The 48,880-nt window shown below is 41.3% G+C and carries 41 protein-coding genes; 27 read left to right on the forward strand and 14 right to left on the reverse strand.

Annotation, left to right across the window (positions count from 1 at the left end):
• Both DWA30_RS06800 and DWA30_RS06805 read right to left on the reverse strand, forming a co-directional pair.
• Positions 1-1,181: glycine--tRNA ligase (locus DWA30_RS06800; protein WP_114491784.1), on the reverse strand; the 1,181-nt coding region annotated here is incomplete at its 3' end.
• Between the two features lie 66 nt (positions 1,182-1,247).
• Positions 1,248-2,129, reverse strand: a complete 882-nt coding sequence (locus tag DWA30_RS06805) for a DUF8428 domain-containing protein (protein WP_114491785.1) — start codon at positions 2,127-2,129, stop codon at positions 1,248-1,250.
• Between the two features lie 219 nt (positions 2,130-2,348).
• Here DWA30_RS06805 and DWA30_RS06810 point away from each other — a divergent pair, with 219 nt between their 5' ends.
• Both DWA30_RS06810 and DWA30_RS06815 read left to right on the forward strand, forming a co-directional pair.
• Positions 2,349-2,879, forward strand: a complete 531-nt coding sequence (locus tag DWA30_RS06810; RefSeq protein ID WP_317048341.1) for a ComF family protein — start codon at positions 2,349-2,351, stop codon at positions 2,877-2,879.
• Positions 2,880-2,896: 17 nt separating this feature from the next.
• Positions 2,897-4,537 (forward strand): Ig-like domain-containing domain, encoded by a 1,641-nt coding sequence (locus DWA30_RS06815; protein WP_168421750.1) that lies wholly within the window; start codon positions 2,897-2,899, stop codon positions 4,535-4,537.
• Here the strand turns inward: DWA30_RS06815 and DWA30_RS06820 are convergent.
• From DWA30_RS06820 to DWA30_RS06830, 3 genes are all read right to left on the reverse strand, one after another.
• Positions 4,524-5,303 (reverse strand): amidohydrolase, encoded by a 780-nt coding sequence (locus DWA30_RS06820; protein ID WP_114491788.1) that lies wholly within the window; start codon positions 5,301-5,303, stop codon positions 4,524-4,526. The genes DWA30_RS06815 and DWA30_RS06820 overlap by 14 nt on opposite strands.
• Positions 5,300-5,779: an ankyrin repeat domain-containing protein gene (locus DWA30_RS06825; RefSeq protein ID WP_114491789.1), complete on the reverse strand. Its 480-nt coding sequence runs from the start codon at positions 5,777-5,779 to the stop codon at positions 5,300-5,302. The genes DWA30_RS06820 and DWA30_RS06825 overlap by 4 nt, the downstream gene beginning before the upstream one ends.
• 108 nt (positions 5,780-5,887) lie before the next feature.
• The gene (locus tag DWA30_RS06830) at positions 5,888-7,027 is read right to left on the reverse strand and encodes a methionine aminotransferase (RefSeq protein ID WP_114491790.1); all 1,140 of its coding nucleotides are present in this window, start codon (positions 7,025-7,027) and stop codon (positions 5,888-5,890) included.
• Between the two features lie 90 nt (positions 7,028-7,117).
• Between DWA30_RS06830 and DWA30_RS06835 the strand changes: the two genes are divergently transcribed.
• Positions 7,118-9,367 (forward strand): response regulator, encoded by a 2,250-nt coding sequence (locus tag DWA30_RS06835; RefSeq protein ID WP_114491791.1) that lies wholly within the window; start codon positions 7,118-7,120, stop codon positions 9,365-9,367.
• A gap of 5 nt (positions 9,368-9,372) precedes the next feature.
• Here the strand turns inward: DWA30_RS06835 and DWA30_RS06840 are convergent, their stop codons facing one another.
• The 4 genes from DWA30_RS06840 to DWA30_RS06855 all read right to left on the reverse strand — a co-directional run bounded on the left by DWA30_RS06840 (position 9,373) and on the right by DWA30_RS06855 (position 15,757).
• Positions 9,373-10,119 (reverse strand): succinate dehydrogenase/fumarate reductase iron-sulfur subunit, encoded by a 747-nt coding sequence (locus DWA30_RS06840; RefSeq protein WP_114491792.1) that lies wholly within the window; start codon positions 10,117-10,119, stop codon positions 9,373-9,375.
• 18 nt (positions 10,120-10,137) lie between these two features.
• The gene (locus tag DWA30_RS06845) at positions 10,138-12,141 is read right to left on the reverse strand and encodes a fumarate reductase/succinate dehydrogenase flavoprotein subunit (RefSeq protein WP_114491793.1); all 2,004 of its coding nucleotides are present in this window, start codon (positions 12,139-12,141) and stop codon (positions 10,138-10,140) included.
• Positions 12,142-12,151: 10 nt separating this feature from the next.
• Positions 12,152-12,817, reverse strand: a complete 666-nt coding sequence (locus DWA30_RS06850; RefSeq protein WP_210725395.1) for a succinate dehydrogenase cytochrome b subunit — start codon at positions 12,815-12,817, stop codon at positions 12,152-12,154.
• Between the two features lie 99 nt (positions 12,818-12,916).
• Complete coding sequence (locus DWA30_RS06855; protein ID WP_114491794.1) at positions 12,917-15,757, reverse strand: VPS10 domain-containing protein; 2,841 nt, start codon at positions 15,755-15,757, stop codon at positions 12,917-12,919.
• Positions 15,758-15,946: 189 nt separating this feature from the next.
• Between DWA30_RS06855 and DWA30_RS06860 the strand changes: the two genes are divergently transcribed.
• A complete protein-coding gene (locus DWA30_RS06860; protein WP_114491795.1) occupies positions 15,947-17,248 on the forward strand; it encodes an aminopeptidase P family protein in 1,302 nt (433 codons plus the stop codon).
• 193 nt (positions 17,249-17,441) lie between these two features.
• Here the strand turns inward: DWA30_RS06860 and brnQ are convergent, their stop codons facing one another.
• Entirely contained in the window at positions 17,442-18,728 is a 1,287-nt protein-coding gene (gene brnQ / locus DWA30_RS06865; RefSeq protein ID WP_114491796.1) for a branched-chain amino acid transport system II carrier protein, read from the reverse strand.
• Between the two features lie 31 nt (positions 18,729-18,759).
• Here brnQ and DWA30_RS06870 point away from each other — a divergent pair, with 31 nt between their 5' ends.
• A complete protein-coding gene (locus DWA30_RS06870; RefSeq protein WP_114491797.1) occupies positions 18,760-19,530 on the forward strand; it encodes an alpha/beta fold hydrolase in 771 nt (256 codons plus the stop codon).
• Positions 19,531-19,597: 67 nt separating this feature from the next.
• On the forward strand, positions 19,598-19,843 hold the full coding sequence (locus DWA30_RS06875) for a DUF1660 family phage protein (protein ID WP_114491798.1): 246 nt from the start codon (positions 19,598-19,600) through the stop codon (positions 19,841-19,843).
• 3 nt (positions 19,844-19,846) lie between these two features.
• Here the strand turns inward: DWA30_RS06875 and thiL are convergent, their stop codons facing one another.
• Entirely contained in the window at positions 19,847-20,902 is a 1,056-nt protein-coding gene (gene thiL, locus DWA30_RS06880; protein ID WP_114491799.1) for a thiamine-phosphate kinase, read from the reverse strand.
• Positions 20,903-21,103: 201 nt separating this feature from the next.
• Here thiL and DWA30_RS06885 point away from each other — a divergent pair, with 201 nt between their 5' ends.
• From DWA30_RS06885 to DWA30_RS06965, 17 genes are all read left to right on the forward strand, one after another.
• A complete protein-coding gene (locus DWA30_RS06885) occupies positions 21,104-22,351 on the forward strand; it encodes a choice-of-anchor B family protein (RefSeq protein ID WP_114491800.1) in 1,248 nt (415 codons plus the stop codon).
• A 156-nt stretch (positions 22,352-22,507) separates the two neighbouring features.
• A complete protein-coding gene (locus DWA30_RS13550) occupies positions 22,508-24,424 on the forward strand; it encodes a choice-of-anchor B family protein (RefSeq protein WP_114491801.1) in 1,917 nt (638 codons plus the stop codon).
• 133 nt (positions 24,425-24,557) lie between these two features.
• Positions 24,558-25,922: a hypothetical protein gene (locus DWA30_RS06895; protein ID WP_114491823.1), complete on the forward strand. Its 1,365-nt coding sequence runs from the start codon at positions 24,558-24,560 to the stop codon at positions 25,920-25,922.
• A gap of 6 nt (positions 25,923-25,928) precedes the next feature.
• On the forward strand, positions 25,929-26,696 hold the full coding sequence (locus DWA30_RS06900) for an MbnP family protein (protein WP_114491802.1): 768 nt from the start codon (positions 25,929-25,931) through the stop codon (positions 26,694-26,696).
• 12 nt (positions 26,697-26,708) lie between these two features.
• The gene (locus DWA30_RS06905) at positions 26,709-27,773 is read left to right on the forward strand and encodes a cytochrome-c peroxidase (protein WP_114491803.1); all 1,065 of its coding nucleotides are present in this window, start codon (positions 26,709-26,711) and stop codon (positions 27,771-27,773) included.
• A 139-nt stretch (positions 27,774-27,912) separates the two neighbouring features.
• The gene (locus DWA30_RS06910; protein WP_114491804.1) at positions 27,913-28,242 is read left to right on the forward strand and encodes a HesB/IscA family protein; all 330 of its coding nucleotides are present in this window, start codon (positions 27,913-27,915) and stop codon (positions 28,240-28,242) included.
• Between the two features lie 18 nt (positions 28,243-28,260).
• Positions 28,261-29,709 (forward strand): Fe-S cluster assembly protein SufB, encoded by a 1,449-nt coding sequence (gene sufB / locus DWA30_RS06915; protein ID WP_114491805.1) that lies wholly within the window; start codon positions 28,261-28,263, stop codon positions 29,707-29,709.
• A gap of 10 nt (positions 29,710-29,719) precedes the next feature.
• Positions 29,720-30,589, forward strand: coding sequence for an N-acyl homoserine lactonase family protein (locus tag DWA30_RS06920; protein WP_114491824.1), 870 nt, complete (start codon positions 29,720-29,722; stop codon positions 30,587-30,589).
• A gap of 1 nt (position 30,590) precedes the next feature.
• A complete protein-coding gene (locus DWA30_RS06925) occupies positions 30,591-30,968 on the forward strand; it encodes a hypothetical protein (protein ID WP_114491806.1) in 378 nt (125 codons plus the stop codon).
• A 2-nt stretch (positions 30,969-30,970) separates the two neighbouring features.
• Positions 30,971-31,726, forward strand: coding sequence for a Fe-S cluster assembly ATPase SufC (gene sufC / locus DWA30_RS06930; RefSeq protein ID WP_114491807.1), 756 nt, complete (start codon positions 30,971-30,973; stop codon positions 31,724-31,726).
• Positions 31,727-31,792: 66 nt separating this feature from the next.
• Positions 31,793-33,109 carry a Fe-S cluster assembly protein SufD gene (gene sufD, locus DWA30_RS06935; protein ID WP_114491808.1) on the forward strand — a complete coding sequence of 439 codons (1,317 nt, stop codon included), beginning with the start codon at positions 31,793-31,795 and terminating at the stop codon, positions 33,107-33,109.
• A 24-nt stretch (positions 33,110-33,133) separates the two neighbouring features.
• Entirely contained in the window at positions 33,134-34,351 is a 1,218-nt protein-coding gene (locus DWA30_RS06940; protein ID WP_114491809.1) for an aminotransferase class V-fold PLP-dependent enzyme, read from the forward strand.
• An 11-nt stretch (positions 34,352-34,362) separates the two neighbouring features.
• Positions 34,363-34,812, forward strand: coding sequence for an META domain-containing protein (locus DWA30_RS06945; protein WP_114491810.1), 450 nt, complete (start codon positions 34,363-34,365; stop codon positions 34,810-34,812).
• 2 nt (positions 34,813-34,814) lie between these two features.
• Positions 34,815-35,240: a SufE family protein gene (locus DWA30_RS06950; RefSeq protein WP_114491811.1), complete on the forward strand. Its 426-nt coding sequence runs from the start codon at positions 34,815-34,817 to the stop codon at positions 35,238-35,240.
• A 4-nt stretch (positions 35,241-35,244) separates the two neighbouring features.
• Entirely contained in the window at positions 35,245-35,571 is a 327-nt protein-coding gene (locus DWA30_RS06955; RefSeq protein ID WP_114491812.1) for a DUF59 domain-containing protein, read from the forward strand.
• 107 nt (positions 35,572-35,678) lie between these two features.
• The gene (locus tag DWA30_RS06960) at positions 35,679-36,188 is read left to right on the forward strand and encodes a DUF2480 family protein (RefSeq protein WP_114491813.1); all 510 of its coding nucleotides are present in this window, start codon (positions 35,679-35,681) and stop codon (positions 36,186-36,188) included.
• Between the two features lie 97 nt (positions 36,189-36,285).
• Positions 36,286-37,176 carry a DUF3078 domain-containing protein gene (locus DWA30_RS06965; protein WP_114491814.1) on the forward strand — a complete coding sequence of 297 codons (891 nt, stop codon included), beginning with the start codon at positions 36,286-36,288 and terminating at the stop codon, positions 37,174-37,176.
• A gap of 55 nt (positions 37,177-37,231) precedes the next feature.
• Here the strand turns inward: DWA30_RS06965 and hflX are convergent, their stop codons facing one another.
• Positions 37,232-38,443, reverse strand: coding sequence for a GTPase HflX (gene hflX / locus DWA30_RS06970; protein WP_114491815.1), 1,212 nt, complete (start codon positions 38,441-38,443; stop codon positions 37,232-37,234).
• Positions 38,444-38,682: 239 nt separating this feature from the next.
• On the opposite strand from hflX, the gene DWA30_RS06975 reads away from it, so the two are divergent.
• Genes DWA30_RS06975 through DWA30_RS13555 form a run of 4 tightly spaced genes read left to right on the forward strand, consistent with a single transcriptional unit; the run spans position 38,683 to position 46,791 of the window.
• Positions 38,683-41,886: a T9SS type B sorting domain-containing protein gene (locus tag DWA30_RS06975; protein WP_114491816.1), complete on the forward strand. Its 3,204-nt coding sequence runs from the start codon at positions 38,683-38,685 to the stop codon at positions 41,884-41,886.
• Positions 41,887-41,910: 24 nt separating this feature from the next.
• Entirely contained in the window at positions 41,911-43,932 is a 2,022-nt protein-coding gene (locus tag DWA30_RS06980; protein ID WP_114491817.1) for a choice-of-anchor L domain-containing protein, read from the forward strand.
• A gap of 26 nt (positions 43,933-43,958) precedes the next feature.
• Positions 43,959-44,873, forward strand: coding sequence for a PorP/SprF family type IX secretion system membrane protein (locus DWA30_RS06985; RefSeq protein WP_114491818.1), 915 nt, complete (start codon positions 43,959-43,961; stop codon positions 44,871-44,873).
• A 25-nt stretch (positions 44,874-44,898) separates the two neighbouring features.
• Positions 44,899-46,791: an OmpA family protein gene (locus tag DWA30_RS13555; protein ID WP_114491819.1), complete on the forward strand. Its 1,893-nt coding sequence runs from the start codon at positions 44,899-44,901 to the stop codon at positions 46,789-46,791.
• A gap of 76 nt (positions 46,792-46,867) precedes the next feature.
• Here DWA30_RS13555 and DWA30_RS06995 read toward each other — a convergent pair whose 3' ends face one another.
• Together DWA30_RS06995 and DWA30_RS13300 are read right to left on the reverse strand one after the other, a co-directional pair.
• Positions 46,868-47,326, reverse strand: coding sequence for a hypothetical protein (locus DWA30_RS06995; RefSeq protein ID WP_114491820.1), 459 nt, complete (start codon positions 47,324-47,326; stop codon positions 46,868-46,870).
• A 142-nt stretch (positions 47,327-47,468) separates the two neighbouring features.
• Positions 47,469-48,880, reverse strand: a 1,412-nt coding sequence (locus DWA30_RS13300) for a DUF5689 domain-containing protein (protein ID WP_168421751.1), incomplete at its 5' end; no start/stop codon positions are given.

Here is a 48,880-nt window from a genome sequence, read left to right on the forward strand (position 1 = left end):
AACGTTTCGTCCTGTAGCGAATGACTAAGAACCGCCAAGAACATACGGTCAAGGCCAATAGAAGTTTCTACCACAAAGGGAGTGTAGCTTTCATTGAGTTCCGGATCGAAGAACTGAAGTTTTTTACCAGAATATTCCTCATGTGCCTTAAGATCGAAGTCGGTTCTTGAATGTATTCCTTCCAACTCTTTAAAACCGAATGGAAAATTAAACTCTATGTCGGCTGCAGCATTCGCGTAATGGGCCAATTTCTCATGATCGTGAAAACGATAGTTTTCTTCACCCATCCCTAAGGATAAGTGCCATTTCATGCGTGTTTCTCTCCAGTGTTCGTACCATTTCATCTCGTCACCCGGACGCACAAAAAACTGCATCTCCATCTGTTCAAATTCACGCATTCTAAAAATAAATTGTCTGGCTACAATTTCATTTCTAAAAGCTTTTCCGGTTTGTGCGATCCCAAACGGTATTTTCATACGTCCGGATTTTTGTACATTTAAAAAGTTTACAAAAATCCCTTGGGCGGTCTCCGGTCGAAGATAAAGATCGGTTGCGCTTTCGGCAGATGCGCCCAACTTGGTACCAAACATTAAATTAAATTGCTTTACGTCGGTCCAGTTTTTAGAGCCACTCACCGGGTCGGCAATGCCCAATTCTTCGATCAACGCTTTTACATCGGTTAGGTCTTCGTTTTCCAACGATCTTGCCATTCGTGATAGCACCTCTTTCTTTTCTGAAAGATATCGCACTACTCTAGGATTTGTCGATACGAATTGGTCTTCATCAAAACTTTCTCCAAATCGCTTGCGAGCTTTCGCTATTTCTTTTTGCGCTTTCTGTTCTAGTTTCTCTGCATAATCTTCGATCAATACATCGGCGCGATAGCGCTTTTTAGAATCTTTATTATCGATCAACGGATCGTTGAAGGCATCTACGTGCCCAGAGGCCTTCCAAGTAGTTGGATGCATCAAAATAGCAGCATCTATCCCTACGATGTTTTGGTGCATGTACACCATGCTGTGCCACCAGTAATCACGTATGTTCTTCTTTAATTCTACACCATTTTGAGCGTAATCGTATACAGCACTAAGGCCATCGTAAATCTCGCTGGAACCAAATATATATCCATACTCTTTCGCATGTGATACTACTTTCTTAAATTGATCGTCGTTGTTTGCCATAGCGCAAAAATAAAAAATCCGCTACGATAACGTCGTAGCGGATTTCATTTTTTTATACTGCTTTTATTATTTTAACTCCATGGTCGTAGAAGCGACTTGTTTCGGACCGTCAAAAACATTTATGACGTAGCGTCCTTCAATAAGATCTGCTTCGATCGCATCTACCAGCACACATACATCCAATTCTTCATTTTCGTAGTATACATTGGTCGATTCACTATAATTAAGCATTCCATTGTCGAAATTTAAGACGGCTTTCTTTCCGAGGATATTATTCTTAGGATTGATTACCTGAACATATAAAGTTCGGTCTCCTGCCTTCGCAATGGGATTGGGCGCCAGGGTAAAACAAGCACGCACCTTGTCTGCTCTACTAGAACGACGTGTATCTACAATTTTTCCACTATTGCGAATAATAACCGCTTCTCCACGAAGATCTATTGCATTTACTACCGAACCTTTTTTAATAGTTTCACTCATCACTTCATTTTCCATATTCACCGAGTCCACTACCTTGATCGTTTCGCTAAGCACCACATTCGTACTATCTCTTTCTATCGCCAATCGTTCGTTAGCAGCAATAAGACTATCGGCTCGTCTAAACAACATTTTACGCTCTTCCTTCAAACGACCTACCTCCGCCTTGTATCGCTTAATAAGTGCAACATTTGCTTCTGCATCTTTCACAGAATCTAATAACACTTCAATTCGTTCGCGAGCAGCCAACAAATCTTTGTCTTTAAGTTCATTATCTTGAATGATCTCATCGTAATTTGCAATAAGCTCTTCAAGTTCATTTTCTATATCCGCTTTTTGTGTCTCTAATGCGGTTACCGTACTTTTACTATCGTTATACAAGGTAAACGTGTACACTGCCAACGCAATTAGCAAAGCGGAAAGCACACCAATTAAAATCTTAAATTTTGTGCTACTGTTTTCTGTACTCATAATAAGTGTATTTCATTGGTTTAATTGGCTAAAGTACTAAGGCTTGGCAAGATGAAACGTTTATAAAATGGTAAAAAAATTAAATTTATGTTAAATCTATTGTTCCCAAAAAGCTGTGTGAGTTGCAATACCGTGTTGCTTAAGGGCGAAACTGTCTTATGCGCAAAATGCTTGCATGGATTACCCCTTGCCTGTCACCACAGGAACAATAACCCCGCAATGAAAAATGTGTTCTACGGTCGATTCCCTTTAGAGGCGGCTACTTCGTTGCTTTTCTTCCAAAAAAGGGGCAGCACTCAAGAATTGCTACATCAACTTAAATACAAAGGACGCAAGGAAATTAGTTCCTTTTTGGGTGCCTGGCTGGGTGCCGAACTTAAAGATTCTGAATCCTTTGCGACGGTCGATCTCGTGATTCCGGTTCCATTGCATAAACAACGCTTGCGAAAACGGGGCTATAATCAAGTAGAAGGCTTCGGAAAGGAAATTGCAAAAGCGCTAGCCGTACCCTATTGTGACGATGTATTGTTAAAAGTCTCAAAGACCGGTTCACAAGTTTTTAAAAAGAGGTTTACTCGCTTTGAAGCTGAAACGGTATTTACACTAGCGCGCCAACAAAAGATTGACAACAAACATATTTTACTGGTAGACGATATTGTTACAACAGGGGCAACCTTAGAGCAATGTGCCACGCACTTATTGCAAGCTAAAGGTGTAAAACTTAGTGTCGCGACCATGGCTATTGCATAAAAACTTTCCCTATTTTTGTGAACTTGAAAACAGCTTTTTCTCATAAAAGAACGTCTTGGCATCGGTTGATCTATCTTCCCATCGCGATTCTTTTTTTATTATCGTTTGTGGATTGTGCGAAGAAAGGCCGACCGAGTGGTGGGAAACGCGATAGTATACCGCCGGTTATCGTAAGAAGTAATCCCGAAAATTACACGACCAATTTCAATAGCAATGAGATTCGTATTTATTTTGACGAATACATCAAGCTAAACGAATTGCAGAAAAACCTCATCATCTCGCCACCGTTGCAATACCAGCCTATTATCACCCCAATCAATACTTCCAAAGTATTGAAGATAGAGATCCTGGATACGCTGAAAGAGAACACCACCTATTCTTTTAACTTCGGAAAGAGTATAGTAGACAACAATGAGGGCAACGAATTTGAGTATTTTAAATATGTGTTTTCAACAGGAGATTATATAGACAGCCTTCAGCTTTCGGGTAGGGTAAGAGACGCAGAACGACTGCAGCCCGAGCAACCAATAACGGTGATGTTGTACGAAGTAAATGAGCAATTTACCGATTCGATTATTTACCGCGAAAAACCAACCTATATCACTGTTACCAAAGACAGCACTAACACCTTCGAACTTACAAATCTTAAAGCCGGGGACTATCTGCTGCTTGCGTTAAAAGATAAGAACAACGATTTTATCTTTCAACCCACCAGCGACAAGATCGGTTTCGTAGCCGAGTACATCTCGTTACCTTCCGATAGCACCTATACGATGTCACTTTTCAAGGAAACCTTAGGTTATGAAATGGCACGTCCTTCTCACACATCAAAAAACGAAATACTATTCGGGTATTCGGGGAATATCGATTCGCTTCAGTTGGACTTACTCACTCAGGTTCCAAACGATTTTACGAGTACTACCTATCGTGATATTAAAACCGATACGCTTCATTACTGGTTTAAACCTTCCGTAGAAAAAGACACCTTATTATTTACCGCTACCAATTACAACAACATTGACACACTCGCTGTACGTATGCAGGACCTATATCGCGATTCATTAAAAATTAAAGCATTGAATTCCGGCACCGTGCTTCCTATGGACACTTTGCGCCTCTCGGCGAACACTCCCCTAGAAACGTTTGATTCAGAAAAAATAATCGTTACCGATAAGGACACCAGCTTAGTTGCAGCAGGCATACAGATCGATCCAACCCATAATCTTATTACAGTTAGTTTTCCGAAGCAAGAAGAACAGAATTACAAGGTAGAATTATTACCGGGCGCAGTTACAGATTTCTTCGGAATGACAAATGACACCTTGTCTTATCAGCTAAGAACAAAACCAACCTCAGATTATGGCACCTTGTCGCTCACGCTTCAAAATGTAAACAACCTTCCTGTGATTGTACAATTGGTGGATAAAAACTACGAGGTTGTAAAAGAACGATACCTAAAAGAAAACCGTCAAGTCTTGTTCGATTATATTGCACCGGGCACGTATTTTCTACGAATCGTATACGATGAAAATGCCAATCAAATCTGGGATTCGGGGAATTTTTTAGAACGCCGCCAACCCGAAAAGATCGTTTATTATCCTACGAGCTTAGAAGTTCGTGCCAATTGGAGCTTGAACGAGACCTTTATTCTAGAGTAAATCGATCGCGATCTACCAAGAATTGTAGGTGCTTTCTATGTTGCGTGATATGTTCCTTATCCAAGATAATGGTTTGTGTAAATTCCACATCGTTTTCTGCAGTGCTTATTTGTTCTCCGAGCACATCATACACAGCCGAATGCCCTACATACGAATGACCATTCCCATCCATTCCAACACGGTTTACCCCTATACAGTAACTCATGTTTTCTATTGCCCTCGCTTGCAGCAAGGTATCCCAAGCCATAATCCGTTTCTCCGGCCAATTGGCCACGTATAAGAGAACGTCATAGTCTTCTGTGTTTCTAGACCACACGGGGAACCGAAGATCGTAACACACCAAAGGACATAATTTCCAACCTTTATAGTCTACCAACAATTTTTTAGTTCCGGCGGTATAGATTTTATGCTCTCCGGCCAATGTAAAAGTGTGTTTCTTATCATAGGTAACAACGTCTCCGGTTGGAAATACAAAATACAATCTATTAAAATAGGACTCACCTTCTTTTACGATCACACTCCCGGTAATGGCGGTATCGTAAGTTGATGCTTGAGATTGCATCCATTTTAGTGTGGTCCCTTCTGCTTCTTCAGCTAGGGCTTCGGCATTCATAGTAAAACCCGTGGTAAACATTTCCGGAAGTACAATTAGATCTGTTTTGGTTGTAAGCGCCGCTATTTTTTCTGAAAATTGGTTGCGGTTCGCTTCCGGGTTCTCCCAAACCAAGGCTGCTTGTATAAGCGTAATATTCAGTTCGTTTTTCATCGCGATACAGGTTCTAAAATGCTAACAATTTCTTTGTTACCTTGCATTTTGGCATGTTCTAGTGCTGTGTGACCACGAGCATCTTTGATCATAGGATTTGCACCGTTCGATAATAATAAGCGAACAAGTCCGGTTTGTCCAAATGTCGCAGCAAAAATAAGAGCAGTAGCTCCATTATAATTGGTGATGTTTACACTGGCATTATGCGCTATAAGTAACGCAGCGATAGATTCGTATCCTTTAAAACAAACGCCCATTAAAGCGGTGTTACCTGAAGCATCTTGGGCATCAACTTGCGGGTCGTGATTTAGAATGGTCGTAGTAATTGCTTCGGAACCATAATAGGTCGCTAATAATAATGGGGTTGAACCCCGCGCATCTTTTTCGCTTACAAGCTCGGGCTTACTTGCTAAAATTTTTTGCACCGAGGCAGCATCGCCTTCCCGGATCGCATTAAATAGATCTTCCTTTGTCATAGGCATAAAGATAATTAAAAATCATCCCGTAGAAAACACAATCGTACGTTCAAAATTTAAAGCACATCCACCATAGAACCTATTTATTAATCCCTACTTAACCTATGTCTAGATCGAATTAAAAATCTTGGCGGCAGCTTCCAGCGTTTCTTGTGTTTTGGCGAAACACACTCGAATTTGCTTAAAGTCCTGCTGGTGTTCATTGAAAACGGAAGTAGGAATAGTCGCTACACCGTGCTCTTTGGTAAGTTGTTCTGAAAATTCTGTATCCGGTGCATTAGAAATTTCGGAAAAATCCAATAGCTGAAAATAGGTTCCTTTTGAAGGGGTGAACTTAAATCGAGAATCCTTGATCAACGACAAAAAAGCATCTCTCTTCTCTTGATAAAGCGATGCTAGTCCCATATAATGTTCTGGAGTTTCCAAATAGGTTGCCAATGCTCGTTGTATGGGATGGTTTACACAGAAGACATTGTATTCATGAACTTTTTGAAATTCCTTCATGAGAGTTTCAGGAGCAATACAGTATCCCATTTTCCAGCCGGTATTGTGAAAGGTCTTTCCGAAGGAAGCCGTAATAAACGTACGCTTAGCCAAAGCTTCAAAACGAGCGGCACTTTGGTGTTCTTCACCATCGAAGACAATATGTTCGTACACTTCATCGCTCAACACCAACAGATCGTGCTTCTCGACCAACGATTCTAAGGCACGCATATCACTTTCAGAAAAAAGCATCCCACTTGGATTATGTGGGCTGTTGATCATAATCATCTTAGTTCTCGTGCTGATCTTAGAGGCTACTTCATCCCAATCTGGGCGGTATAACGGAGCCTTGAGCTGCACCGGGACAACCTTGCCACCAAATAATGTTACTGCGGGAGCATAGCAGTCGTATGCCGGCGTAAAAAGTATCACCTCATCACCTTTATGAATGGATGCGCCCAAGGCGGTAAAAATAGCTTGTGTTGCACCGGCAGTTACCGTAATCTCGGTGTCGGGATTGTAAGTTCGATGGTGTAGCGTCGATACTTTTTCTGAAATGATCGAGCGCAGTGCTCTAATACCAGCCATGGGTGCATATTGATTATACCCTTTCTTCATGGCATCGTGCACCAAATCGATAAGGATCGGGTCGCTCTCGAAGTTGGGAAAACCTTGAGACAAATTGATCGCATTATGTGCAGCTGCCATCTTACTCATAACAGTAAAAATGGAAGTTGATACATTCGGAAGTTTGGATGTGATCATGGCTAATTCGATTAAGTGGTTAATTTACAAGATGTAACGTCTCGGGTTGTGAGAAAAAACGTATCTTAGTTATCCAAATCTATAAAACCCATGAAGAAATATTGCTATTTCTTTTTGATGTTTTGTGTTTTTTTTCCAAGTAGGGCACAAGAATTGGAAAAAGGATTGGGGGCCGAGAGCGTTGAGAAATCCGTGTTGATTCAACAATATCCAGATACGACCGACCTTTCTATCTATACCGAAACTTTTGATCCTAGGGTACAAAAAAACCTAGCCATCATCAAAGAAGCATTTGCTTCTACCAATCCTTCTGTGATCCATAAAGGATATCGCTTGTTGGGTTACGACTATATGGCTATAGAGGATTCGGTATTGGCGAAAGAAAGTTTTGAAAAATCGCAGCACTTTGCGCAGCTTTCAAAGAATGATACTGCCATTGCAAGAAGCTATTCCGATCTGGCGAATTTCTATACCGTAATGAAGCGGCAATACACCAAGGCCAATCAGTTACACAATCTCTCGATCGACCTATACTCCAAATTAAAAGATACGGCCGGTTTAAGTGACGCGTATTTCAATAAGATCGTCACAGCCATTCGGGCAGAAGACTTTCGTACCGTATATACCGACATTATTAAGGCAAGAAAACTTAATGGGTTTGAAGAGAACACGGCAGCTTCTGTGGCCCTCGATTATTTCTTAGGAGCGTATTATGCCCAAAAAGGTGATTACAAAACAGCCGACATTTACTTTTTGAAGGCCATCGAAGTTGCCGAACGTCGAAATCTCATGAACGAACTCGAACAAGCCTATAGCTATTATTATAAAAGTCTTCAGAAGCAAGAACGGTATAAAGATGCGTTCGAAGCCTTGTTAATGTTCCAAACCTATAACGAAAAGAACAAGGCAAACGAACTTTCGATAGAACGGGCTGCCTTGTCCACTCGATTTCAAGTTTCGGAATACAAAAAAGATGTAAAAGCAGCCGAATTGGAAAGCGCACTGCAACAGGAGCGTGTAAGTAAGAATGAGATATTAAATATTTTCTTGATCATATTATCGACTTGCTTCCTTCTTCTTATGATAACGCTTTTCATCGCATATAAAAAACGAAGAGTGTTGGTGCAAGAGCTCAAAATCAAGAATGCAGAGTACCTCGAAGCGAAAGAAGAGACCGAACGCTTGTCACGCTCTAAAACCAAATTTTTTAGCACTATAAGTCATGAGTTACGAACGCCTTTATACGGTGTCATTGGCTTGAGTACTATTTTACTGGAAGACCCTTCGTTAAAAACCCATAAAGAAGATCTAAAATCGTTGAAGTTTTCTGCCGATTATCTATTGGCATTGATTAATGATGTCCTGCAATTAAACAAGATCGATGATAGCACATTAGGCAGTGAGAGTGGAACGTTTAACATTCGTGAATTGATAAAGAAGATCGCGGCATCGTTCGAGTATATGCGTATTCAGAACAACAATGAGATTCACATTCATATTTCCGATGCTGTTCCGAATCAGCTCTTCGGAAACTCGGTCCAATTATCTCAAATACTTATGAATTTGATCGGGAATGCGTGTAAGTTTACCGAGAACGGTCATGTATATATAATTGCCGAAACTACGGCTAATAGTATATCCAAATCAACGGTAAAATTTTATGTACGAGATTCGGGCATTGGCATTCCGAAGGAAAAACAAGAAACTATATTTGAAGAATTCTCACAACTTGGATCCGGGGGTTATAAATATCAAGGCACCGGACTTGGGCTGCCTATCGTAAAAAAATTATTGAAACTTTCCGGTTCCGACATTCATTTAAGCAGTGAGGAAGGCAAAGGGTCCTTATTTTCTTTTTCATTAGACTTTGAGGTAGTCGCGGAAGAATCTAAAAAGGAAACTATTATTTCGTTGGTTGACGACGAGGTCCTAAAAAATAAAAAAATATTGATCGTTGAAGACAATCGCATAAACCAAACAGTGACAAAAAAAATATTAGAAAAGCACAAGATCGAATGTACCATAGCAGAAAACGGAGCAATTGCGGTGGATAATGCAACCGACCATGAATACGACCTGATCTTAATGGACATTAATATGCCTGTAATGAATGGGATCGAAGCGACCAAGGAAATTAGAACATTCAATTCCAACGTGCCGATTCTAGCACTAACGGCCGTAGAAATTGAAGAGATGCGTCAGCAAATTTTCGATAGTGGCATGGATGGTATCATCGTAAAACCCTACGATGTAAAAACGTTTATACACACATTAGTACAACATCTTTCAGAAACAAAAGAAGCTTCCAAAAAGGAAGCTCCTAGTGTGCATGTTAGCTAATAATCTTAGTCGGAAATACTCGCTTTTAAGTACTCTCTATTAATACGAGCAATATTTTCTAACGAAATATCTTTTGGGCATTCAATATAACAAGCTCCTGTATTACTACATCCGCCAAAACCTTCCTTATCCATTTGTTCTACCATGTTTAAAACACGTCTACTCGCTTCTACTTCTCCTTGCGGTAATAAGGCAAACTGACTCACTTTAGCCGAGGTGAATAGCATTGCACTAGCGTTAACACAAGCCGCAACACACGCACCACAACCTATACAGGTAGCAGAATTAAATGCTTCATCGGCATTTTCTTTCTCAACAGGAATTGTGTTGGCGTCAATGGTGTTTCCGGAGGTATTAACAGAAATATATCCTCCTGCCTGCTGAATACGGTCGAACGCGCTGCGATCTACCACCAGATCTTTGATAACCGGAAAAGCGCGTGCTCTAAAGGGTTCGATCACAACCGTATCCCCATCGTTAAAACTACGCATGTGTAATTGACAGGTTGTAATGTGGCGCTTGGGTCCGTGTGGGCGACCGTTGATCTGTAAGTTACAACTACCGCAAATTCCTTCGCGACAGTCGTGGTCAAATTCAACCGGTTCTTCCCCTTTATCGATTAGATCGGCATTTAGAACATCCAACATCTCTAAAAAAGACATATCGCCATCTACATCGTCTACATTATACGTTTGTAGACTTCCTTTGGCATCAGCGTTCTTCTGTCGCCATATTTTTAATGTAAGCTTCATAGTATTCAGCTTTATATTTTATTTATAACTTCTAGTCTTTACTTCAATATTCTCGTAATCCAAAGCTTCTTTGTGCAATACCGCATCGGCCGGTTCCCCTTTGTATTCCCATGCAGCTACGTACATAAAATTCTCGTCATCACGTTTGGCTTCCCCTTCTTCTGTTTGGTACTCCTCTCTAAAGTGACCACCACAACTTTCTTCACGGTGTAAAGCATCTTTAGCGAACAATTCTCCTAATTCCAAGAAGTCGGCTACACGTCCGGCTTTTTCGAGTTCCTGATTCATTTCATCCATACCACCCGGAACACGCACGTCTTGCCAAAATTCTTCTCTCAGCGCTTTTATCTCGGTAATCGCTTCTTTAAGACCTTTCGCATTTCGGGACATTCCAACCTTATCCCACATGATCTTACCGAGTCGTTTGTGGAAGTGGTCTACCGACTTGCTTCCATTGTTATTGGCCAACTTTTCGAGACGCTCTCTAACTTGTTTTTCGGCTTCTTCAAATTCAGATTGCTCTGTAGAGATCTTTCCGGTTCGAATGTCTTGTGCCAAATAATCACCAATGGTGTATGGCAAGACGAAATAACCATCTGCCAATCCTTGCATCAAGGCAGAAGCTCCCAATCGGTTAGCACCGTGATCGCTAAAGTTTGCCTCTCCGGTAACATAACAGCCCGGGATGGTAGACTGTAAATTGTAATCTACCCATACACCTCCCATGGTATAATGTACGGCCGGATAGATCTTCATTGGGGTCTCATACGGATTCTCATCTACGATCTGTTCGTACATCTGGAAAAGGTTCCCGTATTTATTTTCAACGGCTTTTTTTCCTAATTCTTTGATGGTTGCTTCGGAAGGATTCTCGATCTTTTCGATCGCTGCTTGCTCCTTACCATAACGCATAATTGCCGAGGCAAAGTCTAAGAAAACTGCTTCTCCCGTCTTGTTTACTCCAAATCCGGCATCACAACGCTCTTTTGCTGCTCGTGAAGCAACATCGCGTGGCACCAAGTTTCCGAAGGAAGGATACCTACGCTCCAGATAGTAATCTCTTTCTTCTTCGGAAAGTGCGGTTGGTTTTAGTTCACCTTTACGTATGGCCTCTGCATCTTCTTTTTTCTTCGGAACCCAAATCCTACCGTCATTCCGAAGTGATTCAGACATCAGAGTCAATTTAGACTGATGGTCTCCCGAAACCGGAATACAAGTTGGGTGTATTTGTGTGTAACACGGATTTGCAAAATAAGCTCCACGCTTATGGATCTTCCAAGAGGCCGTGACATTACTTCCCATGGCATTGGTCGACAGGTAGAACACATTCCCGTATCCGCCGGATGCGATCACTACTGCATGAGCTGCATGTCGCTCTATCTTTCCGGTTACAAGATCACGTGCAATAATTCCTCTTGCTTTCCCATCCACAAGCACTAGGTCTAACATCTCATGCCGGTTATAAGGCTGGATCTTACCACGATTAATTTGTCGGTTCATTGCCGAATAAGCACCTAGCAATAACTGTTGTCCCGTTTGTCCTTTAGCGTAGAAAGTTCGAGATACAAGCACACCACCAAAAGAGCGATTGTCTAATAATCCGCCATATTCTCGAGCAAAGGGTACCCCTTGAGCGACACATTGGTCAATAATATTGGCCGATACTTCTGCAAGACGGTATACATTACTTTCGCGAGAGCGGTAATCTCCCCCTTTTACTGTATCATAAAACAACCGATAGACAGAATCTCCATCTCCTTGATAATTCTTGGCTGCGTTGATTCCACCTTGTGCGGCGATAGAGTGCGCACGTCTAGGAGAATCTTGATAGCAGAATGTTTTTACGTTATAGCCCAGCTCGGCTAAGGTTGCAGCAGCACTTCCACCTGCTAGTCCGGTACCTACAACGATCACATCGATGTTACGTTTGTTGGCCGGATTTACGAGATCGATCTCGTTCTTATGTTTTGTCCACTTATCAGCTAAGGGTCCTTTGGGTGCTTTAGAATCTAATATTGACATAGCTGTTCTTTTAGTGAGGAATTTGATTAAAATGTAGATAAATCGCGATAAAGATAAATCCTAACGGGATGGCAATAGCGTATACCTTGGTAAATCCTTTTACCGCCTTGGCGTATTTATTGTTCCAACCCATTGTTTGAAACGAAGATGCGAATCCGTGCCACAAATGAAACATCAATAAAACAAATGAAAGTACATATAACCCAACACGAATTGGATCTTCAAACTTATGCACAGTTTCGGCATAATAACGCGTAGGGTCATCCGGATTCGATTCGATGTATTTGTGGATCATTTCAGGGATCCAAAAATCATAGAAATGCAAGCCTAAAAAGGCTAAGATCACTGCACCGGAAATGATCATATTTCGCGACGCCCAAGTAGAATTCTCATTCCCTTTATAGGATTTGTAACTTTTTACACGGGCTCGATTGTTTCTCAACTCAATAATGATCCCCATCACGAAATGGAGTATCACACCAAGTATTAGTACCGGTTGTAGTAAGTATTGCACAACAATATTGGTTCCCATAAAATGCGACCAACTATTAAAAGTGTCTGGATCTATAGTAGCAGTAACATTGATCGTAAAGTGTTGTGCAAGAAAAAAAACAAGAAACAGACCAGAAAGCGCCATGGTAACTTTTCTGGCAATAGTAGAGGATGTAATTCCCATTATGGATGTGTTTTCTTTAGAATTGACTACAAAAATACGGCTGAAAGTACTTTTAGCCAAACATTATTATTTGTTTTATTGGTTAGCGACTGAACCCCTTTATTTTAACTCCATAGAAGTGGTCGCTTTTTTACCATTGGTAGAAATTTCTACCGTGTATGTGCCCTTCGGAAGATAATACGAACCGTTTGCGGCCTTAGAAATGGAATCGTCCTTTTTTTCTAACATCTTTCTTCCTTTTTCTGAAAGAGTGAGGTCATACGTTTCTAAATTTATTCCGGCAGCGACATCCATTTTCCATTCGTTCAAGGTTTCCCCTTCTTCAGAAAGAATAGAAATGGTAGCGGTTCCCGCTTGCGGACTGTAAAACTGAAGCTCTTCTTCGGGTGTGTAAGGATCACTCCATTGACTAAAACGGTCACCCCATCTTCTGGAGGTTCGAATGGGATCGATATCAGCAATGAGGACGTTGTTTCTTGTCTCCGGTGTTATCTTTTGAAGCAATGCAACATGCGCTATATAAATCGAACGGCCATGCGTTCCTACTACAAGGTCCTTAGCTTCTTCTTGAATCACTAGATCGTGCATGGCGACATTAGGAAGGCCTTCAGAAAAAAGTTGCCAGTTCGCACCCTTATCGAAAGTCATATACAATCCATTATCGGTACCCACGTACAATATGTTCTCATTCTCAGGGTCTTCCTTGATCACGTTTACAGGCGAGGCCGGAAGGCTATTCCCGATATTCTTCCAAGTAGCCCCATAATTATCACTCATATAAACGTACGGTGTAAAATCATCCCAACGGTATCCGTTCAACGTTACATAAACGCGTTCCTTTTTGTGTTTTGAAGCAATCACCCGACTTACCCATAGATCCTTTGGAAAGGAATTTGAAATATTGACCCAATTCGCACCACCACTTTGGGAAACATGTAACAAGCCATCATCACTTCCGGCATATAACAATCCGAATTGAAAAGGCGACTCACTAATAGACGTTAATGTGCCATAGGCTACATTCCCTTTTTTCCCACCTTTGGTAAGATCGCCCGATATAGCTTCCCAATCGTCTCCTTGATTAAGACTTCGCATCAATTTATTACCTCCTAAATAGAGGATGTCCTGATTATGCGGACTTAATAAAATTGGTGTTTGCCAGTTAAAACGATACGGACTCTCGCCAAGTTCATGCTTGGGTTGGATATAGGTTTGAGTGCCTGTCTCTCGATTTAGTCGGAAATAGTTTCCAAATTGAAATCCGGTATAGACGATGTCGCTGTTTCGATCGTCTATTTCTATTTGCATTCCGTCGCCCCCCATGATCGATTCGAATGGGTATTGACCGCTTTGATGCCAACTTCTGTTTTCCTTATTGGTATGCGGTCCTACCCAAACTCCGTTATCTTGTAGACCACCGTATACATTATAAGGTGTTTCGTTATCCACATTAATGGCGTAGAACTGTCCTACTTCCGGCTGATTGTTCTTGATCCACGTTTCACCGTCGTCATAACTTATATTTACCCCACCGTCATTTCCATCTATTAAATGTCCCGGTCGGTTCGGGTTGATCCAAAGTGCATGGTGATCGGCATGCACATTTTCGGCACTGATCGAGCTAAAGGTCTTTCCGCCATCCTTCGATTTTAGAATAGGAACTCCATAAATATAGATTCCATCCTTATCGCTTGGGTCTACATGGATCTTTCCGAAGTAATACCCATACGAATAATAAATACCATCTAAATATTCGTCGTGTGTTCTCTTCCAAGTTTTACCTCCATCGGTACTTTTATAGACCTCAGCTCCAATCACAGGTGTATCGAACAACATGCTGTTGGCATCCTCGAGATACTTGGCAAGATCGATAGGCTTTACCGCACCACTCTTTACCATATTCTTTACATTCTCCGGACGGTATTTCTCTTGAAATCCGTTTTCGCGCAAAAACTGCTTTAATTTATCGTTGTCGAGCGCAAGAAATTGTGAGGAGGTCATCACCTTAAAATTTTCCTTTGTTAAAGTAGTGGAGGCAGCGTCTTCCTTCTCGGCATCACGCCTATTTTGATTGTCGTGAATCGCATATACGGTATTGGCATCATACACAGCCAATCCAATACGACCGGTCCCTTCTCCGGTAGGGAAGCCACTTCCGGGCACAGATACTTTGGTCCAGGTGGAACCTGCATCGGTACTTTTATAGATCGCGCTCCCGGCACCGTCTCCTCTGAAATTCCATGCCTTACGATCTTTATCCCAAGCAGCGGCGTACATGAGCTCAAAATTATTTGGATCTTGTGCGATCTCTATAATTCCGGTTTGTTGGTTAACGAATAGGGTTCGATTCCACGTTTTTCCTCCGTCCATAGACTTATATACACCACGCTCACTGTTGGTAGAATATAAATGTCCTAAGGCACCCACGACTATCTCGCTTGAATTCTCCGGATTAATTAAAATACTACTAATATGGTGTGAATCTTTAAGTCCCATGTTCTCCCAAGTTTTACCTTGGTCTTGTGAGCGCAAGAGTCCAATACCGGCATAAGAGGAACGAGATGCATTCACTTCTCCGGTTCCCACCCAAATGGTTCCATTATTCCAGTCGACCGCTAAACTTCCAACATTCTGTGTAGCCGAATTATCTAGGATTGGCGTAAAACTAGTACCATTGTTGTTGGTATACCAAACCCCGCCAGTGGCGTAGCCTACGTAAAACTCGATAGGATTCTTCTCATTAACGGCGAGTGCAGTAACACGTCCGCTCATAACGGAAGGACCAATATTTACAAAAGGAAGGTTCTTGACCAAGGAGATCTCGGCCATTTTTTCTTTTTGCTGAAGGGCATTGTCAATAACTGAAACAGGAGTTGCAGGTTGTTGCGCCGTAACCAATAAGCTTAGTAATGTGAGCGCGGCAAATAGGAGATTTTTCATAGATAAAATTTGAAGGTGGAAATTACAGAAATGTGGCGGGTTGCACAAGAAATTAATTCAAAACATGGAGCATGAGTTGGCTAACTACCTTAGACTTCTTCCGAAGCAAACAACATAACACGAACTATAAGCTATAAATTTTAATACGATAGTAAATTCCCGTATTTTTGAAAAAATTCAGAAAAAACCATGAAATACCACCCAATAGACAGCAAATTATTTACTAAGAATCGCAAGAATTTTATGGCACAAATGAAGCCGAAAAGTCTTGCTGCTTTCAATAGCAATGACATATATCCGGTAGGCGCAGACAGCACCGTGCCGTTTCAACAAGCGAGAGACCTCTTTTATCTAAGTGGTGTAGACCAAGAAGAAAGCATTTTAGTGCTTTTTCCAGATGCCCCGGAAGCGAAACATCGCGAAGTACTATTTCTAAAAGAGACCAACGAACATATTGCCGTTTGGGAAGGTGAAAAGCTCACGAAGGAACGAGCCCTTGAAGTAAGCGGAATTAAAACCGTCTATTGGTTAAAAGAATTCGACAAGGTGTTCTTCGAGTTGATGACACAAGCCGAGACTATCTATTTTAATACGAACGAACACTACCGCCAAGCGGTAGAGACCGAAACACGGGAAGATCGTTTTATAAAACGGACCAAAGCCAAATTTCCTGCTCATAGTTGGGCAAAAAGCAATCCGATACTCCAACGGTTGCGATCGGTTAAGGACCCTATTGAAATTGATGTCATGCAGCAAGCGTGTACTATTACCGAAAAAGGTTTTAGACGCGTACTTGATTTCGTAAGACCTGGAGTTTGGGAACACGAGATCGAAGCGGAGTATATGCATGAATTTCTTCGGAATCGCTCGCGAGGCTTCGCTTATACACCAATAATCGCTAGTGGAAATAACGCCAATGTTTTGCATTACATTGAGAACAATCAAGAATGTAAAGCAGGTGACCTTATACTGATGGACGTTGGTGCCGAATACGCTAATTACAGTAGTGATATGTCTAGAACGATCCCAGTAAGTGGCAGATTCACCGATAGACAACGTCAAGTGTACGATGCAGTAAATCGCGTGAAAAATGATGCCACAAAAATGTTGGTTCCCGGTACACTTTGGAAAGAATATCATGTGGAAGTTGGAAAATTAATGACCTCCGAATTACTCGGTTTGGGTCTGCTGGATAAAGCAGATGTGCAAAATGAAGATCCGGACTGGCCTGCGTATAAAAAGTATTTTATGCATGGTACCTCACACCACATTGGATTAGATACACACGATTACGGGATTTTATGGGAACCAATGAAAGCGAATATGGTATTTACCGTAGAGCCCGGGATCTACATTCCTGATGAAGGCTTCGGAATTCGTCTCGAAGACGATGTAGTTATTCAAGAAAATGGGGCTCCTTTTAATCTTATGCGCAACATTCCTATTGAAGCAGAAGAGATCGAAGAGATCATGCAGTCGAAAGATACGTAATGTCTCTAGGGCGTGGCCGAAGAGATTTCTCACTGCGTTCGAAACGACATAGGACTGTCATTCAGAGCGAAGCGAAGGATCTAGACCGTGAGATTTCTCACTGCGTTCGAAATGACATAGGACTGTCATCCAGAGCGAAGCGAAGGATCTAGACCGTGAGATTTCTCACTGCGTTCGAAATGACATAGGACTGTCATCCGGAGCGAAGCGAAGGATCTTTCGTCTTACGCACCAAATTTGTAAGTACAAATGCCACCGTAGCTGGAAGTACCCACCCCATACTCGAATTGGACAAGGGGATGTATGTCGTTATAGAATCTAAGGCTCCTTCAGCAACAAAAAACTGAAGAAAATCGGGTATACTAAACACGAATGTGGTTGCCACAACCACACGAAATACGGTGACCGATGCCCATTTGGACGGCGTTATATTCAGGAGAATAAGAACAATGGTAATTGGATAAATAAACATTAGTGCCGGTAGTGCAATATCGATTATATAACCAACATTGAATTGCCCTACAGCCACACCGATCAAACATCCAATAAATGCTGTGATGCGATAGGCTATAATGGAATTCCCGGCCAGTCCTTTTACAAAATCGGCTGTACCCGTGACAATTCCAACGGCGGTGGTAAAGCAGGCTAATGCCACCAAAACGGCTAAGAAAGCGGTTCCTATATTTCCTAACGTTTCCGAACTTAAGAAGGTTAATAGCTGCGTTCGATTTATAATTTCGGCATCGGCACTATGCATAGCGCCAAGAGCAATTAATCCGCTATAAATTAAAAACAACCCAAGTCCGGCGAGCAATCCTGCCTTTGCGATCATCTTCTTTTTTTCCTCGTAATTGTATTTACCTTGTAAGGCTAATGAGATAACTATTACGCCACCAACAACGACACCTCCAATGGCATCGAATGTTTGATATCCTTCAAGTATTCCTTCAGTAAAAGCGTTATCGAAAATAGAGGCTCGTAGTGGCTCAGTTTCAGAAAAAATTCCAATCCCAATGATACATAATAGAATAATGATAATTAGTGGGGTCAAGAATTTCCCGATAAGACTTATGATCTTCGTCCTGTTTAAGGCAAACACCAACACCAACGAAAAATAGACTGCACTAATCCATAGCGAAGAAATCTCGAAATAGGGTTGGATCGCCATTTCATAGGTAACCGAAGCCGTTCTTGGACTCGGTAACGAAATGGAAATCGCATAAATTAAAATAGCGTACACCAACGCCAAGCTTGGTGATACTTTTTTTGCAAAATCTAATAAGGTACCTTGCAATCGTGCGTGACCATAGATCGCCATAATAGGAATGATCACTGCCGATAACGCAAATCCGATAGCCACCCAAATCCAAGAATCTCCTGCATTATAGCCTAAAAAAGGTGGCAAGATCAAGTTACCTGCCCCAAAAAAGAGTGAGAATAGGGCAAAAGCGGTAAGAAAGGTTTGTTTGCTGTAATTCATTAACAGATATTTGCCTGCCGAAGATAGAAAAATGATTTATCACTACGACAACACCCCAATATTTTATGAAATAAGTGGCAACGGACCTGCAGTTGTTCTGCTTCATGGCTTCTTAGAAAGCACCTCCATGTGGGGCTCGATCATAGAAGAATTTAAAGACAAACGGACCATCATTAGCATAGACCTTCCGGGGCACGGACAAAGTGGTGTGATTTCAGATACGCACTCGATGGAACTTATGGCAACGGTTGTTCTCGGAATTTTGCAAGAGCATGATTTCGAATCGGTAGCTGTTATTGGGCATTCAATGGGTGGCTACGTGGCATTGGCAATGGCCGAAAAGCATCCAAATTTGGTTTCAAAACTTATTTTGCTGAATTCGACTCCGGCAGCCGACTCACCCGAACGTAAAGTAAATAGAGACCGTGCACTAAAAGTGATAAAGACGAATCGGGAAGCATTTATTAGTATGGCGATCACTAATCTTTTTACGGAGCATTCTCAAAATGAATTTGCCGAGGAGATCGCACAATTAAAGAGAGAGGCGCTTTCTTTTCCTTCGGAAGGAGTAACTGCAGTGATACGAGGAATGCGTGATCGTAAGGATCGCAGTTTAGTTTTAAAGAATTATACCGGTGAAAAATACATGATCTGTGCGACCGAAGACCCAATCGTTCCTTTTCAAGCTTCCGAAGTACTGGCAAAATTTACAAAAACTCCTGTGAAAAAAGTTAGTGGCGGTCATATGAGTTTAACAGAAAATTATCAAGAAACAATTAAAATATTGCACTTAATCGGATAAATATTGCATTTTGTCGATTTATTTCAGAATTTTTTCTATATTTATTCCAACGAAAAAACTGATTACGATGAAATCCCTTCCCCAAAAAACAACGAATCCGTTATTAAGTCTTATTTGCACGACCTTTGGACATCGCTATATTATTAGCAGAAAGGTCACCAACCACGTTCATGAGTACTGCTGCACCCATTGTGGTAGAGAGGTTACCGATGCCAATGGCGGTAAGATCGAGGAACTGACCTCAAAAATTAAAGAAGTAAATACTAATTTGGCCGAATTTTTTCAGAAAAAGAGAAGACGCTTATCTGCCTAAGCATTATTCTTCATCCTTCATGGCATTCCAGCCTCGAGCAATAAGAGGAATTTTGGTGTTCGCTCTTGTAATCAAATGAGTTCCTTCCTTCACATCTGTTATATGACCAATTACCGATAGGTGTGGATTGCCTTTTATCTTCGGAAAGTCTTCTGTGCTAATTGTAAAGAGCAACTCATAATCTTCTCCGCCACTTAGCGCAATGGTCGTACTATCAAGTTCAAACTCTTCACACGTACTTATTACTTGTGGGTCTAACGGGATCTTATCCTCGTACAAGTTACAGCCTACATCACTACTCTTACAAATATGAATAATTTCAGAAGAGAGTCCGTCACTAATATCGATCATAGAAGTGGGTCGTACCTTCAACTCGGCTAGCAATTTAGGAATATCCTTACGAGCTTCAGGTTTTAATTGTCGCTCAATTAAATAGGTATATGCATCAAGGTCGGGTTGTGAATTGGGGTTTACTTTAAAGACCTCTTTTTCTCTTTCCAGCACCTGTAGTCCAAGATATGCTGCTCCAAGATCTCCGGTGACCACTAAAAGATCGTTTTCTTTTGCACCATCTCTATATACAATGTCCTCTTTTGCCGCCTGTCCAATAGCGGTAATACTTATAATCAATCCGGTGGTCGATGAGGTTGTATCGCCACCTACCACATCGATATCATAGATCTTTGCAGCTGTTTCGATACCTGCATACAGCTCTTCCAGTGCTTCCACCGGAAAACGATTAGACACTGCGATTGACACCGTTATTTGTGTTGCAGTTGCGTTCATGGCATACACATCGGATAGATTTACCATTACAGCTTTATAGCCAAGATGCTTTAATGGCATGTAGCTAAGGTCGAAATGAACTCCTTCTAAAAGTAGATCGGTGGTTACGACGAGTTGCTTATCACTTTCCGAAGCAATAACCGCCGCATCATCACCAATACCTTTTACGGTAGATTTTTGTGTTATTGTAAAATTCTTTGTTAGATGGTCAATGAGTCCGAATTCCCCTAATTGGGAAATACTCGTTTTACCGCTGTCTTTGTTTTCAAGCATGTACTATTCTCTTTAGGAATTGCAAAAATACGGGTTCGTTATTAAATAAGGTATGGATTATAAGTATATCTTAAAAGAAGTGAATGCAACTTCGAATAAATCTGAAAATTCTACGTTTACCCATAAAAATTCAAGTTGGCCATACCTAAGTTCAATTATTTAACAATTTAGCTGTATTTTTAGGGCCCTTAATAAATCGCTATGAAAAAAAGTTTTTACCTTCTCCTTTTTGTATTAATCGCATTTGCTTGTTCTTCAGATGATAACAGCGGAACGACTGACGACACAACCGATGACCAACAAACTACCGACGACGGTCCAGATCCGGTAGAACCTCCTACCAAGGCACCGTGTGAAAATGGAGTTGCAGGTATTTACCCGTGTAATGACTATGACCTCTTCTATCGTATGGCCCTAAGCACTTTTGCTGCCGGTTCCGGAAATGACAGTTGGGGTTGGACCGATCCTAATACGGGAAAAGAATATGCTATCATGGGACTAGACAACGGGACCGCCTTTATCGACATCTCGTTAGAAACCCCTGTTTATTTAGGTAAGTTACCAACAGAAACGACCGCAAGTTCATGGCGGGATGTAAAAGTGTATAACAATCATGCATTTATAGTAAGTGAAGCTGGCGGCCACGGTATGCAAGTGTTCGACCTTACGAAACTTAGAGATGTGGACAATCCTCCGGTAACGTTTTCGAGAGATGCCTTGTTTTCTGAATTCGGAAGCGCACACAATATTGTGATCAATGAAGATACAGGATATGCCTATGCCGTAGGTGCCGACAATTTTAGTGGTGGCCCTTTATTTATAAACATTCAAGACCCGCTAAACCCTGTTGGTGAAGGTGGATACGCAATGGATTCATATAGCCACGACGCACAGGTTGTAACCTACAACGGTCCGGATACCGACTATACAGGAAGAGAAATTTTAATTGGAAGCAATGAGAACGAGGTGGTGATCGTCGACATTACCGACAAGAATAACCCGCAGAATATTTCGACCATCTCCTACGGACAAGTAGGCTATACCCACCAAGGTTGGTTTACAGAAGACCAGACGCACTTTATTCTAGGCGATGAGCTAGATGAGTTGGATTTCGGTTTTAATTCGAGGACATTGATTCTAAATTTTACCGATCTTGACAATCCATTTTTTGTTGGGGATTATTTTGGACCAACAACAGCAATAGATCATAATGGCTATGTGAAGGGGGATCTCTTTTATCTGGCAAATTACACGGCCGGATTACGTGTGTTATCAACTTCCGATGTTGCCACAGGAACATTGTCTGAAGTAGGATTCTTTGATTCTTTTGTCGACAATGATGTGGCTTCATTTGATGGTGCCTGGAATGTGTATCCTTATTTCGAAAGTGGAAAAATTGTAATTAGCGACATTAATGGAGGGTTATTTATTGTTCAGAAAAAGCAGTAAAGTGTTAATTTTTAATCAGATTGTTTAAATTATCTATATAAAAACTCGACAAATTGTAGAAATTTTTTATTTTTGAACGCTTCTCAACTCAATTTTTTGTTGAATCAATAAAATGTCTATTTAGAACCCAAATCAATTATTCATAAAATTAATCAAATGAAAAAATTATTACTTCCCATACTGTTGGCATGTTTTTCTATTTCTGTAGCCCAAACTCCTTGTGTAGGTGGAATGGCAGGACCATACCCCTGTGATGGCTACACTTTGCAATCTGAACTTTCACTCAACCAATTAAATGCCGGTGGTGGAAACGATTCTTGGGGTTGGACAGACCCCACAACGGGAAAGGAATATGCCTTGATCGGTCTTAACAACGGAACCGCATTTATCGATATTTCAAATCCAACGAACCCTGTATTCTTAGGGAAGCTTCCCACACAAACCAGCAATAGTAGCTGGAGAGATGTGAAGACTTATAACAATCACGCGTTTATCGTAAGCGAAGCAAACGGGCACGGTATGCAAGTGTTCGATCTTACCCGATTAAGAAATGTGAACAATCCGCCTGTTACTTTTACCAATGATGGTTTTTATAATGGCTTCGGAAGCGCTCACAATATTGTGATCAACGAAGACACAGGATATGCCTATGCCGTAGGAACAGGAACCTTTAATGGAGGGCCTCACTTTATAAACATTCAAAATCCAACCAGCCCCGTTGCTGCAGGAGGATATTCGATGGATGACTACAGCCACGATGCTCAAGTGGTAACTTACTGTGGACCAGACGACGATTATGTTGGCAAAGAAATTTTAATTGGAAGTAACGAAAACGAAGTAGTATTAGTAGATATTACGAACAAATCGAATCCGGTAAGTATTTCCACTATTAGTTATTCTAATGTAGGGTACACACATCAAGGTTGGTTTACAGAAGACCAACGCTACTTTCTATTAGGTGACGAAACAGATGAATTTGGTAGCGGGTTTAACTCAAGAACCATAGTATTCGATTTTAACGACCTTGACAATCCGCAACTAGATTTTGAATATTTCGGCCCATCGCCGGCTTCAGACCACAATGGTTATGTAAAAGGAACAAAATTCTATTTGGCAAATTATAGAGCCGGGTTACGAGTGATCGACGTTAGCGATATCGCTAACGGGAACATAGTGGAAGAAGGTTCATTCGACACCTATCCATCTAACAACAATGCAAGTACAACAGGCCTTTGGAATGTATACCCATATTTTGAAAGTGGCAACATTGTACTTAGCGACATTAGCCGTGGTTTTATCTTAGTGAAGGCAAGTACGTCCGATACCACCGCACCCAATGCCAATTGCAGCGATATCACCGTTTCATTAGACGAAAATGGTAATGCAACGATAACTGCAGATCAAATAGATAATGGATCAAGCGATAACAGCGGTACCGTATTCTTGCAAATATGTAACGACACCTTCTCATGTGCCGACATTGGTACGAACAGTGTAGAATTGGAAGTGTATGATGACTTCGGAAATAGAGACTTTTGTACAGCGACAGTGACTGTAGTAGACGATATGGACCCAGAGATTTCATGTCCTAATGACCAATCGGCAGGATATGACAGTGGCGAATCGTTCTACACACTTCCGGATTATGCCGATGATGGTGATGTAAGTGCGACCGACAACTGTAGCACCTCGCCAAACATTACACAGGACCCGGCACCGGGCACCGAACTAACCGAAGGAACGTATACGATTTCTTTCGAAGCAACAGATAGTTCTGGGAACACTGTAGATTGTTCATTCGAACTTACCGTGATGCCTATTTTATCTGTTTCTGAAGCTGATTTTGCCGAAGGCCTTATTATCTATCCAAATCCGGCTTCCGAAGTATTACAAATAAAATCTTCTACCGAAGCAATTCATAGTATTTCCATAACCGATATTCTCGGAAAAACTATTTATTCAGAAGCTAATATCGATACACAACTTAAATCGATAGATGTGTCCGGATTCTCTGAAGGCCTTTATTTTGTAACACTGAACAACCAAGTGACTAAAAAAATTATAAAGCGCTAATTATCAGCTTGTAATTTTATTGATACTTTAACGTCTTATACCCACGCAGCATGATGCTTTAACATTTTAAATGGGTATATTTCGCTCTTAAATGTTTATTTTTAGGGCAAAAAAGAAAAGAATTCTTGTGAAAATGAAAATAATTAAACAAACGGCACTATTAGCGTCTCTTTTAATAGTGTTAGCTTCTTGTGGAAGTGATGACGGCACCGATCCAATAGACGACACCGATGATGGAATGAACACCGAGTTTCTAGGCGAAATAGAATTCGTAAGAACCTACGGTGGCAGCAACGAAGACGATATCGTTTCTTTTCAAGCAACTTCGGACGGCGGAATCATTGCCGCCGGTTATACTAAAAGCATAGATGGAGATATTATCGACAAAACAGCTGACGACAGTGACTTTTGGGTACTGAGAACCGATCAGCAAGGAGCACTTATGTGGAGCAGAACCTATGGTGGCAGCAGTGACGACCGTGCGAGAAGTATTTCACCAACGAGCGATGGTGGCTATGTAGTTTCCGGGTACACACGAAGTGACGACGGGGACGTACAATCGGGTAATGAAGGATTTAATGACTTTTGGGTGATCAAGATCAATGGATCCGGAGATCTACTTTGGGAAAAAAGTTTTGGGTTTTCAGGCAGCGATCAAGCATTCGACATATTTGAAACCAACGATGGTGGGTTCTTTGTGACGGGTATACTAGATGTAACTGCTAGCGGAGGTGAAGGAAACACTGGAAGAAATGCAGGTTTGCACGCCGGTGGTGATTACTGGAATTTAAAACTCAACGCGTCGGGTGAACTAATTTGGAGTCGCTATTATGGTGGAACCTTTACCGATACCGCGCATATGGCCGTAGAAACTGGCAATGGAGACTTTATTATTATCGGATTCTCCGACAGTACCGATGTAGACATTTCAAACAATAAAGGCGGTTATGATTTTTGGGTGGTCCGTGTGGCCAACGACGGCACCTTGATTTGGGAGAAATCCTATGGAGGTTCCGAGATAGACATACCTTATGCGATCACAAAAACCAATGATGGGAACTATATTATCGTTGGTGATACTAGAAGCACCGATATCGATGTGAGCAACCCGATTGGTAATGCCGATATTTGGGCCATAAAGATCGATGATAATGGTTCGATGTTGTGGGAACAAACCTATGGTGGAACACAGTTCGAATCGGCTAGAGGTATTCGCGCAGCTTCCGAAGGAAATTATGTAATAGCAGCCTCAACGCGGAGTGCCGACGGTGATATAGATGAGAACAAAGGACAAAACGACGCCTGGGCGTTGGTGATCGATTCAGACGGCACATTACAGTTCGATAAAACAGTTGGAGGTAGTGACCTCGATTTTGCAAACGATGCGTTGATCACTTCAGACAATAAAATTTATGTAATTGGAAATACGGAAAGTGATGACTTGGACGTTACAGAAAATAAAGGAATTAAAGATTTTCTACTAATTAAAATACAATAATCGATAATGAGAAAGTTTGCCCTATTAATCGTATTGGCATTAACAATAGCAGCTTGTGACGATAACGACGACGCTGCACAACCTGACAATGTTACCGTGGAGCTGCGTTTTACACAAAACTGGGATGGACAAGAAGTGTCACAAGCCGATTTTGCCACCACAACCTATACCAATGCGCATGGCGAAGACTTAACTATTGACCGTTTGCGATATCTAATTTCCGATATCCGTTTGGAAAACAGTTCAGGTGCCGTTATCGAGTTAAGTGACTACAACTTTATCGATGTGGGTGCAGCCACCGGACTTGTACTTATGCCGAACGTGGAGATCCCTGAAGGCACGTACCGATTAAAAGCCAGATTCGGTTTTGATGATGAAGACAATGTTGATGGAGCTTACCCATATCTAAATTCGGTCTCTTGGAATGTTCCCGCACCAATGGGAGGAGGGTATCATTATATGCAATTAGAAGGTAAATTTATTAACGACACCGGAGACGAACAGAGTTTCCAATACCACACCATTCGAGCGAACGATATGAGCAGCACGCCTATTACGCTTCAGGACACTTCCATTGATTTAGATTTGGGGGAACTTACCCTAAACAACGATGCTTCCATCGAAATTGCAATGAACGTGGCAGAATGGTTTAAAAACCCAAACGAATGGGATCTAAATGTGTTGAATGCGGCTTTGATGCCTAATTTCGATGCACAGATCATGATGAATGAGAACGGCCAGAATGTTTTTGAACTTGGTGCCGTTTCACAATAAATAAAGTTTAAATTGAAACAGTTATTTTACATTTTGGTGATAAGCGTGTTTTTAGGATCGTGTACTTCGGAAGACGATAGCGAACCGCAATACACTCCTACTCCAGTGAGCTTGGAAGTACCCGAACTGTTTCAGCAACGATTATTACCACCAGTTATTCCATCAGACAATCCGCAAACCGTGGAAGGTGTTGCTTTGGGCAAAAAACTATTTTTCGACCCCATCCTTTCCGGAGACAATACATTGGCGTGTGCAGGTTGTCACAGTCCCGCTAATGCCTTTTCTGATGCGAGACAGTTTAGCATTGGGATCGACGGAACACCGGGTAGACGAAATTCGATGCCAATTCAAAATTTGGCGTGGAACTTCGATGAAAAGTTCTTTTGGGATGGACATGCAGTTACCTTAGAATCACAAATTCTCGAACCTGTAGTTTCGCCAATCGAAATGCACAATACCTGGCCTGAAGCCGTAGCTAGTCTGCAGAATTCGGCAAATTACCCGGTCATGTTCGAGCAAGCTTTTGGCACTTCAAATATTGATCGCACTTTGGTTTCCAAAGCAATTGCCCAGTTTTTACGTACACTCATTTCGGGAAATGCTCGTTTCGATCGATACTCAAGGGGGGAGATCGAATTGACCTCATCTGAATTAAACGGACTCGCTGTATTTCTTGACGAAAACAAAGGGGATTGTTTTCATTGCCACGGGAATCCAAATAATCCGCTCTGGACCGACAATATTTTTCATAATAATGGTTTAGATGAGGTGTTTACCGATCGCGGACTTGGTGAAGTGACAGGAGATCCTAGGGATTTTGGGCTTTTTAGAACACCCTCTCTTCGGAATTTAGCCTATACGGCGCCCTATATGCACGATGGCCGTTTCGAAACGATCGACGAGGTAATTAATCACTACAGTGAAGGTTTGGTCTTTTCAGAAACAATAGACCCTTTGATGAAAGCGGTAGACGAAGGCGGTGTGCAACTATCAGATGAAGACAAAGCCGATCTCAAAGCATTTCTACTTACGCTTTCAGAGCCTGGTTTTACTACTAATCCCGACTTCCAGCAGTAATCAGCTGCCAGCTAAAATCACCAATTGATGTACAATTTAAAAAGCTTATGTTATTATAAGCTTAAAATCTCTTGCAACTATGGTTAAACGTAGTATTTACCGTATATTTGCAGTCTAATTTAGAACAAATCTATATTAAATGATCAAAGTTAGTGAAAGTGCAAAATCGAAGATTTCGCAACTAATGAGTGAAGAAGGCTTTAACGTTGCAGATGACTTCGTTCGCGTAGGTGTAAAGAGCGGCGGATGCTCCGGATTATCTTATGAACTAAAATTTGACCACGCCATTGGCGAGGACGATAAGTTATTTGAAGATCAGAGTGTGAAGATCGCCGTTGACAAAAAGAGCTTTTTATACCTCGTAGGGACCACACTAGAATACAGTGGTGGATTGAATGGAAAAGGATTTGTTTTTAACAACCCAAATGCCAATAGAACATGTGGCTGTGGGGAAAGCTTTTCGCTTTAAAAAAATTGCTAGAAGAAGATGGCTAAGTTTACAGAAGACGATTTAAAAAAAGAACTCGAGACCAAAGAGTATGAATATGGTTTTTATACCGATATAGAATCGGAAACCTTCCCTGTGGGATTGAACGAAGATATTGTTCGCGCGATCTCTATGAAAAAGGAAGAACCCGAATGGATGACCGAATGGCGTCTAGAATCTTTTCGATATTGGAAAAAGATGGTAGAACCCGAATGGGCAAACGTTCGTTATAAGAAACCGGACTTTCAAAACATTTCTTATTATTCTGCTCCCAACAAGAAACCAAAATACGATAGCATCGATGAGGTAGATCCGGAATTGTTAGAAACCTTTAACAAGCTTGGAATTTCGCTGGAAGAACAAAAGAAATTGGCCGGAGTTGCCGTTGATATTGTAATGGATTCCGTTTCGGTAGCAACCACCTTTAAAGATACGCTTGCCAAGAAAGGAATTATTTTCTGTTCTATTTCTGAAGCGATAAAAAATCATCCCGAACTGGTTAAAAAATATATAGGCACAGTAGTCCCGCAGCGTGATAATTTTTATGCTGCCTTAAACAGCGCCGTATTTAGCGACGGATCATTTTGCTACATCCCAAAAGGTGTTCGCTGTCCTATGGAACTTTCTACTTATTTCCGAATCAATCAAGCAGGAACAGGACAGTTTGAACGAACCTTGGTGATCGCAGATGAGGGAAGCTATGTAAGTTATCTGGAAGGCTGTACAGCGCCTAGTCGTGACGAGAATCAATTACACGCAGCGGTGGTAGAGTTAATCGCATTAGACGGTGCCGAAATAAAGTACTCGACCGTGCAAAATTGGTTCCCGGGTGATAAAGAAGGTAAAGGTGGGGTTTACAATTTTGTAACCAAACGAGGAATTTGCGAAAAAAATGCCAAGATCTCTTGGACACAAGTAGAAACCGGAAGTGCGATTACTTGGAAATACCCAAGTTGTATTCTGAAAGGAGACAATTCGATAGGTGAATTCTATTCGATCGCGGTGACCAACAACCACCAACAAGCCGATACAGGAACTAAGATGATACATCTTGGCAAGAATACGAAGAGCACCATTATCTCAAAAGGTATCTCTGCCGGAAAATCTCAAAACAGCTATCGCGGATTAGTACAAATTAATTCGAGAGCAGAGAATGCACGTAATTTCTCGCAGTGTGATTCGCTACTCATGGGTAATAACTGTGGAGCACACACCTTCCCTTATATTGAAGCTAAGAACAAATCGGCGCAAATAGAACACGAGGCAACAACGAGTAAGATTGGTGAAGATCAAATTTTCTATTGTAACCAACGAGGAATTGACACCGAAAAGGCTATTGCGTTGATCGTCAATGGATTTAGCAAAGAAGTTTTAAACAAACTGCCTATGGAGTTTGCTGTAGAAGCACAGAAATTATTAGAAATTAGTTTAGAAGGATCGGTTGGATAAATTCAGTGTTATGAAAAAACTAATAGTAACAATAACGCTACTATCATTGGTCGCGTGTAAAGAAACCAAAAAAGAAGAAGTCGCTACTCAAGTTGAAGAAACAGCAGCTAAAACGGAAGTGCTGCTATACACTTTCGATGGTGGAACTGTTACAGCACACAACCTAAATCTCTTTGCTCAGGGTGACACCTACCAAGGAGAATCTAAAGAATTAGCAGATCCATTTTATGTGATCAAGCACCCAGATGGTGTGCTTGTTTGGGATACCGGGTTACCTGAGAATTTAGTGGGTCAAGATCCCTATACAACTCCAGACGGTGGCTTCACGATTTCTCGAAAAGATTCTATTGTGAACCAGTTGGCGCGAATCGATCTAACGCCTTCAGATGTTGAATTTGTCGCTTTTTCGCATATTCATTTTGATCATACAGGCGCAGCAAACACATTTGAGAATGCGACCTGGCTAGTTCAAACTCCCGAATACGATTTTGCCATGAGCGATGCCATTAAGGGGAATTCTTTTTATGCTTCGGAAAGTTTCTCAAAGCTAACAAACGTCTTTAAACTCAATGGCGATCACGATGTATTTGGAGATGGTACGGTGATCATTAAAGCGATGCCGGGTCACACGGCCGGACATCAAGTACTTTATTTGGAACTGGCTGAAGCAGGGCCCGTATTACTTTGTGGGGATCTATATCATTTTGATGCGAACCGTCAAAATGCGATTGTTCCTCAATTTAATTACGATATCGCAGAAACCGAGCAATCCATCAAAGAGTTTGAAGCATTTGCCAAAAACATGAATGCAACGGTTTACATTCAACATGAAACAGACGATTTTAAATTAATGCCAAAGGCACCTAACGCGTTAAAATAATATGAGAAAGCTACTTTTAATCTTGGTATTTTCCGCAGTACTATGGAGCTGTAAGGAAACGCAAAATTACGATGAATTACCTACCTATAGCGGGGAGTATATTTATACAGAAGAAGGCGCCGTATTAAAAGGAAATAATTATATCTATGGGGTAACCTTAGACGAAACAGCAAAACAATTAGCCGATTCGGTTGCTCCCATAAAAAAAGATGAATTTGATATGATCCCGGTGATCGTGAAAGGAATCGTTGAAAAGAACCCTGCCGAAGGGGCAGGCGAAACGGTTTGGCCTGAGATCATTACCATAAAAAAAATTGTGGAAGTGGGTAAAGAACCTGCTAAAGCAGATGTACGAATTGGAGAAAAAACAGAACAATAGACATGTTACACATTAAAAACCTACACGCAGGTGTAGAAGAAAAGGATATTCTTAAAGGCATCAATCTTGAGGTCAAGGCCGGCGAGGTGCATGCGATCATGGGACCCAATGGTTCAGGAAAAAGCACACTGGCATCTGTAATTGCCGGTAAAGAAGAATTTGAGGTCACAAAAGGAGAACTCACCTTCGAAGGAGAAGATATTAGCGAGATGGACCCGGAAGAACGCGCTCATAAAGGAGTGTTCTTGTCGTTTCAGTACCCGGTAGAGATCCCCGGTGTAAGTGTGACGAACTTTATAAAAACAGCCATAAACGAAACTCGAAAGTCGCAAGGTCTTGAAGATATGCCGGCTTCAGAAATGCTGAAGATGATAAAAGCTAAAGCCGATATGTTAGAGATCGATCGCAAGTTCTTATCTCGCTCCTTGAACGAAGGGTTCTCGGGAGGAGAGAAAAAACGAAACGAGATCTTTCAGCTGGCAATGATGGAACCGAAATTGGCGATCTTAGATGAGACCGATTCAGGCTTGGACATCGACGCACTTAAAGTAGTTGCAAATGGTGTTAACAAACTTAAGAGTAAAGACAACGCCGTGGTAGTCATTACGCACTATCAACGCCTATTAGATTATATCGTTCCGGATTACGTACATGTACTTATGGGCGGAAGGATCGTAAAATCGGGTGGGAAAGAGTTGGCGTATCAATTGGAAGAAAAAGGATACGACTGGATAAAAGAAGAAGTAGGTTCGGTATAAAACCGATTTCCAATTACAAATTGTAAAATGTCGTAACCAGACATTATTCAAGAAAAATTAAAAAGCATGAGCTTAAAAGATAAATTATTATCCTCATACATTGCCTTCGAAGATCATTTGGAAGCAGACTCACCTATTCATGAGTTGCGTAACGAAGCGATCAAGAATTTTGAAGCGAAAGGCTTTCCGACGAAAAAGGATGAAGCCTGGAAATACACTTCCTTGAACGCGCTGTTAAAGGATGATTACAGTCTTTTTCCGAAGCAATTAGACAGCAGCATTGAGTTTAAAGACGTAAAAAAATACTTCCTTCACGATATCGACACCTACAAGATCGTTTTTGTGGATGGGGTATACAGTTCTTTTCTTTCTGAAACAACACATGACACCATAGATGTGTGCTTGTTATCTTCGGCCTTGAACAAGCCTAAGTATCGTCCTGTGATCGAAGCCTATTTTAATAAGGCGATAAAAAATGACAGTCTTTCGTCTCTTAACACAGCCTTTGCTAGAGATGGGGCCTATATCCACATTCCGAAGCACAAGGAAGTAGAAAAACCAATCGAGATCATCAATTTCTCTACCGGTAATGAAGCAGCCGTTTTGTTACAGCCAAGAAATTTGGTTGTTGTTGGTGAAAATGCACATGTACAGATCATCGAACGACACCAAAGTCTATCTGAAAATGCCGTCTTAACGAACAGTGTTACCGAGATCTTTGCAGAAAAAAGGGCGTATATAGATTATTATAAGATTCAAACCGATAACAAGTCGGCTTCCTTGATCGACAACACGGCGATCTCTCAAGAACGCGAAAGTAATTGTAAGGTGCACACATTTTCTTTTGGTGGAAAATTAACACGGAACAACCTTAGTTTTTATCAACATGGAGAGCGTTGTGATTCTACACTAAAAGGAATTACCATTTTAGAAGACAAACAACATGTAGATCACAACACACTGGTACATCATATCGCACCCAATTGTGAAAGTCACCAAGATTATAAAGGTATCTTCGCAGATGCCTCAACCGGTGTTTTCAACGGTAAAGTTGTGGTAGAGAAAGACGCTCAAAAAACGGATGCCTTTCAGCAAAACAACAACATCCTAATCGATGACAAAGCAACAATTAATGCAAAACCGCAATTAGAGATCTTTGCAGACGATGTGAAGTGTTCGCACGGGTGTACCATTGGGCAGTTGGATGAAGAAGCATTGTTCTATATGCGTACGCGTGGAATCGCCAAGAAAGAAGCGCGGGCACTCCTAATGTACGCTTTCGCCAATACCGTTCTAGAAAGTGTAAAGATCCCCGAACTCAAGCGAAGAATTAACAAGCTAATTGCGAAGAAGATCGGTGTTAGCTTAGGCTTCGACGTATAAACTCACATTTCTTATAAAAAGAATATGGCATTCGATATTCAAAAAATACGAGCCGATTTTCCTATCCTACAACGAAAGGTGAACGGGTACCCGTTAGTCTATTTAGACAACGCGGCCACCTCACAAAAACCGCAGCAGGTGATCGACAGTATCGTTGACTATTACACCCACCTAAACGCGAATATACACAGAGGCGTACACACCTTATCACAAGAAGCGACCGATGCATACGAAGCAGCACGACTTCGCATAAAAGAACACTTCAATATTACGCACGCACATGAAGTGATCTTTACCGCAGGAACCACTCATGGTATCAACATGGTGGCTTCCGGCTTTAGCGATTTGTTGAAAAAAGACGATGAGATCATAGTATCTGCCATGGAGCACCATTCCAATATCGTGCCTTGGCAAATGTTGTGCGAGCGTACGGGTGCCCTTTTAAAAGTGATCCCGATGACCGAAGAAGGAACCTTGGATTTTTCTGCTTTTGAAGGCCTATTGTCCAAAAAAACCAAATTGGTCTTTGTTAATCATATCTCGAATGCCTTGGGTACCATTAACCCGATCTCCAAGATAATTGAAAAAGCACATGATGTAGGTGCCGCTGTTTTGATAGATGGCGCACAATCGTGTTCGCACATTAAGCCGGACCTACAAGCTTTAGATGTCGATTTTTATGTTACTTCGGCACATAAAATGTGTGGCCCCACTGGGGTTGGTATGCTCTTCGGAAAGGAAACATGGCTTAATAAACTTCCGCCGTACCAAGGTGGAGGCGAGATGATCAAGGAGGTGCGTTTTGAAAAAACCACCTATGCCGAACTTCCGCATAAATTTGAAGCAGGCACACCAAATATTTCGGGTGGTATTGCTTTTGGAGCTGCAATTGAGTATCTTAACAGTATCGGATTTGAGGCCATTCAGCAACATGAAGATGCGTTATTAAAATATGCAACCGACCAATTGCTGAAAATTGAAGGACTAAAGATCTATGGAACGGGACCCGATAAAACATCGGTGGTTTCGTTTAATATTGAAGGGATACACCCTTACGATATTGGAACCATTGTAGATAAAATGGGAATTGCAGTTCGCACCGGGCATCATTGTGCACAACCAATTATGGATTTTTACAACATTCCCGGTACCGTTCGCGCTTCATTCGCATTCTACAATACCATAGAAGAAGTAGACCGACTAGTTGAAGCTGTAAAAAAAGCAAAAGTAATGCTAACCTAATTTATAAATCTATGAAAACTATTTTCGCTTGTTTCGCATTAGTTACGACACTACTTCTTGGGAGCTGTGACCAAACTCAAAAAGTAATAGACGTAGCCGGCAATGTACAACTTTCAGGTTCGTACACAGTGAACAACATTGCTAACACGTCGGCAGGAGCCACGATTCCAGATGATCTAACACTGCGATTTGCGGCTTTAGATAAATCGGTACGCGGATTTACGGGTTGTAATACGCTCTTCGGAAACTACACCACAGACCTATATGCCTTATCTTTTGGAGAAATAGCGGTTACTGAAAAAGATTGTGGCCCTAAGCTAATGGCCGTAGAAAGAGCTTTCTTAGATGCTATCAACACTGTGGGATCCTATAAATTAGAAGGCAATGTACTTACCTTGTATTCAAAAATAGATCGGTCGGTATTGATCACTGCCACCAAAGAAACCAAAGAAGAAGAATAAGCATGACGATTGAAGCCATACAACAAGAATTGATAGACGAATTTTCGCTTTTCGATGATTGGATGCAGAAATATGAGTATATGATCGAACTAGGCAAGACCTTGCCGTTAATCGACCCTGTACTTAAAACCGATGACAAACTTATAAAAGGCTGCCAATCTAAAGTGTGGTTACACGCTACCTTACAAGACGACAAAGTGATTTTTACAGCCGATAGTGACGCAATAATTACGAAAGGAATTGTCGCTATCTTAATTCGGGTTTTTTCCAATCAGCCACCAGAAGCCATCGTTGAAGCCAATACCGATTTTATTGATGAGATCGGATTAAAAGAACACCTGTCGCCTACCCGCGCAAACGGATTGGTTTCTATGGTGAAACAAATGAAATTGTACGCTGTGGCGTATCAAGCACAACTTAAAAATTAATACAATGGCAACTACAGAAATAGACACAAAAGAACTGGGTGAGAAGATCGTAAAGGTTTTAAAGACCATCTATGATCCGGAGATCCCGGTTGATATTTATGAATTAGGGCTTATTTACGATGTTTTTGTTAATGAAGACATTGAAGTAAAGATCCTTATGACCTTAACAACGCCTAATTGTCCGGTGGCCGAAACACTTCCTTTGGAGGTTGAGGACAAGGTAAAAACCATCAAGTTAGTGAAAGACGCTGAAGTTGAAATAACCTTCGATCCACCATGGAGCCAAGATCTTATGAGTGAAGAGGCAAAATTAGAGCTGGGAATGCTCTAATCGAGATACGCCAAGTCTTACACAAATTTTCTAGGATAGTGCGTAATTTTTTCTTCGGAAAGATCCCCATAACAAACAAAGAGAGAACAAATAATTGAGCAGATAACATGGCAGAAGAAATCATAAATAGAGTAGCAAATAGTAAATTGGTTACCTTCAATTTAGAAGACTTTTATCCGGAAGGTGATCGTATTTCGTTCGATATCTCACAGTGGTTGTTAGAAGGCATCGTGTTAAAGGAAAAAGAGTTTAGAGCTGCTGCTGAAGCCTTCGATTGGTCGCAGTATCGCAATGCATATGTCGCCTTGTACTGTAGCACAGATGCTATTGTTCCTGCTTGGGCCTATATGTTGCTCACCACCAAACTCACTCCCCATGCTAAAAAAGTTGTAGTGGGGACATTAGATGTTTTAGAAACGATCATTTTCACAGAAATCATTCAACATATGAATGTTGACGATTTTAAAGACAAACCGGTTATCGTTAAAGGATGTGCTCACAAGCCGGTGCCTCAAAATGCTTTTCTACTCATTACACAAAAACTGCAAGCTGTTGCAAAGAGCATTATGTATGGTGAGGCGTGTTCTTCGGTGCCATTGTACAAAAAACCTAAGTAAATGCTAACTCCTAATTAAATGTTTACGTGTACTTTCCGAAGCACACAAAAAAATTAAAAAAGAACCTCTAATTTTATTTGTATTAAACTGTTACACTATGAAAAAAATTACGCTTCTCGCATTGCTTGTATTCCCGTTAATCAGCTTCGCTCAAGAAGAAGATTCAGAAGAACCAAAAGAAGGTTGGAACAAATCAGGAAATATTTCATTGCTATTTAATCAGGCGGCCTTTAATGCTGAATGGACCGGCGGAGGAACTTCAAATTATGCAGCAAATGCCAGTTTAACCTATGATTTCAACTATCGAAAAGGAAAACTAACTTGGGACAACCGTATCGTGGCAGATTACGGAATTACAAAAACCAAAGATGATAAATTCTCACGCAAGACGAACGACCGTCTCGAGCTGAACTCTATTGTAGGTAGACAGATAAATGAATCGAAGTGGTTCTACTCCTTCTTTCTAAACTTTAGAACGCAATTCGCGAAAGGGTATGCCTTTGGAGAGGATGCAGACGGCAATGAGATTAGAACTGAGACCACGCACTTTATGTCGCCCGGTTACCTACAAATAGGACCTGGTTTTCTTTGGAAAGAAAATGACAATTTAAAAGTGAACTTAGCTCCTGCTACAGCACGATTGATCTTTGTTGACGATATGTTTACAACAGTTCCCGGATATACAGACGGAGACTACTTTGGAGTAGACGCCGGAGAAAGCACCCGTTTTGAATTTGGTGCCTCGATTTCGGGCTATGCTAAATTCGACCTAATGGAGAATATTAGTATGGAAAACATTCTTAATCTTTATTCGAACTACTTAGAAGATCCTCAGAATGTGGATCTGGATTATACGATGAACTTAGTGTTAAAAGTAAACGATTGGATCTCTGCCAATGCAACCTTCCAAGCCATTTACGACGACAACGCGGTTGGCGCATTTCAGATTCGTGAAGCTTTGGGTATAGGTATAGGCTATAAATTTTAATTTCGAAAAGCATACGATTTAAAAAGCCCGATAGTTGTACCTATGGGGCTTTTTGCTATTCGTAGATATACTCTTCGGGATACAAAAAGTTGTTATACGGAAATCGGGTAACATGGATCTCACGTACTTTTTCGTACACTAGTTTTCTAAATTCCTCGAAATTCTCTTTTTCCAAAGCCGAGATAAAAATAGCATCACCCGAGCTAGTGTGCATCCAGGTGCGTTTCCAATCTTCCAAGCTATAATGCGCTTTCGTCTTTTCGGTAACAAGATCATCCTCATCTATAGTTTCCGGGGAGTAGGCATCGATCTTGTTAAACACCATTATCGTTGGCTTATCGGCGCTTTCAATTTCATCTAACACTTTGTTTACAGAGGCGATATGATCTTCAAACGATGGATGGGATATGTCGACCACATGCAATAGCAGATCGGCTTCACGTACCTCATCAAGGGTGCTTTTAAACGATTCGACCAATTGAGTTGGTAGCTTCCGAATAAAACCAACGGTGTCACTTAACAAAAAAGGTAAATTCCCTATCACTACTTTTCGTACCGTAGTATCTAAGGTTGCAAACAATTTATTTTCGGCAAATACTTCGCTCTTACTTATCACATTCATTAAAGTAGATTTTCCTACATTGGTATAACCTACTAAAGCAACACGAACCAGAGCGCCTCGATTTCCGCGCTGCACCTCCATTTGCTTATCGATCTTTTTAAGCTTTTTCTTTAGGAGTGAAATTCGATCTCGAACTATTCGTCTATCGGTTTCTATTTCGGTTTCTCCGGGTCCACGCATTCCAATTCCTCCACGCTGTCTTTCCAAGTGCGTCCACATCCCCGCTAATCGAGGAAGTAAATATTCGTACTGGGCTAGTTCCACCTGTGTACGGGCATAGCTTGTTTTTGCGCGTTGCGCGAAGATATCTAAGATTAGGTTGGTACGATCGATGATCTTACATCGCAGAATTTTTTCGATATTCTTTTGCTGGGCAGGAGACAACTCGTCATCAAAAATTGCGGTACCTATATCATTCTCCTCCACAAATTCGCGTACCTCTTCCATTTTCCCACTCCCAATAAAGGTCTTTGGATTGGGCATTTCCATTTTCTGAACGAATCTTTTTAACACCTCTCCACCGGCCGTATAGGCTAAAAACTCGAGTTCATCTAAATATTCTTCGGCTTTTTCCTCATCTTGATATTGAGTGATAAGCCCAATAAGAATCGTTTTTTCGTAATCAAAATCTGTTCTTTCTAACATAGAATAAGTTCTATTACAAAGGTACAAAACAGAACGGAAGCCGGTTTTGTAGTTTACAAGCATTTAACAAAAGAGCTGTCTTTATGGGTTAGTTTATCCAAAAGTTAAAGAAAACTGCAAATAAAGATTGGTGTGATTTTAATCGGAATTTTCCTGCACTATATCTAAAAGTTTTGTTAAGTAACTCAGATTTTCCATATTTGTAACGATTTCTTAACACGCCTACCAATTAAAACTCTATGAACGTAAAAATACCTCACTATTTTACACGTACTACGAATCATGTAAAATTACAAGCAACAACGCAAAGACACTTAGCTTTATACACACTGCTAATTACGTGTCTTTTTTCATTTACTAGTCAGGCGCAGGACCTTCCTTTCTTAAACTTAAATGCCGGACCGGATGTTACGATTCCTTGTGGTACCGGAGGATGTACCGACCTAACTGCAAATTTTAAAGAGATCTTCGAGACCGATAACGAAACCTATACGGTCGAGTCGATCCCTTATAATCCACCTTTTCCTTTCGATAATTTAGCCAACCCGTTAAATCCAAACATCGATGATGCTTGGTCGGAAGTAGATCAATTACCCTTCGATTTTTGTTTCTTCGGAAACTTAGAGCAAGAATTTCAAGTAGGTTCTAATGGAGTAATTCGATTTGATGTAGATCCGAACGATACCGGTGCAGGCTCTAACGATTGGTCCTTTTCCGACGATCTGCCAAATAATGCAGACGATGCGTTGGGCGAAGCCAATGTGTTTACTCCCGTTCACGATATCGATCCGGCTGCTTCTACAACGGAAGAAATTGGGTATGAAGTTATCGGGAATTTTCCGAATCGCGTATTAGTGGTTTCTTATTTTGAAGTACCCTTATTTTCAAGTACCTGTAACTCACTGTTAGCAACGCAAATGGTGGTGTTCTATGAATTCTCGAACACTGTGGAGGTCTATATTCGCGATAAACCTACCTGCCCTTCATGGCAGAATGGCGTAGCTGCGATTGGAATTCAAAACAATGACGGAACGGTGGCGTATGTGCCGCCGGGAAGAAATACATCAGATTCCCCGTGGACAACCAGTAACGAAGCTTGGCGTTTTAGCCCAGATGGTGATCCTAGCTACGTATTCGAATGGTTAGATGAAAGTGGAACTGTAATAGGTACCGATCCAACAATTAACGTATGTCCTCCAACAAGTGTCGCAACATATACTGCGCGAGTTACCTATACCAATAGCTGCAATGGAGAAACCGTAGTTTATACAGACGATGTGGTGGTTACGAACGAAGGTGGCTTTACCGTAGATCTAGGAGAAGATCAAACTTTTTGTGATGTAGATGAATATGAGATCGTTCCTGAACTAACCGGTGATACTACCAATGCAACCTATTTATGGAGTCCTGGAGGTGAAACAACTCCAACGATCACTGTAAGCACCTCAGGTACTTACAGCGTTGAAGTTACTGTAGACTCATGTACGCAGACCGATGATGTTACCCTAACATTCCTTAGTGGGTCGGAGTGTACCATTGACCCTGTTTGTACGGAAGTCGATTTTGAAGAAAATTTTGGAACCGGTACAGGAAGAGTATGTATAGATCCGGCGGAAGCTACTACCACTTATACGTGTAACCAACAAAATCAGATTGAAGATGGTGAATATACAATTACCAATATTTCAGATGGGTTAAATACCGGCTGGCACGTTGGAATGGAAGATCACACCGAAGGAGATACCGATGGACGTGCCTTCTTCGTAAATGCAGATTTTAACCCGGGTGAATTCTATCGTCGAACCATCACCTTAAGTCCGAATGGAGACTATGCCTTTAGTGCATGGATCACAACATTGTACGACACCGATACCGGTATTTGCGGTGGAAACAGTATACCTTCTAATGTAATTTTCAGAATTGAAGACTCTGCCGGAAATCTTATTGAAGAAACCAATACAGGTGATATTCCAAACGGACCGGAACCTAATTGGCAAGAATTCTTTATCAACTTTAATACAGGATCGAATACCGACATCCAACTTGTCCTTATAAATAATTCTATAGGAGGCTGCGGAAATGATCTTGCGATCGACGACATCACGCTTTCATTAATTAATCCGCAACCCATTGTTGTGACACCAAATGATCTAACAGCCTGCGATGATGCGTCTAACGATGAGACCGAGGTCTTTGATCTAGAAAGCCAGATACCAACCATCCTTGATGGCCAAGATCCAGCCGATTTTACCATTACTTTTCATACGAGCCTGTTCGATGCAGAAGCAGATCAAAATGCGATCGACACTCCAGATGCCTATACAAATGTTAGTAATCCGGAGACTATATACGTTCGGGTAGAAAAGGCAAATGACCCGTTGTGTTTCTCAACCGTGTCCTTCGACCTTATTGTAAACGAAGTTATTGACTTCACAACCAATTTACCCAACACCTTAGACTTGTGTAGTACCGATACTATACCGGAGCTTGATGCGACCCCGACTAATGAAGGAATAGACCTTTCTATGGTCGCATACGAGTGGGTCGATGAGAACAATAATGTAGTGTCTTCCGAAGCCACCTTTACACCACCAGGAGAAGGTAGTTATACGGTTACATTAACACTTGACCCATGTAGCCAAAGCTCATTTACAATAGAGGTAACTATTACCGATACCCCAACCTTAGATCTAGGAATGGATGAATCGCTTTGTGATGGTGAATCGTTCGAAATTGTACCTACCGTTGGTGGAAACACAGATGGTATCACCTATTTATGGAGTACCGGAGAAACAACCCCTACGATTATCGTAGACGAGAGTGGCGATTATACCCTTGATATTATGGTAGGACCCTGTGTCGTTTCCGATACTATAAATGTGTTCATCTCCGATCCTCTTGAAGTAGATCTGGGTGCCGACTTTAAAGTATGTCCGGACGAAGTACAAGTACTTACAGCAACGGTCGAGGGTGAGAATGTTACATACCAATGGTTCTTAAACGGTGACGAAATACCCGGTGAGACCGGTAATACACTAGAAATTACCGTGGCTCTCAATACTATGGGAACACAAACGTACACGGTAATTGCGGCCAATGGTGATTGTACCGGAGAAGACAGTATCGATATTCAACTTTATGACGTTGGAAATTGTACCATCTCACAAGGACTCTCTCCAAATGGAAGTCCAGGGTTTAATGATACTTTAGATCTAGAGTTCCTTGCAGACAGATCGGGAATAGAACAAGTACAGATCTTTAACAGGCTAGGAACATTGATCTATGAAAAGACCAATTATATAAACGAGTGGCGAGGCCAGTCTATGGATGGCAACGATTTGCCTACCGGGACCTATTTCTATGTGATCGACTTTGCTTCGGAAGACCCTCTTTATGGAATGCAAGCTTCCGGATGGATCTATTTAAATCAGGAAGCAAACTAAATGTAAAACGAAAACTAATTAATCATGAAAACAACATTACTTAGGGGATTATTGCTTTTCGCGCCCATACTGGGGTTTTCACAAATCGTAGTTGATGATACGTTTACCGTACAGCAATTAGTAGAAGACGTGCTAATTAACAGCTCTTGTGCCGAAGTTTCTAACTTCAATTCCGATACAGGCTCTGTATTTAATGGTATTGGATTTTTTGAAGCTAATGGTTCAGATTTTCCATTCGAAAGCGGCGTCGTACTTAGTACCGGAGCAGCAACAGAAGCTGTTGGCCCGAACGATCAAGGCGGTTTTGAAAGTGAAGATACCGATGCACCCGCCGATCCCGATTTGGATATGGCGATTCCAACAACAGACGAGCGACAAGATCGCACCTTTATAGAGTTTACGTTTGTTCCTTCGGTGAGCGCAATCTCATTCAATTTTTTGTTTGCTTCGGAAGAATATGACGGCGGATTTCAATGTACGTTTACGGATGCATTTGCGTTCTTACTTTTTGACGCTTCCGGAAATGTTACAAATTTAGCTGTCCTCCCGGGGGTACCTCCTCCTAACAATATAATTTCGGTAACCAATGTACATCCCGAAGTTCCCGGTTCTTGCGGGCCAATGAATGAAGAGTTCTTCGGACAGTACAATGATGGTCCCGATCCTTCTGCAATTCAATTTAACGGTCAAACCGTTGTACTTACCGCCATGGGAGATGTTAATCCCGGCGAGGAGTACCGAATTAAGTTAGTAATTGCCGATGACCGAGACGGGATTTACGATTCGGCCGTGTTCTTGGAAGCAGGAAGTTTTGATATCGGGAACGTTGACCTTGGCGATGATATAGTACTAGGAGACCCTGAAGCACAATGCGAAGGTGAAATAATTACGCTAGATGCCGGAGAAAATCCCGATGCCTCTTATACTTGGTTTAAGGACGGTGTCGAAATCCCGGGTGAAACCGACTCGACCTTGGATGTTTCTACCACCGGTTTATATCGCGTGGATGTGACGCTTACAAGTGGAGGTGATTGTACTGCCAGTGATGAAATCCTTGTCGAATTCTTTCCTGTTCCCGAATTCGACCTTGGACCCGATGTGTTGGCGTGCGATATGCAAATGCTTACGCTTGACGCTACCGTTACCAATCCTTCAGAATTAAACAATATTATGTATCGCTGGTTTAAAGATGGTGTTGAAATTACCGGAGAGACCATGAGCACGCTCGAAGTTTCCGAAGCAGGGATCTATACGGCAGAAGTTACAGGAAACGACTGTGTAGTGACCGACGAAATCTTTGTTCAAGCAGTCGACTTTACCGTGGAAATCGGCGGAACAATAAATCTTTGTGGAGAAGACTCGTTTGAGATCGTTCCGGAAATTACAGGTCAAGACCCCTCGAATGCCACTTACCTATGGAGCACAGGAGAGACCTCACCAACCATTACGGTTACTGAAAACGGCACCTATAGCGTAGAGGTCACCATTGAAGGATGTACCGCTACCGATGACGTTTCCATAAACTTTAGGACCTTACCCGAAATTGAATTAGGTCCAACGGTTAATAAATGTGCCCAAGACGTGAGTATCCTTACAGCGATTCCCACGAATATTAATGAAAATGAAGTTACCTATCGTTGGTTTATGGACGGTGGTCTTATTGCTAATGAAACTGCAAACACCCTAGAAGTAACCGAAGAAGGCGTATATACTGTTGAAGTCGGCGATGACGGCTGTTTGTCGTCCGATAGTGTTACGGTTCAATTTTACGACAATGAAAATTGTGTGATTACACAAGGCGTTTCTCCAAATGGCGATGGTCAAAATGATTTTCTAGACCTTACCTTTTTAGATGATAAGTCGGATATCGTAAAACTAACTGTTTTTAATCGATATGGTCGTGCCGTTTACGAGCAAACCGATTATATAAAAGAATGGGGTGGACAAACCAACGATGGCGAATTACTGCCTGTTGGCACCTATTTTTATACTATCGAACTTCGTTCAGAAGATCCTATTACGGGATGGATATACATTAACAAATAAACCAATCAAATAAATACCTCACTATAATGAAAAAACTATCGCTATTAATATTCTTACTTAGCATCCTTTGTATCGATATGGTTTCGGCACAACAAGATCCACAGTATACGCAATATATGTACAATATGAATGTGGTAAACCCTGCCTATGCAGGTTCTAAGGAAAGTCTTTCGATCACGGCCTTATATCGCAGACAATGGTCTGGCTTCGATCAAGGTCCGGAAACCATCACATTCTCTGGTCATTCTCCAATATCAGATAAAATTGGACTCGGACTTTCGGCCATTAAAGATGAACTAGGCCCTATAAGCGAAACAAATGTATATGCCGATTTCTCCTATACCTTACAACTAAGTGAGACGCTACAAATCGCATTAGGAATTAAAGCAGGAGCGACTTTTCATGATGTTGGCCTAAGCAGTTTAGACCTTCAGGACCCGAACGATCCTTTCTTCTCACAGGATATCAATAATACGTATCCAAATGTTGGTGCTGGTGCCTTTTTATACTCCGATAATTTTTACCTCGGATTGTCGGTGCCCAATTTGTTAAACTCGGTTCACCTTGACGAAAATGGCGTAAAATTCGGAAATGAGACCAATCACTATTTCGCAACAGCAGGTTACGTCTTCCAAGTTTCTGAAAACGTAAAATTAAAACCATCGGTCTTAGTAAAATCAGCCTTCGATGCACCGGTATCATTCGACGGGAACCTAAATGCGCTTTTCTATGAACGATTTGAAATTGGTGCCTCTTACCGCTTAGACGATTCGTTTAGTGGACTAGTAGGCTTCCAAGTAACGCCTAATGTGCGTGTTGGATATGCTTACGATAGAGTGACTTCTGACATCAAAACAGTTGCAGATTCTTCTCATGAAGTTATTGTAACGTTCGATCTGTTCTTTAACAAGCGTGCGCTTCGTTCGCCAAGATACTTCTAAACTAACTCAAAAAATTTCATTCAACATGAAAAAAATATATACTTTCCTCATACTTGTCGCAGTAAGCACCGCAATTGCTACCGCACAAAATAGTAAAACAAAAAAAGCCGATCAATTATACGATAAGCTGATGTATACCGATGCTATCGATGCCTATCAAAAACTCCTAAAAAAAGGAGAAGGCAGCCGATATGTATTTACGCGATTGGCCAATAGTTATTATTACATTAACGACACAAAGAAAGCAGAGACCTACTACAAACGTGTGGTAAAAGGTCGTGATGTGGACGCAGAGATCATTTACAATTATGCACAATCGCTGAAAGCCAATGGCAAGGTAGGCGATTACAACACTTGGATGAAGAAATTTGCCGAAATGAAACCAAACGATTCTCGTGCGATCGAGTTTATGAAGAATCCGAATTACATTCCGAAGATCATGGAGGCGAGACAAGCATATTCGGCTAAGAATATGGAAGAGATCAATTCTAAGTATTCTGAATTTGGTGGAACCGTGATCGGCAAAGACTTCTATTTCTCTTCGGCGCGAAACACCTCGAGAAAAAAATACGGTTGGGACGAACAACCATACTTAGATATCTATAAAGCTGATATCGTTGGAGGAACCGTAAAAAATGCTTCGCTGGTCGACGGTGAGATCAACACAAAATATCACGAAGGAAACGTAGCTATCACAGCAGACGGTAAGCGAATGTATTTTGATCGTAACGATTATTTTGAAGGTGACTACGACAAGAGTTCCGAAGGGGTGAATCAAATTAATCTATACTATGCCGAACTGATAAATGGAGAGTGGCAAGATATTCACTCGGTTGATTTTAACAGTGACGAATATTCTACCGGTCATCCGGCTTTGAGTCCGGATGGCAATACCCTTTATTTTGTAAGCGATATGCCGGGAGGAAAAGGTGGCAGTGATATTTATAAAGTGAGCATTAGTGCCGATGGGAGCTTAGGAACTCCAACCCGCCTAAGCGATGTTATCAATACTGAAGGAAAGGAAGTATTCCCTTATGTTGACGCGAATGGAACGCTCTATTTTTCTAGTGACGGACATTTGGGTATTGGGCTTTTAGACGTATTTATGGCAGAAGCCAATGGAAACAGTTTCGACACACCTGTAAACATGGGTGTAGGTGTAAATAGCGAAGACGATGATTTCGCTTTTAAATACGATCCTAACACTAAAGAAGGGTATGTATCTTCTAACCGTCAAGGCGGAAAAGGGAGTGACGATATTTATGCAATCAAAGAAAATGAAAAACCATGTGAAGTTACGATAAACGTTCAAGTCATTAACGAATATACGGATGAACCAATTCGTGAAGCACGGGTCGACCTATACGATATGTTCGAGAACAGGTTGAGCAGTCGTACGGCAGATGCTTCAGGAAATGCTGTATTACTTGCCGAATGCGATAAGAAGCACATTATTCAAGCCTTTATGCGCGACTTCGAACCCGGTGTGGTAGAAGTTTCCGAAGCAAACGATACCACCTTGGATATTACCGTAAAATTACGCCCTATAGAGGCGATCATCGAAGCCGACCGCGTTGTCTTAGACCCAATCTATTTCGACCTTGATAAGCACAATATAAAGCCACAAGCAGCTTTTGAATTGGATAAATTAGTGGCGCTTATGGAAAAATATCCTAAGATGAAGATCAAGGTAAACAGTCATACCGATAACCGAGCGAGCGATGCCTATAATATGGATCTAAGTGAGCGTAGAGCTCAAGCCACGGTACAATACGTGATCTCTAAGGGTATCGATAAAGATAGAATTAGTGGAGAAGGTATGGGAGAAAACAGTCCGGCTGTGGCTTGTGGCGATTCATGTACCGAAGCCCAACACCAACTAAACAGACGTTCAGAATTTATTATCGTTGAACGATAGGTCATTTTTAACGCACTAACCAAAAAGCCCCACCAAATTAATGGCGGGGCTTTTTTAATTTCTATTTGTTGCTTTTTTACACCCTTTTTGTATTCAATACCCTATTTTCTTTCTTTGCTTGAGTATCTCGATAAGAACCTATACTTAGACCAATGCTCATCCCTATCATCATTCCAAATACCAAACCGTTGGGCACACCAAACGGAACACCCAGTGCGAGCCCAAAAGACATCCCTAATGACATACCAATAGCAGTATAATATCCCGGAGTGACAAATTTAAACTGCGATCGCAAGGTCGATTTAAACGCATTTCTCTTTTTCTTATAATACTTCTTTCGCTCCTCGTTCACAGGCGAATTCAATTGTAAGGAATCGAGTAGTGTTTCGATGGCTTGCATTTTTTCTTCGGAAAGGTTCTTCGATTTCAATTCGACCAAAATTGCTTTAAATTCAGCGTAAATAGCACGTTCGCCTTTGTTATTGGTTTCTGAAAGTAATTGCTCAAATAAGTTGATTGCTGTATCAATTTTCATAAAAAGTGTTTCAATACCTTATAAGTAAGGAAAATACCATATTGTTACACTTCAGCCTTTAATTGTGGCGAGAAACACTTCCGAAGCCATAAAAAAAGGCCCCTTAAAAAAGGAGCCTTTACATTTATAGTTTGCAATTCTATTAATTGCTCTGAATTTGAATTTCATCTAATTCGTAGGTTCCGTCGAAGTCTTCATCGCCACTTCCTACATACTTCCATGCAATGTAACCCGATCCTGTTACACAAGAAAGATCTACATTACCAGAATCCAACCAATCACCAAAGAAATCACTATCCATTACCACATAGGCGTCTGATATAATGTCCCATGTTGCATTTGGAATCGTGTCCGGATTACCATCCCAGTCACTTGAGAATAGCACCTCTAAGGTACTTCCGTCGGCGAAACTGTTAGACGTCTTAAAGTTTAAGGTTTCTCCTTCTTGAGCGTCAAAATCGATCTGTGGGGTAACCAACCAACCAATCGAGCTGGCGTCACCACTCATAAACGATCCCATGTTGGCAGAAATACCTAAAGAAGCGTTGGTCCCATCGGCGAAATAAGCTTCCCAAGTTTGTGTACCTGCTTCCACATAATTGGTCCATCCGTTACCGGTAATTGGGTCTCCTTCAGTCTGTGTTTCGAAGAAATCACTAAATAATACATTCGATCCGGTATCGGAAGCAATACCACAAGTCACTTCTGAAGGATCGCAACGCTCCCCTTCTAAATTGATTGTTGAAGGATCGTTAACCACTACATTAAATTCATCTCCAAAAAAGTTATAAGTTAAGATCCCATCGATAGATCCACTTCCTTGCGGTAGCAATACCCCTGCAAAATCTGCAAACGTACTAGTACTAAAAATTGTAGTGGCTCCACTCGTACAGCTTTCAAGAATTCGCTCACCGTCGAACTCGTCTTCCGGCTCACCGGCAAAAGTAAGTCTGTTTTCACCTAAGGCCTGATTTCTGTTGAACTGAACATTCGACAATTGGATGTACAAGTTGGTTTTTTCGGCCGTAAACTCATTGATATTGATTGTCATTGGTACGATCTCTGCCACTTCATCATCACGTAGAAGATATTCATCGCGTTGTGATTCGGCAATTTTCTCCAATTGGTTTCCATCGCGAATACCTAAGGTTAGCACACCGTTGCTTATTCCAACGGTTAATCCGTCTAAACGAACAAACACTTTTCGACCAAATTGGTAGGTCTGGAACAATGGATTGGCATCGATTAGTACACGAACACCGGCTGTTGGATTCTCGGCTGCATCTTGTAATAACAGCTCTTCAAAAAAGTTCCCTGAAGCATCACTAGAAATTACAAATCCTGCAATAAAGCGATCATTGGTATCATCATCATCTGTTTCGAAGGTCAAAACATCGTTTCCGTTTTGAGTTTGCTCTTGTTCTAAAAGGGTTCTAAGGGCATCTATGGTAAGAAGTTGTTCTTGAGGAATCTCTACCGATTCTATCGTAAGTTCCGGTACGTCAAATTCGTCGTCTTTAACACAAGACATCACCACTACTAAAGCGAGTAGTA

Source organism: Candidatus Ulvibacter alkanivorans (assembly GCF_003333325.1).
Lineage (GTDB): Bacteria > Bacteroidota > Bacteroidia > Flavobacteriales > Flavobacteriaceae > Ulvibacter_A > Ulvibacter_A alkanivorans.

What these genes read in the sequence shown, in the direction of transcription:
- DWA30_RS06805 (WP_114491785.1), bottom strand. Translation starts at nt 2,129, where the DNA reads ATGAGTACAGAAAACAGTAGCACAAAATTTAAGATTTTAATTGGTGTG.
- DWA30_RS06810 (WP_317048341.1), top strand. Translation starts at nt 2,349, where the DNA reads ATGAAAAATGTGTTCTACGGTCGATTCCCTTTAGAGGCGGCTACTTCG.
- DWA30_RS06820 (WP_114491788.1), bottom strand. Translation starts at nt 5,303, where the DNA reads ATGAAAAACGAACTGAATATTACGCTTATACAAGCAGCCTTGGTTTGG.
- DWA30_RS06825 (WP_114491789.1), bottom strand. Translation starts at nt 5,779, where the DNA reads ATGACAAAGGAAGATCTATTTAATGCGATCCGGGAAGGCGATGCTGCC.
- DWA30_RS06830 (WP_114491790.1), bottom strand. Translation starts at nt 7,027, where the DNA reads ATGATCACATCCAAACTTCCGAATGTATCAACTTCCATTTTTACTGTT.
- DWA30_RS06835 (WP_114491791.1), top strand. Translation starts at nt 7,118, where the DNA reads ATGAAGAAATATTGCTATTTCTTTTTGATGTTTTGTGTTTTTTTTCCA.
- DWA30_RS06840 (WP_114491792.1), bottom strand. Translation starts at nt 10,119, where the DNA reads ATGAAGCTTACATTAAAAATATGGCGACAGAAGAACGCTGATGCCAAA.
- DWA30_RS06845 (WP_114491793.1), bottom strand. Translation starts at nt 12,141, where the DNA reads ATGTCAATATTAGATTCTAAAGCACCCAAAGGACCCTTAGCTGATAAG.
- DWA30_RS06850 (WP_210725395.1), bottom strand. Translation starts at nt 12,817, where the DNA reads ATGGGAATTACATCCTCTACTATTGCCAGAAAAGTTACCATGGCGCTT.
- DWA30_RS06855 (WP_114491794.1), bottom strand. Translation starts at nt 15,757, where the DNA reads ATGAAAAATCTCCTATTTGCCGCGCTCACATTACTAAGCTTATTGGTT.
- DWA30_RS06860 (WP_114491795.1), top strand. Translation starts at nt 15,947, where the DNA reads ATGAAATACCACCCAATAGACAGCAAATTATTTACTAAGAATCGCAAG.
- brnQ (WP_114491796.1), bottom strand. Translation starts at nt 18,728, where the DNA reads ATGAATTACAGCAAACAAACCTTTCTTACCGCTTTTGCCCTATTCTCA.
- DWA30_RS06870 (WP_114491797.1), top strand. Translation starts at nt 18,760, where the DNA reads ATGATTTATCACTACGACAACACCCCAATATTTTATGAAATAAGTGGC.
- DWA30_RS06875 (WP_114491798.1), top strand. Translation starts at nt 19,598, where the DNA reads ATGAAATCCCTTCCCCAAAAAACAACGAATCCGTTATTAAGTCTTATT.
- thiL (WP_114491799.1), bottom strand. Translation starts at nt 20,902, where the DNA reads ATGCTTGAAAACAAAGACAGCGGTAAAACGAGTATTTCCCAATTAGGG.
- DWA30_RS06885 (WP_114491800.1), top strand. Translation starts at nt 21,104, where the DNA reads ATGAAAAAAAGTTTTTACCTTCTCCTTTTTGTATTAATCGCATTTGCT.
- DWA30_RS13550 (WP_114491801.1), top strand. Translation starts at nt 22,508, where the DNA reads ATGAAAAAATTATTACTTCCCATACTGTTGGCATGTTTTTCTATTTCT.
- DWA30_RS06895 (WP_114491823.1), top strand. Translation starts at nt 24,558, where the DNA reads ATGAAAATAATTAAACAAACGGCACTATTAGCGTCTCTTTTAATAGTG.
- DWA30_RS06900 (WP_114491802.1), top strand. Translation starts at nt 25,929, where the DNA reads ATGAGAAAGTTTGCCCTATTAATCGTATTGGCATTAACAATAGCAGCT.
- DWA30_RS06910 (WP_114491804.1), top strand. Translation starts at nt 27,913, where the DNA reads ATGATCAAAGTTAGTGAAAGTGCAAAATCGAAGATTTCGCAACTAATG.
- sufB (WP_114491805.1), top strand. Translation starts at nt 28,261, where the DNA reads ATGGCTAAGTTTACAGAAGACGATTTAAAAAAAGAACTCGAGACCAAA.
- DWA30_RS06920 (WP_114491824.1), top strand. Translation starts at nt 29,720, where the DNA reads ATGAAAAAACTAATAGTAACAATAACGCTACTATCATTGGTCGCGTGT.
- DWA30_RS06925 (WP_114491806.1), top strand. Translation starts at nt 30,591, where the DNA reads ATGAGAAAGCTACTTTTAATCTTGGTATTTTCCGCAGTACTATGGAGC.
- sufC (WP_114491807.1), top strand. Translation starts at nt 30,971, where the DNA reads ATGTTACACATTAAAAACCTACACGCAGGTGTAGAAGAAAAGGATATT.
- sufD (WP_114491808.1), top strand. Translation starts at nt 31,793, where the DNA reads ATGAGCTTAAAAGATAAATTATTATCCTCATACATTGCCTTCGAAGAT.
- DWA30_RS06940 (WP_114491809.1), top strand. Translation starts at nt 33,134, where the DNA reads ATGGCATTCGATATTCAAAAAATACGAGCCGATTTTCCTATCCTACAA.
- DWA30_RS06945 (WP_114491810.1), top strand. Translation starts at nt 34,363, where the DNA reads ATGAAAACTATTTTCGCTTGTTTCGCATTAGTTACGACACTACTTCTT.
- DWA30_RS06950 (WP_114491811.1), top strand. Translation starts at nt 34,815, where the DNA reads ATGACGATTGAAGCCATACAACAAGAATTGATAGACGAATTTTCGCTT.
- DWA30_RS06955 (WP_114491812.1), top strand. Translation starts at nt 35,245, where the DNA reads ATGGCAACTACAGAAATAGACACAAAAGAACTGGGTGAGAAGATCGTA.
- DWA30_RS06960 (WP_114491813.1), top strand. Translation starts at nt 35,679, where the DNA reads ATGGCAGAAGAAATCATAAATAGAGTAGCAAATAGTAAATTGGTTACC.
- DWA30_RS06965 (WP_114491814.1), top strand. Translation starts at nt 36,286, where the DNA reads ATGAAAAAAATTACGCTTCTCGCATTGCTTGTATTCCCGTTAATCAGC.
- hflX (WP_114491815.1), bottom strand. Translation starts at nt 38,443, where the DNA reads ATGTTAGAAAGAACAGATTTTGATTACGAAAAAACGATTCTTATTGGG.
- DWA30_RS06975 (WP_114491816.1), top strand. Translation starts at nt 38,683, where the DNA reads ATGAACGTAAAAATACCTCACTATTTTACACGTACTACGAATCATGTA.
- DWA30_RS06980 (WP_114491817.1), top strand. Translation starts at nt 41,911, where the DNA reads ATGAAAACAACATTACTTAGGGGATTATTGCTTTTCGCGCCCATACTG.
- DWA30_RS06985 (WP_114491818.1), top strand. Translation starts at nt 43,959, where the DNA reads ATGAAAAAACTATCGCTATTAATATTCTTACTTAGCATCCTTTGTATC.
- DWA30_RS13555 (WP_114491819.1), top strand. Translation starts at nt 44,899, where the DNA reads ATGAAAAAAATATATACTTTCCTCATACTTGTCGCAGTAAGCACCGCA.
- DWA30_RS06995 (WP_114491820.1), bottom strand. Translation starts at nt 47,326, where the DNA reads ATGAAAATTGATACAGCAATCAACTTATTTGAGCAATTACTTTCAGAA.